This is a genomic window from Mycobacterium sp. SMC-18 (assembly GCF_045310895.1).
Lineage (GTDB): Bacteria > Actinomycetota > Actinomycetes > Mycobacteriales > Mycobacteriaceae > Mycobacterium.
In genome coordinates this window covers 1-57671 of the sequence record NZ_JBJIAL010000025.1, presented here as the reverse complement: position 1 = coordinate 57671, position 57671 = coordinate 1, and the positions used below count along the sequence as shown (strand labels likewise).

Genomic DNA, 57671 nt, shown 5'->3' with positions numbered 1-57671 from the left:
TGGAAACCAAGGGGGCAACATGAATGTTCGCGTCGACACGGCCGCGCTCGCTGCGGCCGCCAAGCAGCTGTCAGCGAGCGGCCAGTCGCATGCGCCTGTAGTCGCTCAACCGCCTGGCGTTGATGCGACGTCGGTCGCAGCCGTCGGGCAACTGAATACCGGGTCTGCGGCGATGGCGGCGCTGCTGGATCACGGCAGTGCGTTGCGCACCGTCGGTGGCCTGGCTGTGGCCAATACCGCAGCGTTTCTGGAGGGCCAGGACGACGCCAACGCCACCGCGATCAGTAGCGGACACTCCCCCGACTCCGTTACCGGGCTTGCCTCATTGCCGGCGGTCCCGCAACCGCAGGTGCCCGCCATCCCTGCCCTTCCACCGACGGCGCCAGCAATGCCCGGTGAAGCCCACGCCCGGGCGCTGTACGGCGGACCCGGTACGCAGTCGTTGTATGCGTTCGCCGATCACTGGTCGAGCATGAGTGGGCAGCTACGCGAGCTGTCGGCAACGGTTTCAAGCACAGCGCATGCGATCGACGACAGTTGGGAGGACGGCACGCAGCAGGCCGGCGCTAACACACGCAACCATGCTCAATGGGTGTCAGATATGGCCGACCACGCCAACGCCATGGCGCGCCATGCCCGCGACGTGGCGGCCGAGTTCGAGGCCGCCAAGGCGAACACACCTAGCCCCGAGGAGTTTGCGCGGAGCCGCGAGAATCTGTCAGCTGCGATGCGGCGTTTCGCGGCCAGCCGTGGGGCTAACGCGGTAGAGGTTCAGCAGTGGACGCAAGACCTGGCGACCAAACAAGCACAAGCCACATCGTCAGCAATGGACTATCACGCCGGCGTGACAGCAGCGACCTGGCAGTCAACGAACTCGACGTTCAAAACTGCCCCCGCGATCGCCACCGGCGGCGGCCCAGACGACACGATCGTCGGCCCACACCAGGGTCCGCACGCGCAGCTGGTGGACAACAACAACGGTGTGAAGTTCTCCGACGACCCTGGTAAGGCCCCCCAGATCGGGCCATTTCCCGTCCCGCCGGAGATCGCCAAGGCGGCCGAGAATATGCCCTTGGTGCCGCCGGACAATCCGCTCAACAGGACGCTGCTGCCGACCATGCCGGCGCCCTTCACCATCCCCGACGGCGCTCAAAAGTTCTACGACGAGCTCACCGCGATCATCAATCAACACGGCCCGGCTGACGCGGCGCTCGAGGAGGCACGCCAGGCGCGCCAGATCGCCGAACAGGCGCTGCACCAAGGCTGTAGCACGCTGACCTGGACGGGAAACTCGTTGGCATTTGTCGGAGCCTCCGGGGCGTTTCTGCTGACGCTCCCTGTCGACTGGACCCCGCCGGGTATCGCCGCTGCGCTGGCCACGGGGACCGCCGCGCTCGGCTCTGGTGCGGTCCTAGCCGATTGCTTCGCAAAATGACCGCCCCGAGGTGGAGGGTCGCCGCGGCGGTGAGCGGCTTCACCCTGCTAGCTGCTGTACTCGTCGGGCTCGTTGCCGAATCACCGTCCCTGGCGGCGCTCGCGGCACTGGGTCTGGCCGGCTTGGGGCTCGCGGCTTACCGGCGCAGTTGCCACCGACTGCCGGAGCAATAACCAGTGGGTAAGAACAGGATTCAGTGGCTGGGCTTTCTAGCGCTAGGTTTCGCCGCCGGAGTCGGATTCTGGTTTCTTGTGACCTTTGTCCTCGCTGCCGTGGGATTCTCCTTTTATGCCCTGCATATCGGCTCTTACGTCGCAGCAGTGTTGTGGCTGATTACGGGTCCGTTGATCTACTTCCGCATCAACAAGGCTCACCCGCACACCGCCACCTACCGGGTCGCGCCCCTGCTCATGGGGATGGGTCTGGTGGTCACCTACTTCGCCGTGGCCTGGACAATCTCTCACGGCTAAACGCCACCGGATGAGCTCGCGTGCACGCGCGAGTGCCCGGGGTGGTCGTCCATCGTGCCGACCGTTCACGACGGCTCTCGTTCGATGACGTTACGGCGCAACCAATCTCAACGAGACAGGGCAACTAGGCTGTACTGCCGTACATCTGGTTGACGTCGATAGCTTGTTGAACGACGCACCACATGCCCCACATGTGGGGTTGTATGTAGACGTTTGTCGCGTGAACCAAATTCATGAAACGCACTGGTACACAGACGAATTCACCGGGTTGTGCAGCTTTTAGCGCCGCTTCAACCGCCTTGGCGGATTCGTCGTTATCTTCAGCGAGTGCGTAGATAAGAAAGTCGTTGCCCCTGGATGTCGGGTGCTGCAGCGCCACCGACCAGCACAGCACTGTTCCGCCGGCCACGGCACCGTCCAGTATCCCCATCTGCGGTTTCTCCTTAGCGTGGTTATGGACGGCTTAACGTGCGCGTTTCGGTGCGCAGTGCGTCTGTGACACCGGGCCACGTAGTCGAGTCAAGGTCGGCGATCATTGTTCTGACCGCGTCCGCCCATTGCGTTCCGTGAATGCCTTCTCCTGCGGTGATGGCTGCGGTGAGTGCATCAACGTCGATGTCCTCGTCAATTTCCGATTCAGGGAACACTGTGGCGGGGTCGGCATTCTCCGAACCCGAATGTGTCTCAATGATCCACGTGGGCGAACCCTGGCACAGGTTGCGGCCGAGCAGCTCACGCCTGAGTGCCGCAGCGAGTTTCGCTTTGGCCTCGTCGGACAGTGGTGTGACCGCTGCGATCGTCTGATTGACCCAGTGGGAGCCAACGAATCCGGACGCCCCCCTGTGCGGCGCGCAGTCGGCCCAGATGGTCTCGCCTTCGGCGTCGCGGCCGACCGGGATGCGCAGGTACTCGGGTTGCGCCGTGGGTGTCAGGCTCGCAATGACTTCGTGCAGCAGTGGCGTTGTGCCGCATGCGCGCAGGCCGATCCACCAGTTGGGGTGTTCGAGCCGTAGCCGCCACGTCTGGTAGCGATTGTCGTCGCTCACCAGCGGGATGAGGTCGGCGCGACTGTTAGGACTTTCAACCAGCGCGGAGGCCACGGGGTCGGACATGTCCATGTGCAGGTGATAATGGAACCCGGGGTTGCCGTCGGTGAGTCTGGCGTAGCGGGAGGTGAGCAGATCGGCTCTGCGTTCTGCTTCCGACGGCACGGGTGAGTTGGAAGCAGGTTCCCGCTCACCGCCGTCAGATCGATTGTGCGACATGCGCATTGTCCCCTCTCTGTTGATGTCGCGGGTTACGCCACGATCCCTAGGATGGTGCCGAGCACCAGTGATCCGGGGATCACCCAGGCCAGTGGGCGCGAGATGCCCAAGAGCGCAAGACATATCACCACTAGGACACCGATGACTCCGGCCCCGATAGATTTCGCCAATACCTGGCCCATTGCGGTTTCTCCTTACGAGTCTCGGCTTACGTGGTGATGGCCCGCGCCGGCGTAGTGGGTCCGGCCGTCAGGAGTGGCCGCAGGCGAACGTCGTTAACCCATGCCGGGCCGTAGATCGCGTGGGCGCACCAGAGGGCGATGGCCGGCGCTGTGGGACCGTCCAGGCGCAGCGGGGAGCAGCGATCCCCGAAGGCGAATGTGACGGATCGGGCCATCGGGTCGGGGTAGAACTCGGTGACGTACTGAAACCAGAAGTCGACTAGGGTGCCGTCGGACCCGCTGCACATGATGCGCTCGTCGGTGACGACAACGGTTGCCTGACGCGGGTCGCGCCATTGTGCGACGAGGTCGCGCTCGGCCTGCTTGCGGCGTCGGCGGTTCATAACGCCCTGGGCGGCAAGCATTCCGAACATGAGTCCGGGGCTGCCCATGAGGAAGCTGGAGGTTCGGCGGTAGCTGCCGTCGCCGGCGATGAGTCGGCTGGCCACTGCGGATGTGCACAGTCGAGCGACCTCGCCGTCTTCGAGCACGGGGCCGTACACCTGCGCGGCTGGAGCCGGCTCCCCGCGGTACAGGGCAACGGCGCACGTACGTGCGTAATCCCACCAGGGATCGCCGCCGGGAAAAACCTCGATGCTCATCGTGTCCACCCCCGTGGATGTAGCTGATGTGCTGACCGTACCGCCACGGTATGACAAGCGGGGAAATTGGCGTCACGGGCGGAATCCGCGAAGCGGGGAGAGTGCCCAGCGGCGTAAGGGTCAGGGGGTGAGACCCGTCCGCCCGTGACGGCCACCCCGACGATAACACCGTCGGCGCACAGTTTCGGCGAATTTGGATCGCGACCCCATGAAGCTATAGGTGAACAGCAGACAGTCGCGCCACACTGTTCCAGTCGCAGCAGTCTATCCACGCATGTTCTCGTGATGCGCTGCGTAAAACTGGCGGATATGGTCATCATCCGACAGTGTAACAGGGCTGTTCACGTATTGCATGATTGATGTATTATCGCGCTCAGAAAAATTGGTGCCACCACAACCAGCAAACCGGTTGAAGGGCACTGGACACTCGGGGGCTCTATGGGCGGCGGTGCACGGCACGCGACGGCGCGCCCCTCTTTGGTCGCCTTTCCCTACCCATGGCGCGGCATTGCGCCTCCCAGACCGACGCATCACGACCGCTGTCCGGGTTGCGTCACGCCGTAAACGCTCCAAATCCCCACTACCCCACTGCTATTCGGAAGGCCATCATGGAAATCACCACACGCCCGTATCTGAATGCCGGGCTGGCTATGTCGTCAGCTGTGCTGATCGCGGTCACCCCGCTCACCGCCGCAAACGGCGTCACTCCCCTGATCCACACCCCGCACGTCGCCGCCACGAACGTGCACTTGTCCGCACTCGTCACACAGGCCGACGTCGACGCGCTGGTGGCGAACCTGGACACTGTGCTGCACTCTGTCGACTCGACGCTGGCCTCGGTAGCGTCGGTACCTGGTACTACCGTGCAGGATGCGCTCAATACGGCTGCGGCGCTGAACAATTCGTTCTGGACGGGTTTGATCGGTGCCACAAACAACTCCGCACTGTCGGCTCTGCTGGCGGGGCTGCGCGCATCGTCGAACGGCGGCCTCACCAGCCTCGCGGCCACGGCGGGGTCACTGTCGGGGACGCTGACGTTGACCACCGGGCAAGTGGCAACGCTGCTGACCTCGGTGCTGACCGGTTCGGCCGGGACAGCCGCCCAGGCGGTCGCCGCCGTCGTCAACAACCCGCTGGCACTCTCGAGCTACACGAACCTGGTGAACGTGCCGCTCAACCTTGTGGGCGTGGCGGCGAACGCCGCAATCACGGCGGCCGATCAGCTCGGTGACAACGCACTATCGGCGGCCAACACCCTGGTCCACGGCGTGACCGCGCAGATCAGCAATCTGCTGTCGGTGGTCAACGGGGTGGTGAACTCTGCCCAGGCCATCGCGGACAACAACATCATCGACGGCTTTCTCACTGCCGCTCAAGGCATCGTGATCGCACCCACCTCGGCGGTTGTCGAACTCGTCAACGGGGTGTCCTCGGTGCTCACCACGTTCGGCACCACGGTGCTGGACAAGGTCGCTGCCGGGGCATCGGCCATTGCGACCGATTGGGTGGGCAACGGAACGGTGCCGGGTGCCTTGCAGAACGTCGTCAACGCCATCGGCACCAATCCCCTATCCCCCGTCAGCTACACGGCCGCCGTCGGAGCCCTTGTCAGTGCGGCTGTGGACACCGGCTACCGGGTGATCACCACCGCAGGCTCCCTGGTCGCCGCGCCGGTTTACGCGACCGCCACGGCGACGATCGCGGCCGCCAAGGTCGCGGGGGCGTTCGTCAACGGCGCGGCGTACGTTGCGTCCGGCCTGTTGACGATGCTCGGCACGCCGCGTTTCATCTCCAACCTCCCCCATGACCTTGCCGGCACGGTCATCACGGCCATGAACCTCACCGCGCACGCTGTCGCGGCGGCCATCAACGGTGTGGGCAACCTGGTGAGCGCTGGGGCTTCGGCCGCCAACGCACTGGCCGCCACGACAATCCCCGCGACAACGAAGATAGCCGGCACGGCGGCCACGCCGGTAGCCGCATTGGCCGCAACGTCGGCGGCGAAGGCGAAGGGGATCACGGCGACCGAGAGCCCGTCGAAGACCGCCGCGGCGGCTCCCGGCGCGGCGGGAGAGCCCGGTCACAGCGCGGTGGTGTCCTCGACGAAAACGCAGGAACCGGCGGTCAAGGTGAAGGCTGCCGCACCGGCCTCGCCCACAGGAACAGACGCCACAGCAGCAACGAGCAAGTCCACGGGGCCGTCCGGGGACACAGCATCAGCCGGCGGTAAGTCGGCACCCGGCAGCGACGTCGGTGCTAACCAGACCACGCGGCACGATGCCGACGGCAAGGCGTCGACCGTGGGCCGCGCCCCCGCCGACAGCGGCACAGGCAAGCATCGGGCGCCGGCGAGCGCATCCGCCAGCAGCTCCGCAGCGGCCGTATCGTCGGAGTCGGGTGGGCGGCACCGTCGCAGCGAAAGTCCCTCCCGGTCGACGTCCGGAGGGGGCGTCAACGCGGCGCACGGACATACCTCGGCAGGTGGTACCCGGTGAGCGGCTGCTGGTAGGGCCGGGCCAGGCCCTGGGTGTGGCCGCGCCGCCAGTTGGACGGCGGCTGCCACACCCAGGGACGTTGGCTTAAACGGGGACAGGATTGTCTGGCCGGCAACGCTTTTGGCGACCGGAGAAGAGTTCAAGGGGATGGGACGTGATGGATCAGTGGACGCGGTACTCGCGGTGGGCTTACCGGGGCATGTACCCGCAGCTGGTCGCTGACCTGTTCGACATCAGCGTCGAGAGTCTGTTGCGGGACGTCGCGGCGGGCTCACCGGTCTATCCACGTCCGCGGGAGGTCGGGGTGGGTAATCCGACATGGTCTGAGCTGGCGGTGTTCAGCGCGATCTGGCATCGCTTCCCCTTGCTGGGCGCGCGAATTCCCCGGCTGTTCCCTGATCCTGAGTCAAGCAGTGCCGCAGAATTCATCGGCACACAGGTTCTCGCCCTGGGCGGCAGGCGCAACGTGCACCGCTACGGCGTCCACCTGTGGTTGCCAGGGGACGGCCGGGGCACGGTGGCCGTTGCATATCGGGCCGGCATCGACGACGTCCCCGTCCCCGCTGGCCGGCTATTGCGCCAGCTGCCGGCCGTCAGTGCGGTCATCATCCCCGAAGTGCGGGCGATGACCATTCCCGGAGGTCAATTCGGGGACCACCAGCCGTCGGTTGAGGTCGCCGAGCGCGGGACCTCACCGCTGAGTGGATGGGCATGGTTCGACGTGGTCGCCCTGCTGCGCACGGACATTCCCTGGTTCGCTGATGCAGCTGAACTCGATACCATCGTGTCCTGGCGTCCTGGCGGACCGACGAGGCCTTCCCCAGTTCACCGCGCCGGGTGCTCGACCCTGATCACGACGGTCAGCCACCGACGAAAAGGGGCATGATGAGCAAGAGCCCGCGCCGCCGCGGCATCCCACCGTTCGACGAGCCGGACACCGTGTTCGTGCTGCCGGGCCATCTACCGATCGGGGTCGGTCGCTGTCTGCTTCTGGCTGCGCTGTTCGCTGGTGGGATGTGGAATCTTGCCACCGGTGCCGGCGGCTGGGACACGGTTCCGGCCATCGTCCGCATCCTTGGGACGATCGTGTGTGCTGCGCTGGCGCAAAGCTGCGTGCGCGGTGCGTTCGGCCTTTGGCAGACCCACGGGCGAGATGACCTGGGCCCGGCTGCCGAACGTATCGACTCCCACGACACTTTGTACTGACCGGCGCGATGTGCGCGAAATCTAGGGTGCATCGTGATCGTGGCGCGGTTGCGCTGTGCGGCAGGCGAGTTCGCGAACGCGCCACGCGGATCATCAACCAGTCCGGAGCCCTGATCCGTGTTGTACGCTGGGAGATGGCATTCGCGGGTGCCACGAATCTCGACATCCGGCTGCACCGCCCACATCGGTCAGTCACCTGCACGATCGAGACAAGACCTCTGGTTTCCGCACCACCCAACGAAGATCGTTCTGCGCAGATGTGGGCTGGCAGAACACTCTCTTTGAAGGGATCGCCCTGTAATGCGTAATGACGAATCGTCCTATCAGGCCGCCCGGCAGTATCAGGCCGACCATCCAGGGGTCTCGTACACCCGGGCCAAGCGGATCGTCACGGCCGCCACGCCCTCTACTCGCGCGCCTTTGGCCACCTCTTTCCCCGGCGATGACGGTCAGCCCGTCGCGGTGAACTTGGAGTGGGCGTCCGGTCCGCACGCCCTGCTGATCGGCGCCGACGCGCCGGCGTTATTGCCAGCGCTTGCGGACAAGTTGTCGGCTGAGCAAGACGAGCGTGACCTCGAAATCATCTACAGCACAGCACAATTGCCGACCTACCGCATACGTGCTGAGCACACGCATATCCCCCATCTGCAGCTCGTCGAGCATGTGGACAGCCTGGCGTGCACGCGCCAGAGCATGCTGAGGGAATTCGATGTCCCTGACATCGAAAAGGCCCGCGCCCACGGGCACCGCATCCCGACCGTGGTCGTTTTCATCGACCGGCCCGACCTGGAGTTGACAGAAGCCATCCTCGGCTGGTCTCGGATAGGGCGATCGCTGGGCATCGACTTCGTGGTGGCCGGCGAGTCGGCGCCGGCCCCAGAGGGTTCCGGAGCCGAGGCTGACGGCGATCGGTACTGCGGCAATCTCGATCGGGCGGTACCGGAGATGGACTATCTGCGCAAGAGCGGCATGTTTCGGGTGATCGTGTCCGTCGTCAGCGCCGGCCGCGCCGCACTGGTGATCGATGACACCCGTCCCAGGGCCGACACAGTCAAGCGGATCGCGGAGTTCCGGTACGGATCGGCGGCCGGACCGCGGCCCGTTGCACGCCCATGAGCACCGGAGAGCGCACCGTCACCGGGGCAAAAGTGGGTGCCGAGCCCTCCTACGCCGACATCATCGTCGCGGAAAGGACTGGGCACGAACGCGATTGCACTCTGATCGCCCGGTCGGGCGGCGTCGCGATCTGGCACACCGACAACTCAGCGGCCCGCGACGTGCCGCTGTGGTTGCCGCCCTTTGGGTGGGAGGCGCCGCTCGGGCTGTATCGCGGCTTCGGTGCCGACGCGTTGGGTGACGTCCTCGAACATGGCCTCGACGTTCCTGCAGGGTCCGCGTTCTTCGCGACTGGGCATGCCGACAAAGCTTGGGAGTACCCGCCCGCGAGGAGCATCGCTGCGATGCTCGTGCTCGACAGCACCCAGGCCAAACCCAGTTACGTGTGCAAGCCTTCCGGCAGTGACGACGCGTGGCGACCAGATAAATCGTTATATCCCAACGAATACGTCGATGGCGGACGGCGAGTCCACACGCGATTCGACGCTGACCGCGGTACCCGGTGCTTCCAGGATGAGCAGATGTACGGCCACTGGATTCCCGGCGACGCCCGCGACGCGCTGATCGCCATCGTGCTCGGGGGTCCTCGGGCGGCCATCCACGCACGGCTGCGGGGGCTGCAAGGTCGCAGCAAGTACCGCGTGGAGGTGCTGCCCGAGTAGCGGCGGCCGTCAGCTACCCCTCGCTGCGTGCTCATTCGCGTTGCAGCCGGGATAGCGGCACCTCAACTCGAGCACAGGTCGCCCCACAGCGCAACAGGCCTGGCAGGCAGCGCCAGTTCCGCCAGCGGACCGGGCGGTCACCGACCGAGGCCGGTGTCCTCCTGGGGGTTGCGGTCATGGTCGCTGGTTCGTCCTGGGTGGTGATGGCCGGCACTGTTGTGACGGTCGATCAGGCGCTGGAGCACGGTTTTGGCCCCGTCGGATAGGCCTGTGTCGCCGAGGTCGAGTCGTTCGAGTGTGTTGTCTGACAACGGGACTGGCCGCAGCGTTTGCGCCACGGTGTGCAGGTCGGTGCCGTCGGCGGCGATGTCTCGCAGGCGCTCTGCGGTTGTTTCCGGTGTTGAGCGGAATTCCACGATCACTTCCAGCGATTCCTCGTCGGGCGCGGTGACGGTGACTTCGTCCACGGGGATGCCGGCATCCTCGCAGTCGTTGAAGAATTCTTCGGCGTCGATTTCGCTCTCGGCGCGGAAGGAGAACACGCTGTGCTCGGGGCCGCGTTCGTGGCGAGCGCTGCCGTCGTCGGTCTGCAAGGCTGCTTGTTCCCTCTCGCGCTCGCGTTCGCGTTGCTTGTTGACGTATTCGGTGGCGCGGTGCTGCTCCATGAGCAGTGTGGCGGCGCGGTAACTCGCGGCGTCGGGAAGGCCCGATTCGGCGATCAGCGCTGGTGTTGGATTGAGTTCGAGGGTCCAGCCGGGTTGACGGCCGGCTTCGAGCATCCGTTCTTCTGCGGCACGGGCTTTGGCTTGGGCGGCTTCGCTTTGGGCTTCCATGCGCAGTTGGGCGCTCAGGGTGCTCAGTTCGAGGCGTTTGGCTTCAAGTTCGTCGGCGTGCTCGAACTCGCCCAGGCTGGTGTTGTCGAAGTCGTCCAGCTCGCCTTGCAGTCTGGCCGCGCGTGTTTCTAGGCGGGTGCGGTGGTTGGGAATGTCCTTGTAGGCGTTCTCCATCCGCTGTAGGAGCCCTCGGGCTTTGGCGGCGTGGGTGTCGCCGCCAATGGTGGGTGCGGTGGCCAGAACCTCGGCGTCCTCGATGGTGACGGTGGTCGATGGCACGTCGAGCTTGAGCCACAGTTCGCCGCGGACGTAGCTGCGGCTGGCGGTGATGGTGATGCCGTTGATGGTGGCGTCCAGGGGTCGGGTTTGCAGGCTGCTGGCGTTTTTCAGTTTCAGGAAGGCATCGCGGCAGGCGGCGGCGAACGGTTCGGCGGCGTCTTTGCGTTCGGCGAATGCCTGGCCGGCTACGGTGACGTGCACGGGTTTGTCAGCGCGTGCGGTGACGTCGGCGAAGATCGGCTCCATGTTGGCGAGTTCTTGTTTGGTGGCGGCGAGTTCGCGTTCGGTGTCGCGGCGCTGTCGGTCTCGGCGGGCGCCGGCGTCCAGGTGGGCGTTTTCCAGGGCGGTGAGTCGCTTGACGTCGTCGTCGAGCTGGACCTGCTTGACGTACCGGGGATCGCCGGTGGCGATGGCTTTGGTCTCGGCCGCCGCGCCTGAGATATCCCCTCCCCCAAGGTCTTCGATTTCGTCGACGTCGACGTTTTCGCGTTTGACCTGTTCGATGAATTTGGCTTTGGCTTCCACTTTCTGCCACATGACGGTGTCGAACGCACCCTCGGTGACGTAGGTGAGGATTTCGACTTCGTCGTTCTGGTTGCCTTGGCGGATGATGCGTCCTTCGCGCTGCTCTAGATCTGCTGGCCGCCAGGGGACGTCGATGTGGTGTAGTGCGGTGGCGCGTGTTTGGACGTTGGTGCCGGTGCCCATCTTCTCGGTTGAGCCGATCAGCACGGAGATTTCGCCGCTGCGGCAGCGGTGCTGCAAGGTGAGCTTGTCGGCCGGTTTGACGGCTTCGTGGATGAACGCGATCTTGTCGGCGGGCATGCCGCGAGCGACGAGCTCGTCGCGGATAGCGCCGTACATGGTGAACTGCCGCTTGTCTTTTGATGGCGTTCCACGGTCGCAGAACACGATCTGCAGGCCGCCGCGAATGGGTGAAATCTCCCCGGTGTCGGCGTCGCGGTAGACGCGGTCGGCGGTGGCATGGTGGATGCGCATGATCTCGTCGGCCGCGCGGCCTGCTCGGGACTCTTGCGGTGCCGGCAGGTTCGCCATCCGGGGGTCCAGGCTGACGTTGCGGCCGTCGTTGGCGCACTTGAGGGTGTTGTCTTTGTCGGGCCGGCGCGGGTCCAGGTGATCAAGGCGCCAGCCGAGGTCGGTGATGAAGTCTTTGACGACCTGGTCGGGGGTCAGGCTGATGACGCTGCGGTGACCATCGGCCAGTGTCGGCAATTGCATGGGCACTTCGTCGCGGGTGACGACGTCGGTGAAGATCGACGACAATGCGAGCAGCTCGGGCAGGTTGCAGAATTTCCCTACCCGGGTGACCGGGCGCAGTGATGTTCCGGTGGCGTTGAATTCGACGGTGCTGACGGTGGTGGTGAAGTTCGCGCCCCAGTCGTTGATGTCGGCGACGCCGGCGGCCGCCAGGAGGTCGGGCCGCAGATAGTTCTGCATCACCCAGAGTTCGCCGAGGCTGTTGGCCACCGGGGTGCCGGTCGCGAAGGTGGCGACACGTTCAACGATCTGATCCTCGCGCAGTCCGGCGGCGCGGCCTTCCTGGCGGCGCCGTTCGCGGAGCACGTTGAGTTTCATGGCGAGGTCTTCGGCGCGCTGGGCACCGCTGGCGCATGAGAGTTCTTCGATATTGCTCAGGCGCCCTTTGTTTTTGAACATGTGGGCCTCGTCTATTACGAGGTAGTCGCACCCGCTCTGCTCAAACCGCAGACCCTTGTCTTTGCGCTCCTGCTTGGTCAGGTCTTTGAGTCGAGCGTCCAGGCGCTTCTTCTGCGCCTCGATGCGTTTCTTGCTGACCGAGGTCGCAGCGCGATCCTTGTTGTTGTCCAGTTCGTCGAGCTGGCGCTGAATATGGTCGCGGAGGGTGTCGTCGTTGACGCCGATTTTGCTGAAAAGACTTTGGGGCACGATGACCATGTCCCAGTCGGCGGCCGCGGATTGGGAGACGAAGCGGCGACGGTCCTCGGGGTCGGTTCCGGCGGCTCCGAGCAGGATGCGTGCCGCCGGGTACCACTGGGCGGCTTCGCGGCCGACCTGCTCGATGATGTGGTTGGGCACCACGAACCAGGGCTGCGACACCAGGCCGAGGCGCTTGAGTTCCATCATGCCCATCAGGGCAGACCCCGTCTTGCCCGCACCCACGACGTGATCCAAAAGCACTGTCGGTTCGGCGATTATCCTCGCCACCGCGTCGCGTTGATAAGGGTGCGGGGAGAATTTCTCGGACAGTCCCGGCAGCGTCAGGTGCTCGCCGCGGTGCTTGGGGGCGACCAGGCTGTTGAATCGGCGGTTGAACTCGGCGACCAAGATGTCGCGGCGGGTGTCGTCGGCGAAAATCCATTTCTGGAATGCCTGGGTGATCTTGGTGGCTTTGGCCTGGGCTGCCGATGTGGCCTCGAAATCCATGGCTGGTCCGCCCGTTTCGGCGACGACCTCGGCGGGACGGTTGACCACAATGGGTTTGGAGTTGCACAGGGCGTCGAGCAGTTCGATAGCGTCTTTGGAATCGGTGCCCCAGGTTTCGGTCATGGCGACCGTGCCGCGCTCACGCTGCGCGCATTCGATCGACCAGGACCCGGCGACGTGGTCGGCGGTGACCCGCTCGGCACCGAACGTCTCCTTGGCGAACTGGGCGATGTATTTCGCGTCGATCCACGGGGCACCGGGCCGCGTCTTGATCTGGGAGGCTTCCTTGTCGCGGGGCATCACCTCGCGCAGCGCTGTCACATACTCGTCGTAGACGGGGTTGCGCTTCGCGGCATCGGTTGCTGCGGCGAGTTTTTCGCGAACATTGCCTGACAGCGCCATTACTGCCGGCACCAGCTCCTCAGGGTCGTACAGCGACGGGTAGGCCATGCCGCGCAGCTGCTCGCGGGCGGTGTCGGTGTCGATGCCCAGGAGCGTGGCGATGTAGTCGATGTCGATGCGGTGCCGCTGGTCCATGCTGATGGCCAGGGCGTCACTGATGGTGGCGGCGGCCTCGGGCACGGTGCGGGCCGTGAGGACATCGACCGAGAAGATCGGGGCCTTGGTGGCGACGCCGGTGAGCTCGTTGAAGATCTCCAAGCTGGCCACATGTGCCCATCCGGGATCGTCTTTCATCCCGCCTTCGAGGTGAGGCCGGCGCTTGAACGCGCTGGCCGGTTCCCACGCCTCTTCCGACCACTGTTCGCGCAGATGCTCGGGGACCGGGCCGCGATATGGAACACCTTCCTCGCCTTGGTTTTTGCGCCATCGCTCTTCGGCCTTGGCGACCTTTCGGTCGTGCGATTCCTGCGTGGGCGGGGCGGGGTAAATCCACTTGAACCGATTGACGGGGCCGTGTTCGGCGACGTAGGCGTCGTAGAGGCGGTTGAGGTGCGCGCGCAGCTGCTCGCGCACCTCAAGCGGCTGATCATCGCGCTGGGAGGCAATCACCGACTGGGCTGCGTCGCGCAGCTCGATGAGCGAACGAGTCTCGCGCAGGCGCTTTTTCGGCAGACGCTGCTCAACCCAGGCGTATTCGTTCCACCGTTGGATGCTGTCGGTGGCTTCGTTGTAGCGCAGCGTGTCCGGGATGGGGCGTTCGGCACGGTCGGCGGCGGTGAGCAACCCGGGATCGAACACGGTGGCGTCGACATCGATGAGCGATCCGGGGGTGGCCGTCAGGCCACGGCCGCGGTCCTGGGCGTTCTCGACGATCGCACCCAGCCGGTTACGGACCTGGCCGGCCAACTCGTCGGCGCTGTGGTCCCCCACCACTTTGAGGGTCGCCGATCCGTGGATGCCCTGGCCCAGGGCCAGCCGCCCCAGGACGTTTTCTGGGTGGTTGCGGAAGTACTCGTTGATGTTGAGCGCGCCCTCGACGTGCTCGGGCTTGAACACGCTGTCGTCGACGAGCTGCTCGACGTCCTCGAGGACGAGGGTTTCCGTGTCGATCCACCGGGTCATGTCCTCGTCGGCGGCGGCGTCAATGTCTTTGCGGCGCAACACCAGAATGTCGGTGACGACTTCGGTCCCGGCGACACGCTTGAACGCGGTCGACGGCAGCCGCACCGCGCCGACCAGCTCAGCCTGGGCGGCCATCGCGCGCCGAGCCCGGGTGTCCATGCTGTCCATGGTGTAGCGGGAGGTGAGCACGGTGACGTACCCACCGGGCGCGGTCAGGGCAATGGCCTTGTTGATGAAATGGTTGTGGATCGAGAATCGGCCCGGATTGTGGGCCGGGTCCACCAGGGCGAAGTTGCCGAAGGGGACGTTGCCGACGACGGCGCTAAACGACGCGGTCGGTACGCGGGTGGTTTCGAAGCCTTCGGCGCGGATTTGGGCGTTGGGGTACAGGGCGGCGGCGATGGCGGCGGTCATGGGGTCGTTCTCGACGCCGACCATCACCGCGTCCGGGGGTGCCAGGCCGATGAAATTGCCTGAGCCGCAGCCCGGTTCGAGGACGCGTCCGCCGCTGAATCCGGCGTCCCGCACGGCATCCCACATGGCCTGGGCGATGGCCGGGTCGGTGTAGTGGGCGTTGAGGATGCTCGCTTCGGCGGCGCGGTAGCCGTCTGGGCCGAGGATGTCGCGCAGGTGCTCGCGCTCGCGTGCATAGTTGTCGCTGCGCCGATCGAACAGGTCCGCGCAGGCGCCCCACCCGGACCAGCTGGCCAGCACCTCTTGCTCAACGGCGGTGGCGGGCCGGTCCTCGCGTCGGAGGCGTTCGATGACGTCGATAGCGGCGAGGTTGGCCTGGATGCGGGCTTTGGTGCCCGAGGGGACGCGGACGTTGGTGCCGGGCCGGAACGCGATGGGTTCGGCGGCGACCGGGGCCTCGGCCGCGGGGGTTTCTGCGGCGTCGGCGGCGGTTTCGGTTCGGGCGGGGGCAGTTTCGACGTTTGCGGGTGGCGCCGCTGCGGCAGGAGTGGTGGCCGTGGTTGGCGAGGGTGTGGGCTTGGGGGCCGTGTCAGTGGGGTGTTGGGGCCGGGGTTCCGGTGGGGTGCGGCGCTCTGATGGGCCGGTGAAGAGCTGGCCGACAACCGGTTCGGGTCCGGTGGCGGCTTCGATGTAGGCGCGTCCGGTGGCGCTGTGGAACTCCGCTGTGGTCTCGTCGCGCGTGTACTCGTCGTAGCCGCCAAGGTCGCGCACGGTGGTGACGGCGGCGGCGATGTCGCCGGCCAGGTCGGTGGCCGTGATGGTGCCGGTGGCCAGGTCGGTGTAGACGATCCGGTAGCCCCGGCCGGCCGGGGCCGGCGCCGGGATTGGCCGAATGGGAAGGTCTGTCGGCGCCGCGGCGGCTGGGGTGGGGATGCGCGGCGGCGGGAGCGGGGTGCCGCCGGGGTCGATGCTGCGCGGGTCGGTGGGCTGGTCGAAGTCCTCGAAGAGGGAGAGCTGTGGCTCGGGTGTTACTGCTCGGGGTAGCCGTCGGCCACCAGGTCCGCGTACACCAGCGGTGCCAGTTCCGCTGCCAAGGGATGTCGGGGGCCGTCCGGTACCGGAAGTTGGTCCTCGATTCGGGCGATCAGCAGGTACGCCGCCTTGATGCGGAACATCACCGAGAAGTCCGGGTCCGGCCACACCATCTCGGCCAGCGCGTCGATCTGCTCCCCCGGGTCCGTTCGGTAGCGGGCGTCGTTCCACCGCAGATTCCACGGCACCTGGCTCGCGGGCACTGGCTGGTGCAGCGGCGGGTCGACCGGCACCGTCTGCTCCGGTTCCTCCTGCTGCTCGATCAGGTCGTACAGCTCCTGCCGAACGATCAGCTCCCGGGCGTTCTGCAGTGCGGTCTCCCGTAGCCGGACTGTGGTCAGGTAGTCCGGGTGTGCTCCCTGGCGTTCGGTCCAGCTCTCGATCGCGGTGCTCGCTAGCTGGTCGGCCAGCTCCGAGGCCATCCGGTCCAGCCGTGCTGTCTCGGCGGCCAGGTGCCGTTCGGTCTGTTCGGGCGTCCAGTCCGCCGGCAGCGGCAGCCACCTCGGGTACACGTCGTTGACCGCCTGGCGCATCCATTCGGTCACGGGTGTCGTCGCTTTCCTCGATGCTGAACAGATCCGGCTGGTTGGTGTTGTTGTGCCTGCGCGCCATAGCGTTCTCCCGGTACCGCTGGTCATGAGTTGTCCTCGTGATCTGCGGCATCGACCGGGATGGCCGTGCCCGTGCCCGGCGCCACCGTGGTGGTCGCCTGTGGTGTGCGCCGCTGGGACGCAGTCGTCGTCATGATGATGGCGACGATGGTGTTGTCGGGGTGCTGACTGGTCTGGGCGAGCCCAAATCCTCGACCACCAAGTATGCCTGGGTCAATGCTTGGTCGATGTCCTTGATCTGTTGGTCCAGGGTGAGTTGCTGCCGCTCGGCGCGGGTTTTGAGCACTTTGAGCTTGTCGATCACGGAGGTGACCGGGACCAGTGCGGGGTGCGGCTTGATTTCGATCCGCCGGTTGACGGGGGTACCGCCTTTGAGTGCGGCCAGCGCCGAGCCCGGTTCCCACATGAGGTGGGTGTCGAGTCGCTCCAGGGTTTCAGGGCTGGTCTGATACCCGCGTTTGCCGAGCGTGGCCAGTGTGGTGCGTCCGGGTCCGCCGACGGCAGCGAGCCGGCTTTTGGTCATCTGGAGTTCAAGGAGCCGCTTTTCGATCCACATCCCGAGGTTCTCGAAATCGTCTTCGGCGTCGGGGTTGATCACCGGCCGCGGGCGCTTGCCGACCTGAGCCTCGCGGGGTGTGGGCATCGAGCCGAACATGATGGCGTGCGCCGAGCCCGACTCCCACGAGCACAGTTCGTCGAGTTTGGACAGCACGTTGCGGCCAGGGACCCGGATTTCTTTGCCGTCACCTCGTGGTTTACCGAGCAAGTTGAGTGTGGAGCGGGACACCAGGCCAAGTTTGCTGGCTTCGAGTTGACTCATCCCGAGTTCGCGGAGCCTGTCGTTGACGAACTGCGCCAAACGGGGCACGTCAGGTTTGACGCTGCTGCTGGCCAGCATCTCCACGTGGTTCTGGGTCAGGCCCGTGCGGGCCACAACCTCGTCTACGGGGTGGCCTTCGCTGAGCAAGGACCGCGCCAAATCGACTGCGGCATCCTCGTCTAACGGCGCGGCGGTGATGGTCGCCTCCTGGTCTAACCGGTCCGGTGGTCCCCCATTCACAGGGATAGTACATGTTTCAGTATGGCACCAATAGAGCAACCGCGACACGCCCGCAACACAGTGGTGTTTACGAAAGTTAAGCAAATGGGTCCGGATTTGCAAGACGCATGTGATCGCATGTCACCGGTGACCGGTCCACCGCTTGAGATGAGCGGCGTAGCTACAGGCCTCGATCGTAGCCTTGCGACTGCGATTTGGGTGGCAGAAACTCTGTGGGGGCGCTGAGGTCGCTGGCCGGCCGGCTGATCTGCTCGAAGACCGGGACCATCCATTCGTGGGGCGGCTCGGTCTGAGACATGTCCGGGCACGAGAACGCGGCCCGCTGGACGAACACCTCGCGCGGTATCGCGTTGTAGTCCAGTCCCCGCCCGGCCTGGGCCGCGACGGCGTTCATGAACGCCCGGGTGGCGCGACCGTTTCCCTCCCGGAATGGGTGTGCGTAGTTGATCCAGCAGTACGTTTGGGCGGCCTTGTCGGCGAACTGCCCGTCGTCCAGGTCGGGCCAGGACGTCTCGGCGACGATGGCCGCTGCGCGGTCAATGCAGGCCGCGATGTTGTCGGTGCTGGCGAAGCTGCTCCACTTGGACACCTCGACTTCACGGAATTCGCCGGCGAAGGGATACACGTCCTGAAACAGCCACCGATGCACGCCCCGTAGATGCTCGGCGTCGAAGGTTTCCGGTACGGGGGCCTGGCCGCGCGCGAGCTCCATCCCTCGGCTGTAGGCGAAATGCTGTTCGAGGCGTTCCAGTTCCGCGGCGTCGCGGATACCGAGGTGATTGCGCAGGACGGTGGTGCCCGGCCAGAAGTAGTCGCTCCACTCCACGGGGACGCGAAAGCGAGGTGTGTCTACCGCTGCGCGTGGTGACGCACGCTGGCGAGCAGCTCGGCCCGGTATTGGTCGCCGGTGATCTTCCCGCTCGCCAGGTCCGCGAGTCGGGCCACGGACTCGCGGTCGGGTGTGTAGCCCTCGATCGCGCCACTGACGACGACGTCATGGACGAGGCGGCGTTCCTGGGGTGACAGGGCGGCCAAGATGTCCTCGTAGGTGTCCGCTGTATGCGTGCTGGTGGTCGCGGGGGTCATGTCACCAAGTCTACCCGCTGGGGGCGACATCCACTCCCCCATTTGCGGCTGTGACGTGCGCATTTGCAGGTCCCCGCCGCGTCGCTGGGCGCTCAAGAGGCGGCGGCTTCCTCTGCGTCGACAGCCTTCTTGGACCGGGCCGGGCCGCGCCGCCGCTTGAAGTACAAGGTCAGCGCCTCGTCCACAAGCGCACTGCGTGACGGTGCGCCCCACTGCGGTACCAGCACCTCATCGATCGTCTTGGCGTCGGCAGAATTCAGGCCGGTCAGCGCGATCTTCGCCGGCGGGGCAATGTGCCGTCGACGCTGACGGACGACGGGCTGGCGGGTGAACAAGCTTCCCGGCGCTTTCTGGGCAGTGTCCGCTTGCTTCCAGCGGCGGGCGAGCTCCTCCTGGCCGGCGTCGATGGCGTCCAGGACGATCTGGCCGTAGGTGCGGGCCTTGGCGGGGTTCTTCTTCTCGGCCAGGTTCAGGTTGCGGAGCTTGGTCAGGTTGTCGGCGGAGATTTCCGCGGTGGGGTTACCTTCGCCGTCACGGTCGAAGGTTTTGGCGACACGGGGAGCCCGGGGAGCCGGCGGGGTGGCAACGTGTGGCGCCCTCTCCCCCGCTGGCCGGGTGCTCTCCTCGGGTGCTGGGGGCGTCGTCGGTTCGGTAGCTGCAGGCTCGACTGGCGGTTCAGCAGGGGGTTCCTGCTGTCCGGCCCGGTTGCCGAGGCCAACCCTCGGCATGTACTCATCGAGCTCGTCATCGTAGGCGGATTCGTCAAAGACGCTCTTCTTGGCCATGGGACTCTCCTACTCCTGAACTCCGGCCACAGCCGCCGCCGATCGCTCTTTGACTCGCCTCAGAATCTCGCCTCTGAGCTTCAGGAAATCCTCGGCAACGGCGGCCGGGTCTTTGGCCCAGAGCCTGTCAGTGGCGCCAGCTTTGTTCCGGTTGCGCAGCGCGGTCAGCAGGCCCGCTCTCTGCTCGTCGCTCGGCTTGGCCAGTTCCTGGGCGGTTAGGTGCCGTTCCCGCATGTCGACGGCGAGTGCCTGGGAGCTGCGGATGGTCGCTTGGAATGGTTCGATTTCAGATCCGAGCATTTCCTTGACTTGGTTGAAGACGTGCGTGAGCCGCACCGTGGCGTTGGGGTTGACGTCGAAGAGCACGACGCCGATCAGGGTGATGGGAGAGCCGTAGCGCTTGGCCCGCCGGTAGCTGGCGGCGAGCTGGCGCACACCGTTCAGGGAGCCGTTGTCCTCTTTGGTCGGCACTACGAGGTAGCGGCAGACCTGCATCAGCGCGATGAGGAGCACTTTGTCGCCGTGCCCAGAGTCGACAAGGATGATGTCGTACTGTTCGCGTTCGCACAGTTCAGAGAGTGCAGCTTCGAAGTTTTCTGCCAAGTCGACCGTCTCACCAGCTGCTGCAACAGCGGTGGACACCTGGCCGATCGCAGGCCCGCCCATCAGGATGTCCAGGTTTGGGCGGATGTTGCGGTATGGCTCGAGCTTCACCCCGCCGCGCAAGCCGTATTGCAGGACGATGGCGAGGTTGCGGCCCTGGTCGGACTGATCTTCCGGTACGCCGAGGTCGTCCGCGGTGAGGTTTCCCTGCTGGTCAGCGTCGATGACCAGCACTTTTCTGCCGGTTCGGGCAATCGCGACACCGAGGTTCGCGACCGTTGTGGTCTTGCCGTTGCCACCCTTCTGCGTGGCGAAGAGCACGGAATCTGGGAGCTCTGTCATGCGGCCGATACTAGCTTCCCATGCGAATTGCTGTCCACGTCGCGCTACCCATGGTGACACGATTGTTACACCGTTAAGCCATACCCGTCGCCGTACGGACTGGTATCCGTGTCACTACCTGCATCTCACTACTCATGACACCGCGTGTCTGAAAAGGTGTCGAACTGCGTTTGTGCATATGAATCGCGACCCAGAGGAAGCAGCGTATGACGACGCGCATCGATGCACGGCTGACGTCACCCGGACTCGAACGGGTCATGCCGGGGCTTGTTATCAAGGTGAGCAAACGGTGCGAATCGGGTTCCCACACCGGCATCCCGATGCGGATTCTGAACCACTTCCCCACCGGGGTAGCGGACCGGTTTTCGACGTGTTCAGGTGAACCGAAAGGGTTCAGGGAAACGGCACGTGTTATGCACCGCATAGTCATAGGTGGCGGGATATGTTGCTGTCTCCCCTTAGCAACATGGCTGCCGAACCGTTTCCGACCACGGCTAGCTATACGCTTACTGTTACGTCTGACCATGGGTTATTACTCCCCTAAGTGCAGCTAGCTGCAGGCTCGCATCAGCATTCGTGGTACCTGTGGCGTGATTAGCCGCGTCAGTCTGCGTGTGATTATCCGGCTGCATAGCGGTCTGCGCATAGCTGGCGTGTAGTGCATGGGGGAGTGGAGCCGGCCCCGCAGTGCGCGCCAGAACGTCCACCGAGTGGGTACAGGGCTGCGGATACGCATCAGGAGCATCATCACGCCTGATCAGAAGCGATATTTCCCTGCCTTGCACTCATCGAACGTAAACCCGACAAGCGCTAGGGTGCGGCAGCGACACGGACAGAGCAGGCCACAACACATCGATCCTCGCCGCTCCCAGGGCTTCGTGGTGCAGCCGTACAGCGGCCAACGCCGAGGGGCCGACCTGCTTGCCATAGGCGACAAGCGACGCCCGCTTGGCGCAGCGGACGAGGGGGAGTGGGCTACTCGAAAACCAGAACACGCCAATCAACCCCGGCAACAGCGCATCCGGCGTACCCAACCAGTAGCCATCCCGAACACGCTCAAAGCGATGGAAGGAGTGAGGCGCGATTTCGCACAACCGTGACAGACGAGAACACCGATTCTCCGCCATCATTCGCACCGGCACCGCGCACCTCGTTGGACGTTCAGGAGACAGTTGAGCGGAGTCCGAAGATGCCCCTATCTGCGCAGCAGGTCGCCCTTACAAGGGACGCTGCACTACAGGCCAAAAAGGCGCGCGACCGCACGCCCCGATCTTCCTCAACGGTCCGCAAATTCCACCTAATAGTCCGCCGATGGGGTCACACGATCGGTCAGGAATGCCGACCACGGACGGCAACAGCGGGGGACCGCCTCGATTGATCTTGATGCGTCGAACAGTGCTTCGATGCCGTAGCGCTGCACGACGGTGGTGCATGCAATCCGCCTCGTCGCAGCGAGCAAGGCTCCATCGTCATCACGCCCGCCGAATGCTGGCTACGTGACGTCGGGTCACATCTCTGCTATTCGAATGCCGCCGCCCGCGCGCTCGCACGCGGTGCCCGGACTCCGCCGTCCGCCAGAGCGCCCGCGGAGTCGGATTCAGACGCTATGTCGGCAGGGCGGAAAGGAAGGGGCTGACTACCCGAAAACGCGCTGACCTGCGGAAACGCCACACCCCGATAAGACGTCTACACCACTGGACCGTCGGAATCGCGCCTGATTTGTCGGCTATGGGACGCAGGGCGCTCTGAGCACCCAACCCATTACCCGGGCACTGTTTGCGCCTCTGCGTGGACATCAGCGGGTTTTCCCAGGTCGCGACGCACTGCCCACTGCGGCTCTGAAGCGTGTCCGGGCCGGGCCGGTCGCCAGTCGTCGACGCCCCTCATCAGAGATGATCCACGGCGGCGCCGGCTGGGGCATCATGTTGGGCCACGGGGGGCGGGCGCGGCCGATATGGTGGACGTGGCAAGGATCGGAGGTGAGTCGCCATGGCCGACGATGTTCGCGGCGAGGTGACTCGCGTTGGCCCGAACTTGCGAGCAGGTACTCACTACATTGTCGTGCCCGACGGGATGCTCAAGCCGAAAGGCTTCGACCGCGAGGTCGCGCTGCACCGTGCCAAGGACGCGAAGCTTGTTGCCACGCAGGGGAAGAGGCGCCGGCATCGTCAGATTCGGGGATGGAAGCGCGCGGCCCCCGTGCGGGAACCGTCACCGCCGATCGTGGTCGAGGGCATCAGGTATACGCAACCGGACTGGGTTGCCACTATCCCTGGCACGCCCAACCTGCTCGTCGTCGCGCCTGGCCACGACGTGACCATCGAGCCCCCGGCCAACGTGCGGGAGTATGCCGACCAACTATTGGCGATCATCGAAGTCAAGTTGAAGGCCCAGCTGAGCACGATCAACGCTGCTGACATTGACCTAGCCGCGCTCGGCCCAGTCGATGCCGTAGCCGAGAACATGCTCTCTCAGCTGCCTGCAAGTCACCCATTCGACAAGACCATCGGACCGTTCTACGACCTCACCGGCGCGGCCAACCGGATGCACGTCTCAGAGGACACGGCGCGGGCTCGGGCGACTGCTCATGGGGTTCTGGCGTGCCCCACCGCCGAGGGCGACATGGTGTTTCCGACATTTCAGTTCAATTCCGACGGCACCGTATTGGCCGGTCTGGATCGAGTCTTGACCGCGCTGGCGGCGGGTACGGGCGATCACTGGCAGGTCGCGCTGTGGCTCACGACGCCCAATGAGCAGTTGAAGGGCCGCACGCCGGTTGAAGCCTTGCGAGAAGGGACGTCGGTCGTACAGGCGGTTGCTGAACAGACTGCCGAGCGCTGGTGCCACTGAGTCGCACAGGACTGGGGTTGCGTAAGCCTCCGGCCAACATCGATGGGTTTCCAACCAAGCAGCTCCGTAAAGGCAAGGCGCTTTACCGCGCCCACCGCAAGGGCATGGGGCCGTGGTGGTTTGCCAGCGACGACGGCGGCCGCTTCAACCTCGACCCGCCAGCGGGAACCTGCTATCTGGCGATCGACGAGGAAACAGCGCTGCGGGAGCGCCTGGGCCGCGCGATGCTCAGGCGAGGAGTGGTGTCGCAGGGCTGGGCTGACGAGACGGTGGTATCGAAGGTGGCTGTGTTCAGGGGCGGTCGGGTCGCGAACACGTGCCACCGTGAGGCGACCAAGCACGGTCTGACCCGCGAGATTGCCACCTACGCCCGGCGCGGCTACGGGCTGACCCGCTTGTGGGCGCGGCGGTTCCACGCCTTGGGGTTGCGCGGCATCCTGTACGAGTCCAGGTTCACCACGGTCACGAAGCCGAACGCGTACGCGCTGTTCGACGATGCCGGGGCGAAGCCGTGGCCGGATGATCCAGCCCCGGCATCAGGAGCCGATGCGTGCAGGCGGGCTGGTCTCCAGGTCCTCGGGCCGCCGTCAGGCAAGTCGCTGCGTATCGTCCCCGGCGTCTGACTGTTGGTGGCCGTGCCAGCGTCGCGGTACGAGGGCTAGACCTTGCCGACCCGCGGCCGTTTCTACGTTTTCGCGACCTGGCTCAGGGTAGTGATGGTCTGACTCAAGGACGCAATCGTGTTCAGGAGCTCGTTCTTATCGTGTTCGAGTCGATCAATGCGCTCTTGAAGTTCATGCTCTCGGCGGCGGGAGGCCTCCAAGTCCGCGCCTTGAAGCAGCAGAAGATGCTCCAAGTCCTGCGTGGGTGCGGCCGTGGCGGGCGGCCACCGTCCGATTGTGCGCAGGTGATTCTCGAAACTGTCGGCGTTCAAGAACCATTGTTCTGCGCCCCGGCGGCCGGCGATGTGCCCGCGCTCGCTCTCCACGGGGGAGTCGTCGCGGCTGGCCAGATCGGTGGCCCAGCGTGGTGTGAAGCCGGCGAGCTTCCCGGCTTGTCCGGCGAGGTAGGCGCGGCGGCCTGTTGGGCTGATCACCTCGCCATGCTCGCCGCCTGGCCACGGCGTCCCCGCTGGGCCGTTCATGTGTGCAACTTTAGCTTATTCCGGCATAGTTCCGGCTTCAGTGCAGCAGCTTTCCGCAATGAGGGCACCTTTGCCGTCGCCGCGACACGACGTCTGGCTTCATTCCGGAATCGCGCGCGCTCGTTTAGACTCTCAACCAGCAACGAAATGACGTGTGACCTGCTTCAACAGCCCGGCTTGTAGAACGGAACGGATTCCGGAATCGGCTCCGTTGCCGCGGTAGTGAATGCTCGTCGCAGACAGGAAACGGAGCACGGATGGCCGACAAGTCCAGCACCGCGGTACTTGATGAAGCCTCAGTCCGCCGCAAACGGCGCCAGGGCTCGGAAACCCGCAAGATGAATGCGACCTTGCGAGTGCGCTACAACGAGGATGCTCTTGAAGCTTTGGCTGCGCGCGGGGGCGACCGTCTACCCGAACTGATCCGGCAATACGGGGATTACCTGACTGAAATGCTGCCGGTCGCCGACGCCATGGGTGTTGATCCGTTGGAGTTGTTCCGGCAGACGGCGAGCGCCCTGATCGCCGGCGAACAGCACAGGCAAGCCTGCTAGTGGCAAGTCCTTATCCCATTTCTGCCCGGTCCGGCGCTCCTGGCTGCCCGGCGATTGAGCCTTCCGCCACCTAGCGGCTCGCGACGATACGGCCGCCAAGAATTTCGGCCACGAGGTCGAGCGCTTGGCGTTCAGCCTCGATTTCGTTCACAGCTGGTGGGCCGTGGGCCAGCGTGGCGGCCCAGAAGGTCCGGTCGACCTCAGGGTCCTCGGGCGGCATTGCTCGGGTGATTTTGGCCATTTCGGCGTCGGCGCGGCTTTCGTCGCGATCGGCGAGCCATGCTTGCCATTGGTCACGTTGGGCCCGGTAGCGGGCGATGCGTTCCTGGCGAACGCTGTCGGTGTCGTGGGCGGCAGCAAGGCTGTCGAGTGTTGTTGCACCGGGGGCAACGGTGCCTCGGCCTGTGCGAGTGATCAAGCCGAGGATTTCCAGTGAAGTCAGTGACTCGTCGCCAGCGGTTGCGGACACTCGAGCCGCGGCGAGAATGTCCGCGCGGTTGGTCAAACCGTAGTAGACGACGAGCTCGTAGATGCGCCGCAGGTGATGGCCGGCGACCCACCAACCGTCGTGGACGGGCTCGATCCGTACCTGGTCAGCCCTGGCCGGGTCGCTAGCGATGCCGTGTGGCGTCGTGAGGGCGTAGTAGTCGGCGTCCCCGTTCACGGCTTGTCGAGTCAAGATGAGGGGTGCTCCCGGGCGGTCTCGCAAGTCGCGCAGCACGCGCCACACCGCATCCGGGCTGAGCAGGCCGGCGCCGAGTGACAGGTTGCGGCCGCCTACTCCCACCACCCAAACCCCGTTGATGAGTTCCCCGGCGGTCAGGGCGTGCCAGGCGAGGGTTTGTAGGACGGCGTGCACGGTCCAGCGGTACCGTTTCCCGGCGTATTCGTAGTCGGCCCATTCCATGGACGTAGATAGCCAGCGCCGCAGTTCCGCCGGTCCCCACGGACCGGTCCTGTTTGCCCCGCTTCCTGCTGTACCCCCCGGTGAGTTCTTCCCCTTGTGCTGCTGGCGGCGGTATTTGAGTGTGTTGGTGCACAGCCAGGTCAGCGCCTTGGTGAAATCCCTGTCGAGTGCGTTGCCAGCGCGGTGCTGGTACCGGGCGAAGGCTTGGCCGAGGCCGTGCTGCCACGGCCCGCCGGGGGCCATGAGTTCAGTGATGCTGGCGCGGCTGTGGCCACGCGCGATGGCGGCGCAGATGACGGCCATCCGGGCCTCAGACGGGCTGTCCCATTGGCGTTGCCCGTTGGCGATGACGCCGTGGACCGCGAAGTCGGTGATTTCCGGGTCGATGGGGTCGTTGCGTATGTAGGCCGGCGCCAGGCGCTGATCGTCGCCGGTGCCGGTGCAGTACTCGTCGATGGCGACGGTGCCGGCCTCAATGGGGGCGGCTGGCTCAGCGGGGTCGATCGGTCGGGGTTTGACGGCGCCGAGCAGCTCGTAGAGGCGGGGCAGGAGGCTGGGCTCCGAGCGGGTGGCGAACGCCTCGACGGCGTCGGCGAGAGTCCCGTCGAGTTGGCGGTACCCGCCGTTCTTGGCCGGTGTTCCTGGTGCGCTCAGGCAGGCGTATTGCGGGTCGGTGGTGTTGGGGTTGGAGTCGAGTGTGGGCAGCCGCGCGGCAAGCAGTCGAGCGATGTTTTTCAGCTCGGCGAAGCTGGCTGTGGTGCCGATCGCCAAGGGGCACAACAGGTGTCCGCCGCTGGGGGAGTGGTCGCTGACCACTTTGCCGCCGCAGCGGGTGATCCATTCAGCTGCGGCGGCCATGTCGGCATCAACTTGGGCGCGACCGCCGCGTTTGTCATCGAAATCCAGGTATAGGAGTGCGGTGCGCAGGCCTTTGCGCGTGAATGGGTACAGCGCGGCGGGCCGGGTCGGCAGCGTCTTGGTCAGGTCCCCGGTGTCGGAGAATTTGCCGGTAGCCGGGTTGTAGAGCCGCATGGAGCGCCGGCCAGGCGCGCTGATCAGTGGTGCAAGTGTCTTCCAGACACGCTCGGGTGACTCTGGAGCGACCGATGGCTGGGCTACGGTCACCGTCATGGCTGGTGCGGCAGCGCTGTATCGGCCTCCGCGTGGGTGGGCCAGGTGGTGGCGGGGTGGTCGTCTGTGGGTGAGCAATCCTGTTGATCACAGTTTGCGCAGTCCCCTAGACCTGATGGTGGGTATGCGCTACCGTGAGGACTGCTTGAGCTGGTTGGCATCAAAGCGCCCTTCTAAAGGGTGGTGCGGAGGCACCAAACACCTGAGCTGCTACTCGGGTGACAAGTTCAGAAGCGTTTACCCTCGGCCGCTAACCGGGGGTTTCGCTTTTTCTGGGTCTTGATGGGCCTACCGCGTATGGATATGCAGTTGTGGTGTGCTGACTGTTGGTGGCGCCCGATGCTGTGCGGGCTGGCTTGACGTTCCTCTCGTTACTTGTGGGACTCGTGTTGCGGGCAAGTCTGACACTCGGTGCGCGGTGGAACCGCGCCGACACGCCGGTCAGGCGGCGAAAGCCAACCCACGGGGCTACAGCCACGCGCGGCGGCTCGTTTGGCCCCGGTCGGTGGTAGGCGCTTCGGACTAGGTGCTTTTTCGGCCCAACTCGGGCGGATATGAGGGAGGCGGCCCGCAGTGGCCGCACGGATCGCATTTCTCACGGTGAGTTCCCCCTGGAGGTGGCCGAAGCCGTCGTGTGGGTCGAGCCGGGACGAACCTGATGCACTCAAACCTTGCGCACTAGACGAATGATGCTACACACTAGGCAATGAGTAAACGCAAGTGACGCATATCGTTGTTTCGCACCTGTGATGTCGAAAGGATTTGGGATGACCGAACCGATAACCCTCGATACCGAGGCCGCGCAGCAGGCTGTCCTGGCCTGGCGTGACTACGGTGACCAGGTGCGGGCCCACGGCCAGAACCACCACATGACCCTCGATGAGCTGCGGGCAACGGTCGGTGACGCATACAGCCCCTACGTCGACGCCAAGCAAGCCGAATTGCAGGCCCGCCAAGCCGCCTACGCCCGGGCCGCGGACATCGCCCACGGCCACGCGCAGCGCCTGTCCAACACGGCAACCATCTTCGAGACCACCGACGATGAGTCCGCAGCGAGAATCACTGGCCTGGTCGACGGCAGTGCGGAATCCACTGGGACACAGACGTTTCGGCGCGTGAGTGAGAGCACCGACGAGTGGGATCACATTGACGACACGCTGGAACACTGGAAGCGCACCGGGGACCCGGCTTTGCCGGCGATGCCCGAGCCGTACAACCCGGAGTTCTGATGGCGGTCCGGCTGCGGGTGTCGCAGCCGGGCGAGATACTGGACCTTTGTTTTGAAATCCCAGATCGAAAAGAACGGGAAGGAGTAGTGGCGGAATGTCAGAACCGATTTCTCTTGATGGCGAGGCCGCCAAGCAGGCGGTCCAGGAGTGGCATGCCTATGCCGACAAGGTGCAGGCCCACGGCCAGAACCACCACATGACCCTCGAAGAAATCAGCGCCGCCGTGGGGGACACCTACGCCCCGTTCGTCGCGGCCAAGCGGACGGAGATGCAGGCCCGCGAAGCGGCCTACGCCCGGGCTGCGGCCACCGCGCGTGGTCACGCGCAACGCCTGTCCAACACAGCCACCATCTTCGAGACCACCGACGATGACGCCGCAGCGCGGATCAACCGCATCGTGGACGCGTAGCCTGCGATTATGGACTTGAAGGTCGATCCGGACGGTCTGCGCGCCGATGGTGCTGCCCTGGCTGACTCAGCAAGCCAGGGCAGCACCATCGCGCCATGCCCGGCTGCCGCATCCGACACCGTCTCCACTCATCTTGCAGACACGCTGACGACGTGGATGCAGTCACTGCACACACTGATGGACCACGCCGGGCAATTGCGGGTCGCCGGCGGGCTGGCGCTGTCCGGTACCGGCACGGACCTGCAATCCATGGACGACACGAACGCCCACCACATCTCTAACGTGATCGACGGTGCGGGATCGGCCCCGGCCTCAGCCCCCGGCGGTCCCGCAGCGTCACCGCCGATCGTCCCAGCCCCGACGTTGCCGACGCTACCGACGTTGAATCCTCTCGCTCCGATGACCGGCGAACAGGTCTCAGCCCTGGTCCACGCCGGGCCAGGGCCGGCCAGCCTGCGGGCGTTCGCCACCCACATCCGGACCACTATCGCCCCGGCGGTGATGACGACAGCGCAGGACGTCCGCAATTCCAGCCAGTCGGTGCACAACCACTGGGATGACGGCCGGACCACGGCGGCCCAGAAGGTCGGCGCGCACGCCGACTGGCTGGAATCGACCCTGCATCCAAGCTTGATGTCGGTCGCTGACGCCGCCGACGCGGCCGCCGATCACACCGACACGCTGATCAAGAACACGCCCACGCCGCAGGAGTTCACTGACCTGCACCAGCGGCTCAATGTGGCGATGGCGAATTACCGGGCTACCGGTGGCCGCAACGCCGCCCAGGTCGCATCGCTGCAATCCGATCTGGCCAACAAGCAGTCCACCGCACTGGCCAGTTACGAGACATTCGCGGCCGCCGCCCCGGCCACCACAGCGGGCGCCGCGCCCCCGGCCCCGGCGCCGCCGATCGTGCACGCGGGCGGCCAGGTCGAGAAGCTCAACCAGACGGCGCACCTCAAGCAGGATGGCCCCGGCCGCGGCCAGGCCCATCACGGGCATGGCCCTGGTGACGAAGACTCGCCCGTACCGACCGACGCGCCGCCGGGAACCCCGACCGGTACCCCGCCCGCTGCTGCCGAGGCGGCGGCTCCCGCCGCGGCAGCCGACCAGGCGGCTCCCGGCATGGTCGCCAACGTCGCCGGCATGATCATGGGCGCTGGGGCAGGTGCAGCCGGGCAGGTCGCGGGTACCTTGCACGGGCTCACCGGCGGCGGCTCGCCTCTTTCAGCGTTGTCGAGTCTGTCCTCCCTTCCCGGTTTGGGTGGGATGCCGCAGATGGAGACCCCTCAGCTGCCTGGCGGACCTGGGGATGACAACGGCGGATCACCCGAAGGTGACCCGACCGACTTCGGCTCGGGCGGGACCAGCCCGGCATCCGGCGGCGCGGGAGACGGGGGTGGCGGCGGTGCTCCGCTGTCCAGCTCGAGCCCTGCCGTTGGCCCGCCGGCAGGAAGCAGCATCACCGCTGGCACTCCAGGTGGAGGCGGCCCCGGTGGCGGCGCTCCCGGCGCGGGCGGGATGGGAATGATGCCGCCGATGATGGGTGCTGGTATGGGCGGCAAGAACGACGAAGGCCGCAAACCCGAGGACCACCGCCGTGTTGTGCTGCGGCCGGTCCCCAACACCGAACCAGTGTTCGGTGAAGTCCGGCGCGAGCGCCGCGAACGCACCGACCGGGACAAGAAGAAGACCTAGCAAGACCAGGGGAGTTGCGTTGCAGCGCAACGCATATCGCAGAGGGAGACACAGGAGATGTCCACACGGACCGAGCAGATGTCATCGATGATCGACAAGCTGTTGGAAAGCGTTTACGAGTGGGAAGACAAGGTCAACGCTTTCACCGCGAGCAGCGGGATCGACGACGAGATCGTCGTGACGCACGACGGCCGCGGGCGCCTGATCGGCTGCGACATCCCACCCGGCCTCCAAGAACAGCTGTCCGTAGAAGAATTCGAAGAGGCGATGAACGAGGCCATCGCCAAGAACGCCAAGCGCGCATACGACGGCATCCAGGCCCTGGCCGCTGAATTCCGGGCGCAGTGGGCGAACATCCCTGAGGAATTCGCCAACCACCCCGTCGCCGCCGAATTTTCCGCAGCGCTGCGCGGCGCGAGCTAACACCCTTCACTGTCGCCGCTGAAAAATACGTCCGGCAGCGTCAGTGCAGGCAGTTACCATTTCTATAGCAGCAGAAGGGAGGAAAGACAGATGGACGCGATCCACGCCGATATGCCGCAGGTGGAGTCATCCAACGGCGGCTGGTCCTCCATTGTTCCTTCCCAGGAGGGCATTCACCCGGTTCCGACACCGGGCCTGGATGCGCTGTCGGGAGCGGTTTCCGGGGCCGTGGCGGAATGGCCGGCCGTCCATGAAGAGTTCGTAGCAGGCCGCGTGAACGCCGCAGGCAAGTTCGTGGCCGCCAACGGCGGCACCATCGCCAACATCAGCACAGCCGAAGCAACCAACACTGCACAGATCGACGGGATTGAGGTTTAGACATGGCCACTCAGTACACACACCCGTCGGTCCTGTCGCCCTACCCCAACACTGGTGAGGTGCGTCTGCCGCCGCCGATGCAGCCGCAGCCTGGCTACCCGCCCGCACAGCCGCCGCGCAGCCCCAAGGGCGGGCTGATCACCGCGGCGATCGTCGGTGCCGCTGCGATCGCACTCACCGCGGGTGCAATCGGGGGACTCATCGGCAACCACATGGCTACCGGCTCGGCGCCCGCGGCGGCAGCACCCGCCGCGCCGCCTGCGCCCACCACAGAGCAGGTGCACGCGGCCACAGTCGACCTGTGCACGCGATTCGCCGCGGGTTATCGCGCCATGCCGTCACCCCAGAACACAGCATTCGACGTCTTGCCGACGGCGAACTTCATCGCTGACGCCCTGAGGGACAACTCGGCGGCTGATAGCACGATTCGTGAAGCAGTCGATAAGAGCCTCCAGCTTCTGCGGCAGCATGCTGCAGCCGCCAGTGGGGAACAGACGCGCGGTGCGATACGGCCCGCCGTCGGGTGGACTGCGGATGCGGCTAACAACGCAGACCAGCGTGTCTGGGATTTGTGCAGGGCTTACGGAGGCTAAGGAATGGACGCGGGAGCGGAAAGTAGTACCGGGGGGGCCGCTGCCGCTGCGCAGTCCGGTGCTCACATCGGGATGCAGCTGTTTCACCAGGCAGTGAAAGCTGCTGATTCTGTGGCCAAGAAGACCACAGGTGCCGCCAGTACCGCTGCGAACGCCGCTAGCGAACTCGGCGAAGGCCCGTTCGCGATGGCGATCAAGGCCGGCCGGCGTCCGCCGGACAGTTTGGTCCAATTCCTCGACGACCTTCATGAATTCCATGCAGGTGTCGCCAGGGACCTCGATGAAGCAATCGGGACGTCGAAGAACACCTACCGGCCGCAATTCGCCGAGGCGCTGAAAGGCGAAGCCGGTGACGCCCTACTCGCCGCACACGACGAGAACACAGATCTCTGGAGCACTCACTACGACCAGCACGCCAGTGCAGCCAGGGCCGCATATCAGGCGTCCCACCACACCCAAGTTCTCCAAGGCTTGATCGACAACACCGCCGAAGCTGGTCAAGAAGAATTCAATAAGGCCGTGAAAAGCCGCAATCCAGCAGCGGCGATGCAAGTGTGGACCACTTACAGTCAACAAGCCGACAGCGATGTGGCAGAAAGCGTCAAGCAGGTCACCCAGGCGCTCAGCGGGAAGTTCATCATTCCCCAGAATGGTCCGGGCAGTCAGAAGACGCCCGACGGTAAGCAGTCCGATGGCAAGCAGTCGGACAACAAGGAGAACAAGGGCAAGGACGCCGAGAAAGGCACCACACCCGACGCCTCACAGACGACTACCAAGACTGCTTCGAAGGACGGCAAGTCTGCTGCGGATGCATCGCAGCCCGGGGCGACGCCGGACGCCGACCAAACTCCCGTGAAGAACCCGCTTACACCGGGCGCGGCTAACGGGGACGCTACGCAAACAGCCACACCGCCGAGTCAAGCGCCTAGCCAAATGCCGATGACTGGTATGCCTACCAACGCGGGCGGTGGCGCTGGTGGCGGTCGTGGTGGTGGGTCTGGCGGCGGTATGGGCTCGGGTATGTCCGGGCTTGGGTCGAGCATGAAGCCGCCGTCAGGTCTGGGTTCCCCGGGCGGTGGCATGCCTGGTGGTGGGGGAATGCCGGGCGGTATGCCCAGCGGTGGCGGTATGCCTGGCGGTGCGTCGACGTCGCCGGCGTCCGCGTCGCCGTTGGCCAATGCGGGTTCGAGTTTCCAGAGTGGTCTGGCATCGGGCATGAGCGCAACCGGTGGTGGTAGCGCGGCTCCCGTTTCTCCTGTGTCGCAATCGCTTTCGCAGCAGCAAGCGGCTGCCGCCTTCGCCGCACAGCCGCCGGCCGCGGTGGCGCCTCAGATGGGCAGTACTCCTGCTGGGGTGCCGATGGGGGGCGGCCCGTCGGGCGGGGAGATGGGCGGCGGTGCCGCACAGGGTGGTTCAGGCGCAGCGCCGATGGGCGGTGGCGGCATGATGCCTCCTGCCGGCGCGATGGCTGGTGGCCCGATGGCTCCCTACAGTGCTCCGGGGGCTGGCGCGTCTGGCGCGACTCCTGCGCCGCCGTCTGCCCCAACGTCACCTGCGGGCGCTGGTTCGAGTAGCACTAGTGGCGGTGGCGGTCCTGCTGCTGGGCCGGTGATGGCGGCTGGGCATGGTTCGGCAGGGGCCGCGTCTGGTTTGGTTTCCTCTGGCACCGAGGTCAATCCGGATTTGTTGTTGGCGCAGAGGGTACTTGGTGGTTTGGTTCGCGCGTGCGAGAACTGGCCGTCGCTGATCGTCTGGGCGGTCAGCGTGGTGAAAACCTCTGTGGGGTCGCAGATCATCATCGCGACCAGCGCTGGCGGGGGCGGGTATGTTCCGCCGACGGTGGCGCTCCCGACAACGGCTCGGCTGGCTGTGGTTGATCCGGTGCTGCCGTTTGGGTGGGCGACGCGGTGGATGGGATGCCAGAAGCCGTCGAAGATTCTGGCGGATCACTTCGAGTTGTTCCGCAAAAAGACTGTGGGAGCGCAGCTTTCAGCGATGGTGACCACGGAACTGTGGCCGCAGGCCCCCGAGGGGGTGCAGGATTTCCTGGGCATGCAGCATCGGGATGCTCTGGCTATGGCGGTTGAGGCCCCGCGTCTCGATGGTGGGCACCAGCATCGCTTGGCTGCCTTTGATCCTGGTCTTGCCCATCGCATCGCGACGCTAAGTCGCGATCCTCAAGTGTCATTGGGTGCAGCCTGGAATGTGACGGCAGCGGTCGTCGATGCGGCGCATGCTGAGCAAGATGTGTCCGGCGACAAGCTGGCGACCGACGACGAGCTTGCGGTGCTGCGAGCGGTACACCGGGGGACTGCGGATGCTGTCGGGTGGGGGCTATACGACAGCCTGGCTGATAAGCGTCACGGTGGGGCGTTGACCTGGCCCGAGACTCACGCGCCGCAGGATTTCGATGGATCGAAGCTCAACCACGACACTGCCCATGTGTATCGCAAGTACTTCCGGATGGGTCAGGTCGTGGAGCTGGTGCGGTGCTGGAAGTTCTCGCCGCCGCCGCTCGCGGATGTTGTGTACTGCGGTATCCATGCCGGATTTGGATCGACAGTGGTGGCCAAGGTCGGTGAGCTGGAGCAGCAGTTGCGTGGGCAGGCGTCATAGCAGGGGTTGTGTCTGTGCTGACGGTGCCTTTCGGTTCAACACAAAATCAGTTGCAGCATCGCTGTTCACGATTGCTTCTTTGTGTGTAAACTGCTGGTGGTAATGAATTGGTGACGTGTTGAGAGGGGCTGTCGTGGAGCTTGCTGAGGAGTCGGCGAACGACACCCGAGAAGTCCGGGTTGTGGCTTCGGCTGTGTCGGTCAAGCGGACCATCGCTGTCGAGGTGGGGGACAACGGGTGCGTCGTCGGGGTGCGATTCCTCAGCGATGCGTTCCGGAGGTGGGACTCGTACACGTTGGGAGAGCGGGTGGTCAAGGTCGCTGACGTGGCTCATGACCGTTACCTGTCCATTCAACCGAACCGTGACGGGCACTACCCCGAGCGCGGCGAGGTGTCCGCGCGTGAACGCAAGCTGAACTTCTAGAAGGGGCAACACCGCGATGTCGAATGATTGGGATCCGATCAACACCGTTCTCGGCGGGGTCTTGGGAACGGCGATTGCCGCACCGCTGGGGCCTCTCGCCCCGATTGCTGGGATAATCGGCGCGAACCTGTTGGGCAAGGAAGACAATCCGACCGCTAATGGTCCGATTCACGTGGGCCATGTCGGTCCGGATGCACCGCCTCCTGCAGCGCCGCCGCCTCCGCCTGCTCCTGGCGGGTTGGCGCCCGGGCCGCCGCCCCCGCCGCCTCCGGCGCCGCTTCCCGCGCCGCCGGGTGCTCCCGCTCCCGGTACGGGCGCGGCGACTGACGCCGCGAACAAGGAGAGCCGCGAGGTCGCGGATGTCATCGCGCAGCTGCATGAGCTGGACAAGTCGGCGGCGAGCACGATTGATGCGATCCACGCGGCCGGGACTGCGGGCCAGCAGCAGCTGGACGGCATCACCAAGGATGTTCAGGACAAGATCACCGAACTGGGTCCTCGGCTGGACACTCCTGCTGGCCAGCAGGAGCTGCGGGACTTCTTGAAGGAGAAGTTGACCGCGGCCAAGAAGATCATCGACCAGCAGATCGCCGATGCCGAAGCCAAGGCCCGTCACACGCGCGAGTTGACGCAGAAGTACGCCGACATCGGTGGCGGTGGCGACGACGTTAAGCCCGCCGGCAACGCTGGCAACGGCGGCAACGGCGGTGAGGGTGGCGGCCCCAGCGGCGGCGGCCCGGCTGGTAGTAGTAGCGAGCAGGGCACGACCCCGTCGAGCGCGCCGGTGAATGCGGCGGCTCCGGGTACTTCGCCGTACGGGCAGGGCATGATGCCAGGCGCGGGCATGATGCCTGCGGGTATGTCGATGCCGCAGATGCCGTCGTTCGGTGGGGGCGGCATGCCCTCGTTCGGCGGGGGCGGTGATCCGCTAAGTGCCTTGAGTGGGTTGGGTGCTCAAGGGCTGGGCCGTGATCCGTCGTCGTCCTTCCATGACGATCCCAATAGCAGCAAGGGCTCGTCGAGCAGTGATGGGCCGTCGAACGCGAAGTTCAAGGACGGCACCGAGAGCGGTTCGGGGAATAGCGGCGCCAAGCCGGGCAGTGAGACCAATGGCAACACGTCGCCGGCGGGAGCCCCCGGGACGACCGGAACCAATGGTGGTGCAACGGAATTGGCCGGCAACCATCAGGGCGCTCCGGGTGCTGACCCGAATACACCCGCTCCGACGACACATGTGTCGTTGCCTGGGGGGCAGGACACCGAAGCGCGCACCGTGCAGGGCGCGCAGGCGGTCAAGGCCGCCCTTGGCGGGGCGACGGTGGCCGATGCGTGGCATCAGGCGGGTGTGACGGTACCTCCGCCGGGCACTCCGGTGACCGACCCGATTCCGCCGACCAAGTTGAAGGCCGGCGACGTGGGTATCTGGCAGGACCATCTGGTGATGGCCTTGGGTAACGGCAAGGTGCTCGTTTCCGGTCAGCCGCAGCCGTTGTCGAGTGTGGGCACCGGTCCGGATTTCCTGGGGTGGATGGACCCGAGCGCAGCGGCCCCCAAGGGTGGCGCCCCGGCCGCAAGCCCTGCTGCGGCACCGCCGCAGCAGCCGCCGGCAGCCCCGCCAGGGTTGCCGTCCTAAGAAGCTGTTTGAGTGTGAGAGCGGGTGGGCGATGACGCGACGTCGCGGTGATAGCCGTGCGATCGGGTCATCGCCCACTGCTGCGCATAACGATGTAGGTGTCCGATGAGTTTGGATGGGTTTGTGCGTGCTGCGGGGGCGGCGATGGGTATGGCGCGCCAATCGTTCGGCACTGGTGGTGTGGCGTTGGCGCCCCCGCCTGACCTTGGCCCGCGCCCGGATCGTACTGGTGACGGATCAGGCGCTGCGGCAACCGCTTTCAGCCACGAATCAACACAAATCGACTCTCACCTGGCGGCGCTGAGCGAGCACGATGCGGCCAGCGGCGCGCAGCTGCAACAAGCCCTGACCTCCGCTGGTGTCTCGCGCGGCCGGATGGACTCGGTGATCGCCACCGCGGTCGCCGATGTGCAGGCAATGGGCATGTCCACCAACACGATTGAGGGCCAAAAAGCATTGGTAGCGGCCATCAAACGGCATCTGGAGGACACCAAGTCCACCTTGGATCAGGGCGGCGCTGACGCCTCCACCCACGCTGCGTCAGCCAACGCGAACGCCGCGGGCTACCAGGGCATCGGGCACCCGCCCGCCGGGGCTGCTCCGGCGATGGCGACGATGCCGGCGATGCCGCAGCTTCCCCAGATGCCGATGGGCGGCATGGGCGGCGGCTTCCCCATGGGCGGCGGCATGCCCCTGGCACCCCTGGGCGCACTCGGAAACCTGTTCTCGCGCACCGGGTTCGCTCAGGACGCCGGACGCGCTTCGAGCAACCCGGTGGGCGATGGGCTCGGCGGCAACGTGCCGAGCTCGGAGAACACGTCCTCGGCCGCGGCGATCCCGGTCAGCGAGGTCGATCTACATAAGAAGGGGTTCCCCGGCGGCCCGGACGCGTACCGTACGTACATCGGGAAAGCCCTCGACCATATGGGAATTACCGATCCGGTGGCGCGGGCGAACTGGACTCGCGGCTATATGACGGCCGCTGAACGTGAGTCGGCTTTCCGCCCGGACGCGGTGAACCTCAGTGACTCCAACGCTCACGGTGCACGGATGGCCGATGGTGCCCCGGCCAATTCGTCACGTGGCGGTTTGCAGACCATCCCGTCAACGTTCGCAGCGAACCACGAACCGGGGACCAGTCGCAGCATCTATGACCCGATCGCCAACATTGCGGCGTCGATGAACTACGTGATGCGCCGCTATCACGTGGCGCGCGACGGGTCGAATTTGTCGGCGGTTGGCCAGTTCAATCCCCATCACGCACCGGGAGGTTACTGATCGTGAGTTTGGATGGGTTTGTGCGTGCTGCGGGGGCGGCGATGGGTATGGCGCGCCAATCGTTCGGCACTGGTGGTGTGGCGTTGGCGCCCCCGCCTGACCTTGGCCCGCGCCCGGATCGTACTGGTGACGGATCAGGCGCTGCGGCAACCGCTTTCAGCCACGAATCAACACAAATCGACTCTCACCTGGCGGCGCTGAGCGAGCACGATGCGGCCAGCGGCGCGCAGCTGCAACAAGCCCTGACCTCCGCTGGTGTCTCGCGCGGCCGGATGGACTCGGTGATCGCCACCGCGGTCGCCGATGTGCAGGCAATGGGCATGTCCACCAACACGATTGAGGGCCAAAAAGCATTGGTAGCGGCCATCAAACGGCATCTGGAGGACACCAAGTCCACCTTGGATCAGGGCGGCGCTGACGCCTCCACCCACGCTGCGTCAGCCAACGCGAACGCCGCGGGCTACCAGGGCATCGGGCACCCGCCCGCCGGGGCTGCTCCGGCGATGGCGACGATGCCGGCGATGCCGCAGCTTCCCCAGATGCCGATGGGCGGCATGGGCGGCGGCTTCCCCATGGGCGGCGGCATGCCCCTGGCACCCCTGGGCGCACTCGGAAACCTGTTCAGCGGCGCGGCCCGTCAGTCCGGTCCGGGCGGTGAGGGGAACGGAAGTACCACCGAGCTGGCGGGCATGGTGCGCGGCAACGGGGGCGGCGCGGTGGGGGATCAGATCGTGCACAACGCATTGACCCAGCTGGGCGTGCCCTATGAGTGGGGCGGGGAAAAGCCTGGCGTCGGTATGGATTGCTCGGGTTTGGTGCAGTACGCCTATCACAAGGCTGGGATCGCGATTCCGCGCACCACGTACGACATGACGAACTGGGGTGTGCGCGTGCCGCCGAATCAGGCGCAGCCCGGCGACATTCTGCTGTGCAACCGGCAGGACGGGGCGTGGCAACACGTGATGCTGGTGATGAACGACCACCAGACGGTGGAGGCGCCGCAGCGGGGTGTGCCCGTGAGGATCGGACGTTGGCCCTCTGGCTCATTCGAGGTCAGACGGGCCGCATAGACAGACGCGATGAAGGGGTAAAGGGGAGAGAGATGCCGCCGGGCGGTTTGAATTACGCTTCATTAGAGCAGGTTTCGGCGTGGCGATTCCTGCGCCACCGGATTGCCGTGGCGATCGGCCGGCGCAATGTGCGCCTGGTGCACGATCCGTCGAAGAACTCGATCGCCGCGCTGCGGGTGAGTTTCGTGGCGTCGATTGTGATCGTGGGGATCTTCTGCGTCATCGCGTTCATCAAGCCGCAGGGTCAGATCGGCAAGTCGAGCATGGTGGAGGCGCGTGGCTCCAACGGTGTCTATGTCGACGTGGGCGGCACGTGGCATCCGGTGCTCAACAAAGCAAGCGCCCGGCTGATCACCGGTCAGGCCCAGGACCCGACGTTGGTGCCGATGTCGGAAATCCTCAAACAGCCGATCGGGCCGATCCTGGGTATCCAGGGCGCTCCGGACGATCTGGGGGTCCGCTCACCGGGCGACACCGGGTGGTCGCTGTGCGACAAGCTGGGATCGCAAGGCTCCCAAGTCATTCCGCGGACCACCGTGATCGACGGCCTGGCAACGCTGGGGGACTGGGCGCACACCATCGTCTCTCCGGAGGCGGCGCTGATGACCTACGGCGGTGAGAACTTCCTGGTCACTGACGGGCATCGTTCGGCGATCGACCTGGCGGACAAGCCGGTCACACTCGCGCTGGGGCTGCCCGTCGGCGACCTGCATCCGGCGGCGATGTCTCGTGCCTTGTATGAGGCGTTGGCCCCGACGGCTCCGCTGCGGGTTCCGGACATCCCGAACCCCGGTGGGCCGGTGAGTTACGCCAGTGGGACCTTGCCGCTGGTGTCGGGGAGCGTCATGAAAGTGTCGGACGTCACCGGTGATCCTCAGTTCTTCGTGGCCCTGCCCGCCGGCGTGCAGCGCATCCCTCAGACGGTGGCCACCATGATCATCAACGCTGCGGTGGTGCCGGGCGCGCAGGTGATGGTGGCCAAATCGGCGGCGCTGACGGCGATGCCGCAGGCGGTCGGGTTCGACACGAGCGTGTATCCGCCGGGGCTGGTCAAGTTGCTGGACAAGACCAATGAGCCGGTGACGTGCGTGATGTGGCGGCGTACCAACGGCGAACCGCAGGCGCAGGTCTCGACGATTTCGGGGCGGCGGCTGCCGATCCCGGTCGGTGACGAGCGTCGCGTGGTGCCGTTCGTCAGTGCCGGACCCAACACTGCGGACGAGGTGTTCGTCAGTCCGAACGCGGCCAATTACGTGCAGGTCACGGGTGTGCAGGCTGATTCGAAACGTGGTGAGAGCCTGTGGTTCATCGGCAACAACGGAACCCGATTCGGTGTGCCTGCGGCGGGATCGAACGGCGATGACCAGAGTCGCCAGGCGCTGGGGCTGGACAAAGGCAAGGTGACGCCGACGCCGGCGCCGTGGGCGGTGATCAAGTGGCTGCCCGCTGGCCCGGCCCTGTCGAAGTCGGCTGCCCTCACCCAGCATGACACCTTGATGCCCGATCAGAACGCGGCGGCGATCCAGACCCCGAAAGCAGGTGCGTAGCACGTGAGTACAACCGGTTTCATTCGGCAGGAAGTCAGCACGCCCTTCGTTCCGCAGGAAGCGATCCAGATCGCCGACCCCGCCGAAATCACCCGCCCCGCGCCGGCGAAACCGCCGACCTGGGTGTGGGTCGTCATGTTCGTGGTCGCCGCAATCGTGCTGATGGTGTCGCTGTATTTGTCTGGCGCACGCCAACTTTCAGGAGCCTCGTTCTTCATCTTCCCGATGATGATGGTGTCGATGGTCGGCATGATGCGTAACCGAATGGGCTCCAACGGCAAAAAGGACCACGGTGCAGCGCTGAACCAAGACCGCGCGGTGTACTTGCGTGGAATCGACGAGCAGCGGGTCAAGATTCATGAAGCGGGTCGCGCGCAGGCAACCGAAATCTCCTACCACCATCCCACCCCGCAGGACGGCTCGCTGGGCACCTTGGTGGGCACCGACCGGATGTGGGAACGCACCCCCGATGCCCGCAATTTCGGTCACGTGCGGATGGGTGTCGGAATCACGCGGCTACAGACCAAACTCCTTCCGCCGACGAAAGTTCCGCCACCGGAATTCCGGGAGACGGTCACCACGGTGGCAGCCCGTGATCTGCTGCGAGCCCAGAACGTCATCCACGATGTTCCCCGGCCGCTGCACCTGTTTGATCAGCGAGGCTGGAGCTTTTTCGCCGAGCCGGAGCTGCGCGAGACGGTGCAGGGGATTCTGCGCGCGATGGTATGCCAGCTGTGCGTGTTCCACGGACCCGACGACGTCCAGGTCGCCATCATCACCGATGACATGCAGGCCTGGGATTGGGCGAAATGGCTACCCCACGTGGGCGATGACCAGTTCGTCGATGCCTGTGGGCCGGCGAGGCTCATGTTCTCGGACGTGGGTGCATTCATGGAGCGCTTCGAGTCGTCGCTGGCGTCGCGGCGGCCGTTCCAAGCGCGGCAGGAGGGCGGCGAGTCGCCCGAGCGGTGGCTGGTCGTCGTGCTGGACCTGCCCGGAGCCAATGCCACGCCGATTCTGACCGAAGAGGGCCGGATGGGGGTGTCGGTGCTCGAAGCGACCGGCGACGAGCTCAGTGTGTTGGCTACCGGTGACACGGCATTTTTCGTGGCGACCGATGAGCACGGCACGGTCAATCTGCTCAAAGCAGCGAAAGCATAAGGGGGAATTCTCGCGATGGTTGCCATCACCAAGGAAGTACCGTCCGGGCTGCGTTTTGCCGCGGTCCCGGATGTCATGCCCATCTACGAAGCCGAAGCATTGGCCCGTTCACTGGCCCAGTACACCCCGACCGACGAGGCCGAGAAGTTGTTGGCCCAGCAGGCGGCTCAGGCGCGTGCTGGCCAGGACTTCACCGATGCGCTGAACATTTTCGACTTGCGAACGTGGAATCCACGGCTGACCTGGAATGAACTAACCCCGGCACGCCGGCTGAGAGCTCCCCTCGGTAAGACCCCAGCGGGCGTGGTGGCGGAGCTCGATTTGAAGGAGGCCGCCGAGGCGGGCATGGGTCCGCACGGGCTGATGGTCGGCATCACCGGCTCCGGCAAATCCGAACACCTCAAGTCGCTGGTGCTGGCGCTGTGCGCCACCCATTCGCCCGAGCAGCTGCGGATTCTGCTGGGCGATTTCAAGGGTGAGTCCGGTCTGGGCGATCTGGAACGATTGCCGCACGTTGAGGGCCTCGTGTCGAACCTGGAAGGCAGCCGGCACAAGCTGGTTCGATTCCAGTCGGTGTTGCGTGGCGAGTTGGGTCGGCGCCAGGAGTTGTTGAAGGCTGCGGGCTTCAAGGGTGTGCGCGAGTATGAGGCGGCCCGCGCCGCGGGGCGCACCGATTTGGAGCCGATCGGCGCGCTGGTGCTGGTCCTCGATGAGTTCGCCCAGATGCTGGTGTTGCTCCCGGAGATGGGCGGCACGATGGACGAGGTCGCCCGCCTGGGGCGATCGTTGTGGATTCACATTCTCAACGCTTCTCAGCGCGTGGAGGGTGGCAAGGCGCAGGGCATGCACTCGCAGCAGCAGTTCGCGATCGGCATGAAGGTGAAAACCGCCGGCGAATCGCGCGCCGCGATCGGCTCAACGCGGGCGTACGACGAATTCAAGAGCAAAGACGCCCCGCCGGGATCGGCGTTCCTGGTCGTCGACGACGAACACACCCGCTACCGCGCCTTCTACTCCTCCGGTCCGTACACGCCGCCGAAAATCAGTGCAGCGGAACGGGATCGCGCCGAAGGCCAGTATCTGCCGGTCACCAAATTCACCAGTGCGATGTCCGCATTGCCGGACACGATCGGGATGGAGGACGAGGACGAGTTCGACGAGGCCGACGTCTCCGACGCGGCGGTGCAGACAGTCGACCAACTGATGGTCGACCGCATCTGCGAGGCCGCGCGTACCTTGCCACGCGGACACCGGATGTGGAAGCCCGACCTGGAAGAAACCGAGAAGCTGCCGATCGACGAGATCGTCACCGAGTACTGGCACCGGGAGCGCTGGCAGGATTTCACCGAAGATTCAGGCCTGGTGGCGCCGTACGGCCGGGAAGACGACTGGTACTGGCATTCTCAGGATGTCGTCGCGGTCGACCTGGGTAGCACCCATGGTGGTGTGGCCGGTGCGCCGCAAGCCGGCAAGTCCACGGCTCTGCGGACGTTGATCATGTCGTTGGCGATGGCCAATTCCCCTGCGCGCGTGCAGTTTTACGGCCTTGACTTCGGTGGTGGAAAGCTGGCGAGCCTGGCGAGCCTTCCCCATGTCAGCGGTATCGCAGCGACCGGCGACGACGAGCGCATCGGTCGGGTGGTCTCCGAGGTCGAGCGGATTTTGCGTAACCGCAAGCGCGAATGGGGACGCTTTGGCGAGTCGGGCTTGGACCTGGCGCGGTACCGGGCGGCCAAGTTCGGCCCGAACAAGATGCCGGTGCCCGATGACCAGCACGGCGACGTGTTTCTGGTGGTCGACAACATCAGCAAGCTCAAGACGGAAATGCTCGACATCCACGACCGGATCATCGCGCTGGCGGACGGGTCCTTGAGTTTCGGCGTGCATGTCATCATCGCCAACGACAAGTGGCTGACCATCAAAAACGAGGACAAGCTGCTGGCCAAAGTCGAACTGAAGCTGGGCGACAAGTCCGACTCAAAGATGGACCGGCAGGCCGCCGAGGATGTGCCCAGCAAGCAGAAAGGCCGGGGCCTGGTCGCCTCCGGCAATCACATGCTGGTTGCGGTGCCGTACCTGTCGGAGTTCACCGAGCTCAGTGACACCGAGGCGACGGAGGCGACCGCCAAGGCCGTGGCAGCCGAGTGGGCCGCCCGTGGGTTCGGCCCCGCGCCACGGCTGCGGCAGCTGCCGGCCGAGGTTGACTTCGATGACCTGCCGCCGATGCCTACTACCGCGCCGCGTCACGCGCTGCCGGTGGGTATCGGCGAACGGGAGATGAGCACCGTGTGGCTGGACCTGCAGCAGTACCCTCACGCGTGGTGCACCGGAACCTCGCGGTCGGGTCGCAGTGTGTTCTTGCAGACCGTGTGCGCCGCCATTCAACAGCGCTACACCCCCGAACAGGCGCAGATTATCGCGTTCGATCCGTCGGAGGACCTGGCTGACGCGATCAGCGACCGTTACCGCACGGTGTACCTGAACCAGCACAAGGAGATCGCTCAAGCCAGCGCCGAGTTGGCGCAAAGGCTCGAGATGCGCAAGCCGCCGGCGAATCTGCATCCACGCGAGTTGCGGCAGTGGCGTGCGAACGTGGTGCGGCCGAAATGGTTCATCATCATCGACGACCTGCACCTGCTCACGCCGGCGAACACGCTCAGCTCGCTGACGGCGCCGCTGGTCGGGCCGGCCGAATCGGCGAAGAATCTGGACCTGCACATCATCGCGTCGATCACGATCGACAACTGGTACGCCAAGGGACAGTCGCACAAACTGCTCAGCGCCATGAACACTGCCGGTGCCTCGGTGGTGGTCCTAGACGGAAACCCGGCAGACAAGATCATCGACCAGGTGCGGCCGGCGTCGCGGGCACCGGGGCGCGGCGAACTGTACGAGCGCAAAGCCGGCGGACAGCTCATGCAGATCGCGCTGCCTCCGCTACTGGTGGAGGGAACCGAGTAGTGCCCGTGATCGCCGGTCCTCGAGGCGTAGGACGTCAGAAAATTAGTGTCGGCAAGACGGCGCAGGTATTGGGATAATGGTGGTAAGGGCGGATATAGGGGGTGTCCATCGGGGTGATTTTGGGCAGTTGGTGCGGCCAGCATCACCGGTTGCATCATGAGTGAACAATCAGGCGTTTACGTATTCCATTACTTGCATTGTCGTGTGTACACTGACGGCAAGTCCAACCAAACATAGGAGTTGTGATGAGCTTTATTTCTCTGGAACCCGAAGCTGTGATGGCCGCCTCGGGCATGGCGGCGGGCCTGTCCGGCGAGGCGGCCGCCCACGGCGGGCAGACCGCCGCATCGGCGGCAGTGGTGCCCCCGGGCATTGAAGAAATCTCCGCCGCCAACGCCGCCAAGATCGCCGAATTCGCCAGCCAGGCATCGGCGGTGCTGGAAGCGGGAGCCGCCTTCCACGCCGAACACGGTGTGGCCCTGGGCCTTTCGTCGGCGATCACCGACCTGACCGACGCCCTCAACTACGCGATCATCGGCGACATCGTCTGATACAGGTCGATGGAAAAGGTTAAGGCGCAACGATGACTGCTCCAGGTGCATGGGGAGCCCTCCCTCCGGAAGAGAACAGTGCTGGCTTCTGGCTGGGTCCGGGCGCGGAGTCGTTCATCGCTGCCGCTGAAAACCTGGTGGCCGTGGCTTCGGGGCTGATCGCGAACCTGGGTGGTCAGGAGGCGGTCAACGCCGCACTGGCGGCCTCATGGCCGGACCCAACCGGGGAACTGGCGGTCCTGTCGAAGGTTCCGCTGATGCTGTGGCAGGCGATGGCGGCCGGGCAGATTTCTGAGGCCAGTGCCGCCATCCACGCCACAGCGTTGGCATTTGAGACCCTGAAAGCGGCCACGCCCACGCCCGGGGAGGTGTTGGAGAATCAGACGGAACACGGTGTGCTGCAGGCCAACAACTTCCTGGGCATGTTGACCCCGTTGATCGGGATCAACCGCGCCAACTACGGGCGAATGTGGGTCACGGCCGCCAGCAACAAATACTCCTACGCCGCCGCCTCGGCGACGGGTGTGCAGTCCATTCCGCCGCTTCCGCCACCACCCCCGGCGACCCAAGGCGCGGCGTCAATGCCCTCAATGCCGACACCAAATAGCAACAAGGCCGAAGACCTGGCCAGCAGCCCCGAGCAGGCTCTCCAGGCCTTCATGGGTCCGCTGCAGCAGGTCGGGTCGATGGGCAGCCAATTGGGTGGCGGAGGCCCGTTGAGCAGTCTCGGGCAGATGGGGCAGTCGGCGTTCAGCCCGTTGACGCAGATGCTGCAAACCGGCATGGGCGGCAACACCACCGACGCCCTGGCGTCGTCGATGTCGGCGGATTGGCTCTCGGCCACGCCCGGGGCCGGCGGCCCTGTGGCGGCCAACCTGGTCTCCGGGCTGGGCGGCGCCGGCGGGGGAGGCGGCGGTGGTTTGGGTGGTCTGAGTGCATTTCGGGGGCCGGCCGGCTTTGCGTCGGCTCCGACCATCAACGCCGCCACGGCCAACCCGGAGGCGACGGTATCGCGCCTCACCGAGGCGCGCATGGCCTCGGGGGCGCCGGCAAGCACCGCGGGAATGGGCAGCAGCGGCGCGATGATGGGGCCGATGGCAGCTCGCGGCGGCGAGCAGGACAAGCAGGACGCAGGCAAAGAGCGTCGCAGCACCCCGCTGGCGTCTCTGGCCTCGCTTTACCGTGCGCCAGCAACCGTGCCGGTCATTACCGGCGGTTCGGGGGCGGTTTTCCGGGGGGAGGAGGGCATCACACGGCCGTCGTGATGAACCGACGCACAAACCAGGCGGGTAACCGCACCGATCAACGATTCATCTACAGCTATGAAGGGACATATCAGACATGAGTGACTCAACCATTTTCGGTGATCTTGAAGGCATCGGCCGGGATTCCGGCTCACTTCAGGAAATCTCGGACGAGCAGGCCTCGATCATGAATGCGCTGGGCGCCTCCATGGAGACGCTGGCCACCGCGATGAAAGGCGGCGCCGGCAAGGCCATGCAGATGGTCGGCGAGCAGCTGCAGCACCAGGGGCAGCAGTTCAGCACCACGTTCGCCGACCACTCGCAGAAGATGAGCAACAACGGCCACATCTTGAGCACGGCCGACGACGACGGCGCGTCGATGATCAGCGGCATCAGCAACCTGATCGTCTAGCCGACCCGCTCACTACCCAAGACAACCAACACACACGTTCATCGAAAGGACATTCCCGTGCTGATTCACTACGCAACGCCGGCGATCGCCGAAGTCGCCTCCCAGATTGGCCACGCCGCCGAACGGACCGATCAGAACCACCAGCGCAGCCTGGCAACTGTGCAGGCCAACGCTAACAACTTCGGCGGCGCTGGTAGCGCGGCGTTCAACGCCGCGATTACCGCGGTCAACCAGAAGTACGCGCAGTCCCAGGCCACCATCCAGCAGGCGGGCAAGGTGCTCATGCAGGCCAACGAGGAGATGACCCACGCCGACCAGAAGTCGGCAGGTCAGTACGTCTAACTGACCTGCTGGTCGATTCACCGCGGCCCGGCGAAGGGCTGGATACGCCGGAAACGGCCACTTCCAGTTTCCTTTGCCGGGCCGTTGCGTGAACACGGCCAGGACCAACGCCAGGACAGAACAGAGAAAGCAGCCGCACGATGACGCGCCCACCGACTTTCATCAAGCGACAGGCCGCCGCTCCGCGCGGCCCGCAGCCGATCGACGCCATTGAGACCACGTGCGAAGGGACGTGGTTGCTGCAGGCGCTGTGCGGAATCGAGCACCTTCCAGGTTCGATGCTGTTGCGTCCCTACGTTTCTGCCTCAGGCCGGCCCACGTGGCACCCAGGCATTCCGATTCTTCGCGAGGCTGGCGCGATCACAGAGGACGACGAGGTGCATCCGACCGTGGCGCGGTGGCTGGAAATTCTCAGCGCCCCCGACATCGCGTTGGTGGTCGATGTGCGCCGCCCCGGTGTCGAATGCCTCCGGATGGTGATCGCGCGGCGCGACGGTAAGCATGCGGCGATTTCCCGTGGCGGCCCCGACGCTGTCAATGTCACGATCGAGGAGGTCGGCTCGGTCCCGTCGATGCGCGTGTTGTTCGAGCGGATCATGGAGCTGTGCGACCGGGGTTTCGGTCCGGTCGCACCCGCTGCCTTCGACCCGGTCACCGTGCGCACAGCGGCGCTTCTGGATGGTTTTAACAAGATCGTGCAGGGCGATCACACCCCGGCCGCGGCGCTCGGGTCGATGGACCTGACCCCCGAACAGCGGCGCATCCTGACGTTGGCCGCCGATCAACCGCTGATGGAGGCGGGATTCGCGCTGCAGGTGCACGATGCCCGGGGTGATCACTTCGCGCTGGCGTCGGCCGCGGTCACCGACACCGTGGAGGGCCGCATTGTCACCGGACCTGTCGTCGGGGAGGACCGGACGTGGTGGACACAGATTGTTCCTGGTACCGCGGATGCCGGCGGGAGCGCCCTGCGCGCTCTGCTGGCGACAGTGGGGACCACCTGGGAGGGCCATTCGCGGTACAAGTAAACACACAATTGATGTGTTTACGTACTGCCTCTATTGCTTCAATTGTGTTATTTTGACGGTATGGATATTGGGGGTGTCCGGGCCACCGGCTCTGGCACGAAACTTGTGGGAGAGCCAGTGAGTCAGAGCAACGATGACGATTTCGATGACGATTTCCTCTCGCGGTATGTCGGGAACGAATCGTCGGCTCCGCAGGGCGGGGGGCAGGAACCCGGCGCGGAATCGGTCCAACCGAACCCCTTGGGCCTGTCGGCCGATCCCGAGGGCACCAACATTCTCGACCGGGCAACGCACGCGCGAATGATGCGCGAGGCCGAAGAACTGGCCGCCCAAGAACTGGCCGCCCAGACGCCCGCGGGCGCCGACGCGCCCTGGCCGGGGCGCAGTGCCGACGAACCGACGACGATCGGCGGTTTTCCCCCGATCAGCACGCCGCGGCATGGGCAGCCCGGCCCCGAGCATGGCCGGCACACTCAATCTCCGCAGGCGCCGCAGCACCAGCCCGCGCCGCCGCACCCCGGCCTGGACCGTGCGGTCCCCCGGGAGCAGGCCCCTGCTGCCCCGCAATGGCCCGCGCCGCAGTGGCAGCAGGGCCCGCCCCCGCCGCCGCAACCGGGTGGGCAATCCGGTTTTGCGCAGCCGCCGTTCGGCCCCGCTGGTGTGGGCGCCCGCCGCGATGATGAGTTGTTGGACGAGTCGGCAAAGTCTGTGGGCCGCACGCGAGCGGAGATTCACGAAAGCAACGTCGTTGCGCCGTACAAGCCGGTACCGCAGACCGGGTGGCGCAAAGGTCTCTACAAGGCCACCCGGATCAACCTCGGCCTGTCGGCGAGCGAAGCGCATTGGAATGACCTCAAACGGCGGCTCAAGGTGAACCTGCGGGGCCGCTACGTCATCGCAGTCATGCAGGAGAAGGGTGGGGTCACCAAGACCACGACGTCGGCCATCATCGGCGCGGTCCTGGCGCAGTACCGCGACGAGAAAGTCGTGGCCATCGACGGAAATCCGGCCTCGGGCAACCTGGCCGAGCGGATCGATGAACCGTCCACCGAGTCATGGCGGGGTCTCAACAACGACCAGCACTTAGTCAACTACAGCGATTTCCGCAACTACCTGGGCAAAGACTCGCACTCGGGGCTGGAGGTGCTCGGCTCGGATTCCGGCCCAGTGCCGATGTCGGGCACGGATCTCTACGAGGCGTGGGGCAGGCTGCAGAAGCTGTATCCGATCGCGATCGTCGACTGCGGTACCCAACACCTGGATGACGTGACGCGAGCCATTTTGGACTATCTGCCGGTCGATGCGCTGGTGGTGCCCTCCACGACGTCGCTGGACTCGGCCAAAGCCGCCAGCCGCACCTTGAACTGGCTGATGGAGCACGGCTATCCGCACCTGGTGCGTGAGGCCGTGGTGATCGTGAGCAACACCAAAAAGGTTGACGCCAGCTCGCAGGTCAAGCAACTGCACAAGGACTTCGAACGTGTCGTACGTTCGGTCCACACTGTCGGTTTCGATCCGCACCTGAGCGATGCGGTGGCCATCGACATCAGCCGACTCCAGCCGCAGACGTGGCAGGCGTACGTCGAAGCGACGGCATCGCTGGCCGATGGTTTCACCCGAGCCGCCGAACGCACCCCCCAGCACCCCCAGCAGCCGGTACAACCGCCACGGCCGCCGCAGCCGCCCACGCCGGGCGGCCCGTGGCAGGGTCCGGGGCCACACGCCGGTCCCGGACAATGGAACGGCGGAGCGCAAGGTCCATGGCAGGGCGGCGGTCAGGGCCACGGCGGTGGCCAGTGGCCGGCTGACGGTCGCTGGCAGGGCGGTCAGCCCCGATGACCGCGACAACCGAACGCGCCGGGACCAAACCCAGCGCCCATGTCAGGTTGCGCGAGCAGGTCCGCGTCGCGGTGCTGTACGGCGGACGGCAAACCGACCTGGTGCTCCCGGCAACCGAAGTGGTAGCCACTGTCGTCAGCGAAGCGCTGAGACAGGTCATCGACCAGGCCGACGAGCTGCGTCCGCGTGACGACCAGGACATGATCACCCCCGGCAAGGTGGTGCTCAAGCGCGTCGGCGGCGCAGCTTTGGCACGCGGCGAGTCGCTGCGTGAACAGGGCGTCACTGACGGCACCCTGCTCATCCTCGACGTCGAAGACGCCGAGGTGTCCTTCACGCCGGTCATTGAGAACGCGTCCTCGGCCATCGCCGACATCAATGCGCGGCGCTTCAAATCGGTCACGCCACAGACGGCCACCACGGTGGCGGCCGTGACCGCCGCGATCGGTGCAGCGCTCGTGGCCGCGCTGTTGGTGCGGGTGTGGGCGTTGAATCACGCGGCGGGGGTGAACTGGCCGCTGGTGCCGCCGGTCGCCTGCGCGACGATCGCGGTGCTGCTGGTGGCCGGCGGCGCGATCGCCTGGTGGCGCCAGCACCTCACAGTGGTCGCCAACGGGTTGTGGGCCGGGGCATTGGTGACGGCGGGCGCAGCGGGATACACCGCGGTTCCCGGCCCGGCGGGGGCGTGGAATGTCGTGTTCGCGGCAGCGCTGACCGCAGTGCTGGCGGTGGCCTTGTGGGTTCTGGGGCCGGCTCCGGCGGCCCTGCTGTGCTGGCTGACAATGGTGTCGATCGGTGCGGGCCTGATGAGTCTGTTGCATGCGCTCGGCGTACCGATGATCTACCTGTGGACCGGTGCCCTGGTAGCAGCGCTGTTGGTGCTCAAGAAGGTCGAAGCGCTGTCGGCCACGCTGGCACGGGTACCGATGCCGTCGTTCCCCACGGTGACGGGCAAGCTCACCTTCGACGACGCTGACGAGATGGCATCTGAGGCGCTGGTGGCGGCCGAAACGGAAGGAACGCCCAGCGTTGACGAACTCAGTCGTGCGCAGATCGCAGCGAATGGGTATCTGCAGGCGATCGTCGCCGCCATCGCTCCGTTCTTTGTGCTCGGTGCCGCCGGCGCGGTATCACCGTGGCAGGGCCGTTGGATGTTGGCGACGGGCTTCGTGCTTGGGATCGCGCTGATTCTGGTCTTCGGCGGCCGCGCACTGGACGACCGGGCAGCTGCGGTCACTGTCGTGGGCACGGCGTTGGCGATGAGTGCTGCCCTGGGCGTGAAATATGCACTGTCCAGCCATAATCCGGCGGTCAGCTTGGTCGTCGCCGGATTGGTCGCTGCGCTGGGCCTGTCAGCGCTGGTGGTTGCCGCTGTCGTGCCGCGGCGCGCGTTCTCGGCGCCGGTACGCAAGGGCATCGAATGGTTCGAGTACGCGTTGCAGGCCGCGGTGTGGCCGCTGCTGCTGTGGCTGCTAAACATCTACGAGCTCGTCAGGAACTGGGCATGAGCGGCCGGCGTTGCGGCCAGGCGATGGCCATTGCAGGAGTCAGTGCGCTGGTGATGGTCAGCCCGTTGGTGACCGGTACCGCTGCGGCGGTCAACCCGCCGGTGGTTGACCCGGGCGCGGTGCCCAGTCCCGATCCGGTCGGACCGGCTGAACCGCTGCAGCAGAAAAAGCAATGCACCCCCACGGGTGTGCTGCCCAATTCCGACCTCGGTGCGCCGACCGCATCCCAGGCGTTCATGGACATCCCCGCCTTGTGGCGCTCCGCTGGGCGGGGCGCTGGGCAGACCATCGCGATGATCGACACGGGAGTCAACGTCGCGCCCGGACCGCCGGGTTCCCCGCCCCGGTTGGCGCACGTCCACGGCGGCGGCGATTACGTCGACCCGGCGGCAAATGGGTTGCAGGACTGCGACTCTCACGGCACCGTGGTCGCCAGTATCTTGGGCGCCCAGCCCTCGCAGACCGACGGTCTGGTCGGTGTGGCACCGGACGCCGACATCATCTCGATCCGGCAGTCGTCCGAAGCGTTCGTGCCTGCCAACCCGACCTCGGCCGATGTCGAGAACGACCGCCGGGCCGGCACCGTGTCGTCGCTGGCGAAAGCGGTTGTGCTGGCTGCGAATTCGGGCGCCAAGGTACTGAACATGAGCATCGTGGCGTGCATCCCGGTTCTCAAGCCGGTCGATCAAACCACGCTGGGCGCGGCGATCCGGTACGCCGCAGTGGATAAAGATGTGGTCATCGTTGCGGCCGCGGGCAACCTGGCCAACCAGGGCTGCGCGCAGAATCCGGACATCGACGCCACCAGCACGAAGGACCCCCGCAACTGGGGGCGGGTGGTGACCATCTCAACGCCGTCGTGGTTTTCGCAGTATGTGCTGTCGGTGTCTGCGACCGACGGCAGCGGTCAGCCCGCTGTCGATCAGCAGGGCCGTGAAATCAGCCTGGCCGGCCCGTGGGTCGGCGTCGCAGCGCCCGGCACCTTCGTCGAAGGACTCGACGGCAAGGGCGCGGTGATCAATGGGACGTTCGATGAGCAGGCGGGGGTGCTCAAGGCCATCAACGGCACCAGCTTTGCCGCCCCGTACGTCAGCGGCGTGGCCGCTCTCATCCGCGCCAAATACCCGAATTTGACTGCCGCCCAGGTGATCGCGCGCATCGAAGCGACCGCGCATTCCCCAGCGGCAGCACCACAGGACGTGGCCGGCGGCGCCGTGGTGGACAACCGGATGGGCTACGGGGCGATCGACGCACTCGCCGCCCTCAACGATGACGTCCCGGTGGGGCCGGCCACACTGCCTGAACACCTGACTCGGCCGCTGCATCCACCGCCACCGCCGCCACCGCCGGATCGGCTGCCGATGATCGTCGCGCTCGCCGGCTCCGGTATCGCCGTCGCCGTCCTGGTGGCCGCGTTCTTCGCCAGCCGTGTGATGAGGGAGCGCCGACAGTGACCATGCCGCGAGTGGACGTGACCGACCTGAGCACCCTCGATGCTGAGGACCTCAGTGAGGACCAGCCCGGGCACCGGCTGCCCCGATGGCAGGTGCGGCTGCCGATTCGCCGCGCCATCGTCGCCGAGGTGATCGCCACGGTTCTGGCCGCCCCCTTGGTGGCTGTCGCACCGTGGTGGGCACTGATCCCGATCGCACTGCTGGTCCTCGTGATTGCCGCACTCAACTACCGGGGCGCCACTGCGATCGAATGGGCGGCGCGGGCCTGGCGGCTGCGCCGCAATCGCCGTAGCGCGCGGCGTCGCGAAGCCCGCGCAACCGTCCCCACCCCGTTCGCGACTGAGTTGCCCAGTGTCGGGGCGAGCGCCCTGACCTGGGACGGCCAGTACGCGATCGCGATGATCGCCCTGCACGGCCGTCCCTACGCGCCCACAGTGCTGGTGTCCGAAGGGGCGGACTCCCGCGATACCGTCCCGCTGGAATTGTGCGGCGAGCTGCTCGAACAGTTCGGGGGACTCGAGCTGGAGTCGGTGGATGTGCTCAGCGACGGTGCCCGCACCGCCCCCGATGGGCGCTTCACCGCACGGTACGACGAGATGGTCAGCGACCGCTCGGCCGTCGGTTCGCGGCGGACTTGGCTGGTGCTGCGCCTGCGCCCCACCGGCTGCCTGGACGCTCTGCGCTACCGCGGCGACGTAGGTGAAGCCATCGCCGCCGCAACCGAACGCATCCGGCAAGCCGTCGTCCGATCCGGATGCCGCGCAACCACCTGCAGCGTAGAACAGATCACCGCCGCGACCACCGCACTGCTCGGCGGCCGGGAGTTGTCCGCCTATGAGGAAGGGTGGACCAATTTGAAGCTGGGCAACGACTACGTCACGCCGTATCAGATGTCCGGCGCGGACCTGAGCACCCGCGTCCTCAATGACCTCTGGACCATCCGGTCAAGCAAAACCGTTGTGCTGGTGCGTATCACGCGCGATAAGCAGACCAGGGAACTCCAGGTCGGCGCGTTGGTGCGCATCCACACCAGCGCCCCGCAAACCCATCCACCGCTCTCGACACTCAAGACGGTCCCCGGGCAGGCATTCGAGGCGCTGGCCGCGACCCTGCCGATGGGCGACCGATCCATGAGCCTGCCGCTGTCGACCCGGCCCCTGGGCGCGCCGCTGGCCGTCCAGGTCGGCCCGACCGGGTTCCTGCACGGCATGGCCGAACTCTCGGGTGTGCCACTGTTGATGTCGTGGACCGATCCGGTCAAGTTCCTGCGCGTCGCGGTCGCCGCCGACCTCGACGTCGTGCAAGCGCTGGTGCTGCGCGCGACGTCGTCGGGCTGCACCGCCGAGATTCACACCGAGCGGCCGGGGCTGTGGCGGCCGATCTGCGATGACTTGCGTATCGCCATGGCCCGTGGCCAGGAACGGTCCGCGACCGCCACCCTCATCGTGGCCGACGGAGCCGAGCCTCAGCGGGTGCTGCGCGAAAGCGGCGAACGCGGACACTCCCTGGTCACGGTTCTGCCGGTCGGTGAAGCGCTGCCCTCGGATTCGGATATTCGCATCCGTCAGATCGGCGCCAACCGGATTGCCATCGACACTCCCGCACGATCGCGGCCTATTGAGCTGGGCATCATGCGCCCCCGCAACGAAGCACACATCCTGTCCCACCTGCGCGTACAAACCAACGGGAGTCCCCGCCGATGAGTCCTCGGAGCATTCAAGCACTACGCGCGGGCGTCAAAGCGCTGACCACCAATCCCCGCAAGGCGCTGGAGGTGCTGCGCCTGGCCACCGAAGACGATCCGGGAATGGCAGACGCTTGGCTGGCTCGGATGGCCGCCGGCGACTGGTCAGTCGGCACGGTGTCCAGGCTCGCCGAGACCAGCGACCGGCTGGGCTCGGATCTGCGCATCAGCGGCGCCGGCGTCACCCCCGGGCAGCTGGACGTGACGTTCAGCGTCGAATACGTGACCTGGGCCATCAGCGACGTCACCACGGCGCGGCTGGCCTACGTCAGCCTTCTGCTCAGAGACCGCAAGTTCGACGAAGCCAGCCGAGTGCTGGCCGGGCTGCGCACTGACCCGCGGGTCCAGTTCACCCGCGCTGTCCTGATGCAGATGACCGAACGCTGGCCGGACGTGCTCACCGCCCTGGCCGGGCGTGAAGCCTGGACGCACGATGACGTGCTGTCACGGTCGAGTGCCCTGTTGGAAGCCAAAGCAGCCGCGCACCTTGGCAAGTTCGACCGGGCCAGCGCCGCGGTGGACGCCGCCACCGATTCGCCCTTCCCTCTGAACACCGCCGTCCACGAAGACCCGGTGGCGCGTGACGGCACCTACCTGCGGGCCATGATCGCCCGAGCACAGGGCGATGAGGACACCGCCCGCACGGTTCTGGGCGATGTGCTGCTGCGCTGGCCGGATTACGAACTGGCGCGTACGGCCCTCGCGGACTCAACATTCGGCATCTCCGTAGTCGATCAGGCCACCATCGAAACCCGCGACGATCCCTGGGACCCGGCTACCGGGCGCACACCCCAGCAGCGGCAAGACGACAAGGACGCGGCCGACGCCCGCGCACAGCTCGCCGAAGCCCAAGCGACATTGGACCGCATGGTCGGCCTTGATGACGTCAAGAACCAGGTTCGCATGCTCAAAGCGAACACGCTGGCGCGAATCGTGCGGGAGCGCAAGAACTTACGCAACCCGGTGATCAGTAACCACCTGCTCATGACCGGCCCGCCCGGAGTAGGCAAGACCGAGACCTCCAAGGCGATCGCGAAGACGCTCTGCGGGCTCGGTGTACTGCCGACGTCGAAAGTCGAAGAGACGAGCAAGGAGAAGCTGGCGGGACCACACGTCGGTGATGTCGAGTTCCAGACCAGCACGATGCTTGAGAAGGCGCTCGGCGGCGTGGTGCTGTTCGACGAGTTCCATGAGCTCTTGCACGGTGGATTCGCCGGCGGCGACCCGATCGGTCAGGCCATCATCGGTGCGATCGTCCCGTGGATGGAAAACAACAGGGACAAGGCGGTTTTGATTGCCGCGGGCTACCCGGCGGCGGTCCAAAAAGTCATCGACTACAACCGCGGATTTCAGGGCCGGTTCTCCACAACCATCCGGTTCGAGACGTATCCGCCCGATGTCCTGCTGGAGATCACCGCGTCCATCATCAAGCACGGCGACAGCACCGTTCATCCAGGCGCCCTGGCGCGCGTCCTGATGGAGCCATTCACCAAGTTGTACAACAAGATCACCATCACCGAGGACGGTGACACCATCCGGGGAATCGACGAGCTCAACAACGGTCGATTCGCCCGCAACATCGTCGAACGCGCCATCACCATCCGGAACCTGCGCATGATGGACAGTTTCGGCCTCGACGCTGTCGACATGGCCGATCCGGACATCGGGTCCGATATCCCGGACGACGCAGTCACCCTCATCACCGAAGACGACTTGGCCGACGGCCTGTACGCGACCCTGCCGGCCGAGTACAAGAACTTCATCTAGGAGCAGAGGTGTCCGATTCTGTGCGTTGTCCCAATGGACGCACTGGATGTGCGGGTCACAAACATTTTCGCGGCGGCAGCATGGATGGTCACGTCGCCTGCCTGGTATACGCGCAACCGTCCGATTACCCCAGCAGTTTCGGGACGGCAAAGCGCGATGGTCAGCGATCTTGGTATGTGCGCGACCTCTCTGTAACAGGCGGCTCGGATACAGAGGCTCATTACCGATTCGTCGGACACGGCGACCGCGCCCCTGAATTGCACTGACATGCACGGCGGCTGGCCATAGCGACCGCGCCGCGAAGTGGAATCGAACCGCCGACGAATTACTCGACTGACTGCTCGAAGTGCGCGGCCGGTAGCTGCGCCTCTGGCCACGTCCCGCACGTCGCCTCGGCGACGGTGCACGCTCAGGGCTGGACGTTCCGCAGGAGTGTTGCGGGTGTGGTGTTCGGCGGTAGCGGCGTCAATGCGCGGGCCGCGCACAAATGGTGCACGGTTGCCTGGCGTTCGCGGTTTCCAGTGGGAATATCGACGCTAACCAGCGCCAGCCAGCTTCCCCGGGCGGATTTGACCCATCCGTGGACGAGGCCGGTGACCTCGCAGCTGACGTCCAGTCCGTCGAGTTTCGTCCACATTGGCACGGTATCGAGTCGGAAGGCGTCATCGGGCGCGGGGATCATTCGGGTGAGGTCGACCAGGACCGGTCGTGGCGGGCTCACGGCCCTCCGGACGCTGGGAGCCAGCGAACCCGCCCAACTGTCGAACATAGGTACGAATGGTATTGGTTGGGGGACAGCCGTGTCTATCGGCGCACCACGGCGTCGACTACACGCGCGGGCCGTCCAAGTCGATGACAGCGACCGGGGGTGGATCGTCGGGAAGGTCACTGGCGGGGTCGGCCAGGCGCCACGACGCGGACAGCCCGCCGGCGTGAGCCGGGTACCACTCGATGATGCCGAGCGCGGCGAGTCGGCGTAGCTGCGGATATGCCTGGGCGTACCAGCATTGACCCGGGCAGTCGTTCCCGAACTTGCAGTCACGGGGGAGTGAGGCAGGAATGTGTTGCGGGTCGTCGTTTTCCCGGCGGTAACGGTGGTTGCAGCCGAACCTGGCTCGCAGTCGTCGCTGGATGTCGTTGGTGATCAGGATGCTTGGGTACGCATCGGCGAGGATGTCAACGACGGTCGAAAATTGACCCCGTAGCGTCGGTTGAATTTTGACCCCCTTGGTTGTGGTTACTTGCTGGTTC

General features: G+C 65.6%; 47 protein-coding genes. 34 read left to right on the top strand and 13 right to left on the bottom strand.

Annotated features, from left to right (window positions below):
- The first annotated feature begins 19 nt into the window (after window positions 1-19).
- On the top strand, window positions 20-1435 hold the full coding sequence (locus ACJH6J_RS20360) for a PPE domain-containing protein (protein WP_406775284.1): 1416 nt from the start codon (window positions 20-22) through the stop codon (window positions 1433-1435).
- Window positions 1436-1611: 176 nt separating this feature from the next.
- Window positions 1612-1905, top strand: coding sequence for a hypothetical protein (locus ACJH6J_RS20355; protein ID WP_406775285.1), 294 nt, complete (start codon window positions 1612-1614; stop codon window positions 1903-1905).
- A gap of 124 nt (window positions 1906-2029) precedes the next feature.
- On the opposite strand, the gene ACJH6J_RS20350 is transcribed toward ACJH6J_RS20355, so the two are convergent.
- The 3 genes from ACJH6J_RS20350 to ACJH6J_RS20340 all read right to left on the bottom strand — a co-directional run bounded on the left by ACJH6J_RS20350 (window position 2030) and on the right by ACJH6J_RS20340 (window position 3993).
- Window positions 2030-2335: a hypothetical protein gene (locus ACJH6J_RS20350; protein ID WP_406775286.1), complete on the bottom strand. Its 306-nt coding sequence runs from the start codon at window positions 2333-2335 to the stop codon at window positions 2030-2032.
- A 22-nt stretch (window positions 2336-2357) separates the two neighbouring features.
- Entirely contained in the window at window positions 2358-3176 is an 819-nt protein-coding gene (locus tag ACJH6J_RS20345; RefSeq protein WP_406775287.1) for a hypothetical protein, read from the bottom strand.
- Window positions 3177-3378: 202 nt separating this feature from the next.
- Window positions 3379-3993, bottom strand: a complete 615-nt coding sequence (locus ACJH6J_RS20340) for a hypothetical protein (RefSeq protein WP_406775288.1) — start codon at window positions 3991-3993, stop codon at window positions 3379-3381.
- A gap of 608 nt (window positions 3994-4601) precedes the next feature.
- Here ACJH6J_RS20340 and ACJH6J_RS20335 point away from each other — a divergent pair.
- From ACJH6J_RS20335 to ACJH6J_RS20315, 5 genes are all read left to right on the top strand, one after another.
- Window positions 4602-6488, top strand: a complete 1887-nt coding sequence (locus tag ACJH6J_RS20335) for a hypothetical protein (protein ID WP_406775289.1) — start codon at window positions 4602-4604, stop codon at window positions 6486-6488.
- A gap of 157 nt (window positions 6489-6645) precedes the next feature.
- Entirely contained in the window at window positions 6646-7374 is a 729-nt protein-coding gene (locus tag ACJH6J_RS20330; protein ID WP_406775290.1) for a hypothetical protein, read from the top strand.
- Window positions 7371-7694, top strand: coding sequence for a hypothetical protein (locus ACJH6J_RS20325; RefSeq protein WP_406804455.1), 324 nt, complete (start codon window positions 7371-7373; stop codon window positions 7692-7694). Before ACJH6J_RS20330 ends, ACJH6J_RS20325 begins: the two co-directional genes overlap by 4 nt.
- A 300-nt stretch (window positions 7695-7994) precedes the next feature.
- A complete protein-coding gene (locus tag ACJH6J_RS20320) occupies window positions 7995-8810 on the top strand; it encodes a hypothetical protein (RefSeq protein ID WP_406775292.1) in 816 nt (271 codons plus the stop codon).
- On the top strand, window positions 8807-9472 hold the full coding sequence (locus ACJH6J_RS20315; protein ID WP_406775293.1) for a hypothetical protein: 666 nt from the start codon (window positions 8807-8809) through the stop codon (window positions 9470-9472). The genes ACJH6J_RS20320 and ACJH6J_RS20315 overlap by 4 nt, the downstream gene beginning before the upstream one ends.
- Before the next feature lie 137 nt (window positions 9473-9609).
- On the opposite strand, the gene ACJH6J_RS20310 is transcribed toward ACJH6J_RS20315, so the two are convergent.
- From ACJH6J_RS20310 to ACJH6J_RS20280, 7 genes are all read right to left on the bottom strand, one after another.
- Window positions 9610-15717, bottom strand: a complete 6108-nt coding sequence (locus tag ACJH6J_RS20310; RefSeq protein ID WP_406775385.1) for a helicase-related protein — start codon at window positions 15715-15717, stop codon at window positions 9610-9612.
- A 257-nt stretch (window positions 15718-15974) separates the two neighbouring features.
- Window positions 15975-16583: a hypothetical protein gene (locus tag ACJH6J_RS20305; RefSeq protein ID WP_406775294.1), complete on the bottom strand. Its 609-nt coding sequence runs from the start codon at window positions 16581-16583 to the stop codon at window positions 15975-15977.
- 196 nt (window positions 16584-16779) lie between these two features.
- Window positions 16780-17811 (bottom strand): hypothetical protein, encoded by a 1032-nt coding sequence (locus tag ACJH6J_RS20300; RefSeq protein WP_406775295.1) that lies wholly within the window; start codon window positions 17809-17811, stop codon window positions 16780-16782.
- A gap of 58 nt (window positions 17812-17869) precedes the next feature.
- Window positions 17870-18535: a Fic/DOC family protein gene (locus tag ACJH6J_RS20295; RefSeq protein WP_406775296.1), complete on the bottom strand. Its 666-nt coding sequence runs from the start codon at window positions 18533-18535 to the stop codon at window positions 17870-17872.
- A 23-nt stretch (window positions 18536-18558) separates the two neighbouring features.
- Window positions 18559-18795 (bottom strand): hypothetical protein, encoded by a 237-nt coding sequence (locus ACJH6J_RS20290; protein ID WP_406775297.1) that lies wholly within the window; start codon window positions 18793-18795, stop codon window positions 18559-18561.
- A 92-nt stretch (window positions 18796-18887) separates the two neighbouring features.
- A complete protein-coding gene (locus tag ACJH6J_RS20285) occupies window positions 18888-19580 on the bottom strand; it encodes a hypothetical protein (protein WP_406775298.1) in 693 nt (230 codons plus the stop codon).
- Between the two features lie 9 nt (window positions 19581-19589).
- A complete protein-coding gene (locus ACJH6J_RS20280; RefSeq protein WP_406775299.1) occupies window positions 19590-20525 on the bottom strand; it encodes a ParA family protein in 936 nt (311 codons plus the stop codon).
- A gap of 1989 nt (window positions 20526-22514) precedes the next feature.
- Here ACJH6J_RS20280 and ACJH6J_RS20275 point away from each other — a divergent pair.
- Together ACJH6J_RS20275 and ACJH6J_RS20270 are read left to right on the top strand one after the other, a co-directional pair.
- The gene (locus tag ACJH6J_RS20275) at window positions 22515-23375 is read left to right on the top strand and encodes a hypothetical protein (protein ID WP_406775300.1); all 861 of its coding nucleotides are present in this window, start codon (window positions 22515-22517) and stop codon (window positions 23373-23375) included.
- 17 nt (window positions 23376-23392) lie between these two features.
- Window positions 23393-23998: an RES family NAD+ phosphorylase gene (locus ACJH6J_RS20270; RefSeq protein WP_406775301.1), complete on the top strand. Its 606-nt coding sequence runs from the start codon at window positions 23393-23395 to the stop codon at window positions 23996-23998.
- A 62-nt stretch (window positions 23999-24060) separates the two neighbouring features.
- Here ACJH6J_RS20270 and ACJH6J_RS20265 read toward each other — a convergent pair whose 3' ends face one another.
- Window positions 24061-24519: a hypothetical protein gene (locus tag ACJH6J_RS20265; protein ID WP_406775302.1), complete on the bottom strand. Its 459-nt coding sequence runs from the start codon at window positions 24517-24519 to the stop codon at window positions 24061-24063.
- A 257-nt stretch (window positions 24520-24776) separates the two neighbouring features.
- Between ACJH6J_RS20265 and ACJH6J_RS20260 the strand changes: the two genes are divergently transcribed.
- Window positions 24777-25073 carry a hypothetical protein gene (locus ACJH6J_RS20260; RefSeq protein WP_406775303.1) on the top strand — a complete coding sequence of 99 codons (297 nt, stop codon included), beginning with the start codon at window positions 24777-24779 and terminating at the stop codon, window positions 25071-25073.
- A gap of 70 nt (window positions 25074-25143) precedes the next feature.
- Here the strand turns inward: ACJH6J_RS20260 and ACJH6J_RS20255 are convergent, their stop codons facing one another.
- Window positions 25144-27111, bottom strand: a complete 1968-nt coding sequence (locus ACJH6J_RS20255) for a hypothetical protein (RefSeq protein ID WP_406775304.1) — start codon at window positions 27109-27111, stop codon at window positions 25144-25146.
- Between the two features lie 767 nt (window positions 27112-27878).
- On the opposite strand from ACJH6J_RS20255, the gene ACJH6J_RS20250 reads away from it, so the two are divergent.
- The 24 genes from ACJH6J_RS20250 to ACJH6J_RS20135 all read left to right on the top strand — a co-directional run bounded on the left by ACJH6J_RS20250 (window position 27879) and on the right by ACJH6J_RS20135 (window position 56420).
- Window positions 27879-28340 (top strand): hypothetical protein, encoded by a 462-nt coding sequence (locus tag ACJH6J_RS20250; protein WP_406775305.1) that lies wholly within the window; start codon window positions 27879-27881, stop codon window positions 28338-28340.
- 94 nt (window positions 28341-28434) lie between these two features.
- Entirely contained in the window at window positions 28435-28749 is a 315-nt protein-coding gene (locus ACJH6J_RS20245; protein ID WP_406775306.1) for a hypothetical protein, read from the top strand.
- A gap of 9 nt (window positions 28750-28758) precedes the next feature.
- Window positions 28759-30447 carry a hypothetical protein gene (locus tag ACJH6J_RS20240; protein WP_406775307.1) on the top strand — a complete coding sequence of 563 codons (1689 nt, stop codon included), beginning with the start codon at window positions 28759-28761 and terminating at the stop codon, window positions 30445-30447.
- A 57-nt stretch (window positions 30448-30504) separates the two neighbouring features.
- Window positions 30505-30870 (top strand): YbaB/EbfC family nucleoid-associated protein, encoded by a 366-nt coding sequence (locus ACJH6J_RS20235; RefSeq protein ID WP_406775308.1) that lies wholly within the window; start codon window positions 30505-30507, stop codon window positions 30868-30870.
- Window positions 30871-30960: 90 nt separating this feature from the next.
- Window positions 30961-31248 (top strand): hypothetical protein, encoded by a 288-nt coding sequence (locus ACJH6J_RS20230; RefSeq protein WP_406775309.1) that lies wholly within the window; start codon window positions 30961-30963, stop codon window positions 31246-31248.
- A gap of 2 nt (window positions 31249-31250) precedes the next feature.
- Window positions 31251-31841: a hypothetical protein gene (locus ACJH6J_RS20225; protein ID WP_406775310.1), complete on the top strand. Its 591-nt coding sequence runs from the start codon at window positions 31251-31253 to the stop codon at window positions 31839-31841.
- 111 nt (window positions 31842-31952) lie between these two features.
- Window positions 31953-34457, top strand: coding sequence for a hypothetical protein (locus tag ACJH6J_RS20220; protein WP_406804454.1), 2505 nt, complete (start codon window positions 31953-31955; stop codon window positions 34455-34457).
- A 133-nt stretch (window positions 34458-34590) separates the two neighbouring features.
- Window positions 34591-34881: a hypothetical protein gene (locus ACJH6J_RS20215; RefSeq protein WP_043988372.1), complete on the top strand. Its 291-nt coding sequence runs from the start codon at window positions 34591-34593 to the stop codon at window positions 34879-34881.
- A gap of 238 nt (window positions 34882-35119) precedes the next feature.
- The gene (locus ACJH6J_RS20210; RefSeq protein ID WP_406804453.1) at window positions 35120-36514 is read left to right on the top strand and encodes a DUF4226 domain-containing protein; all 1395 of its coding nucleotides are present in this window, start codon (window positions 35120-35122) and stop codon (window positions 36512-36514) included.
- Window positions 36515-36619: 105 nt separating this feature from the next.
- The gene (locus tag ACJH6J_RS20205; protein ID WP_406775313.1) at window positions 36620-37792 is read left to right on the top strand and encodes a transglycosylase SLT domain-containing protein; all 1173 of its coding nucleotides are present in this window, start codon (window positions 36620-36622) and stop codon (window positions 37790-37792) included.
- A gap of 2 nt (window positions 37793-37794) precedes the next feature.
- On the top strand, window positions 37795-38862 hold the full coding sequence (locus ACJH6J_RS20200) for a C40 family peptidase (protein ID WP_406775314.1): 1068 nt from the start codon (window positions 37795-37797) through the stop codon (window positions 38860-38862).
- Window positions 38823-40409, top strand: coding sequence for a type VII secretion protein EccB (eccB, locus tag ACJH6J_RS20195; RefSeq protein ID WP_406775315.1), 1587 nt, complete (start codon window positions 38823-38825; stop codon window positions 40407-40409). Before ACJH6J_RS20200 ends, eccB begins: the two co-directional genes overlap by 40 nt.
- Before the next feature lie 3 nt (window positions 40410-40412).
- Window positions 40413-41570: a cell division protein FtsK gene (locus tag ACJH6J_RS20190; RefSeq protein WP_406775316.1), complete on the top strand. Its 1158-nt coding sequence runs from the start codon at window positions 40413-40415 to the stop codon at window positions 41568-41570.
- A 15-nt stretch (window positions 41571-41585) separates the two neighbouring features.
- Window positions 41586-44531 (top strand): type VII secretion protein EccCb, encoded by a 2946-nt coding sequence (gene eccCb, locus ACJH6J_RS20185; protein WP_406804452.1) that lies wholly within the window; start codon window positions 41586-41588, stop codon window positions 44529-44531.
- Between the two features lie 245 nt (window positions 44532-44776).
- A complete protein-coding gene (locus ACJH6J_RS20180; RefSeq protein ID WP_406775318.1) occupies window positions 44777-45082 on the top strand; it encodes a PE domain-containing protein in 306 nt (101 codons plus the stop codon).
- A gap of 32 nt (window positions 45083-45114) precedes the next feature.
- Window positions 45115-46347, top strand: coding sequence for a PPE family protein (locus ACJH6J_RS20175; protein ID WP_406775319.1), 1233 nt, complete (start codon window positions 45115-45117; stop codon window positions 46345-46347).
- A 76-nt stretch (window positions 46348-46423) separates the two neighbouring features.
- Window positions 46424-46738: a hypothetical protein gene (locus ACJH6J_RS20170; RefSeq protein ID WP_406775320.1), complete on the top strand. Its 315-nt coding sequence runs from the start codon at window positions 46424-46426 to the stop codon at window positions 46736-46738.
- A gap of 57 nt (window positions 46739-46795) precedes the next feature.
- Complete coding sequence (locus tag ACJH6J_RS20165) at window positions 46796-47080, top strand: WXG100 family type VII secretion target (protein WP_406775321.1); 285 nt, start codon at window positions 46796-46798, stop codon at window positions 47078-47080.
- Between the two features lie 236 nt (window positions 47081-47316).
- On the top strand, window positions 47317-48108 hold the full coding sequence (locus ACJH6J_RS20160; protein WP_406804451.1) for an ESX secretion-associated protein EspG: 792 nt from the start codon (window positions 47317-47319) through the stop codon (window positions 48106-48108).
- Window positions 48109-48225: 117 nt separating this feature from the next.
- Window positions 48226-49947: a MinD/ParA family protein gene (locus tag ACJH6J_RS20155; RefSeq protein WP_406775323.1), complete on the top strand. Its 1722-nt coding sequence runs from the start codon at window positions 48226-48228 to the stop codon at window positions 49945-49947.
- Window positions 49944-51455: a type VII secretion integral membrane protein EccD gene (gene eccD, locus ACJH6J_RS20150; protein ID WP_406775324.1), complete on the top strand. Its 1512-nt coding sequence runs from the start codon at window positions 49944-49946 to the stop codon at window positions 51453-51455. Before ACJH6J_RS20155 ends, eccD begins: the two co-directional genes overlap by 4 nt.
- Window positions 51452-52909: a type VII secretion-associated serine protease mycosin gene (gene mycP / locus ACJH6J_RS20145; RefSeq protein ID WP_406804450.1), complete on the top strand. Its 1458-nt coding sequence runs from the start codon at window positions 51452-51454 to the stop codon at window positions 52907-52909. The genes eccD and mycP overlap by 4 nt, the downstream gene beginning before the upstream one ends.
- A gap of 2 nt (window positions 52910-52911) precedes the next feature.
- Window positions 52912-54612 (top strand): type VII secretion protein EccE, encoded by a 1701-nt coding sequence (gene eccE, locus ACJH6J_RS20140; RefSeq protein WP_406775386.1) that lies wholly within the window; start codon window positions 52912-52914, stop codon window positions 54610-54612.
- Window positions 54609-56420: an AAA family ATPase gene (locus ACJH6J_RS20135; RefSeq protein WP_406804449.1), complete on the top strand. Its 1812-nt coding sequence runs from the start codon at window positions 54609-54611 to the stop codon at window positions 56418-56420. Before eccE ends, ACJH6J_RS20135 begins: the two co-directional genes overlap by 4 nt.
- 827 nt (window positions 56421-57247) lie before the next feature.
- On the opposite strand, the gene ACJH6J_RS20130 is transcribed toward ACJH6J_RS20135, so the two are convergent.
- The coding region (locus ACJH6J_RS20130; protein WP_406804448.1) for a hypothetical protein at window positions 57248-57671 on the bottom strand (424 nt) is incomplete at its 5' end.

Excerpts from the sequence above, each read along its gene's own strand:
- ACJH6J_RS20360 (WP_406775284.1), top strand. The coding sequence starts at position 20 with ATGAATGTTCGCGTCGACACGGCCGCGCTCGCTGCGGCCGCCAAGCAG.
- ACJH6J_RS20350 (WP_406775286.1), bottom strand. The coding sequence starts at position 2,335 with ATGGGGATACTGGACGGTGCCGTGGCCGGCGGAACAGTGCTGTGCTGG.
- ACJH6J_RS20345 (WP_406775287.1), bottom strand. The coding sequence starts at position 3,176 with ATGCGCATGTCGCACAATCGATCTGACGGCGGTGAGCGGGAACCTGCT.
- ACJH6J_RS20340 (WP_406775288.1), bottom strand. The coding sequence starts at position 3,993 with ATGAGCATCGAGGTTTTTCCCGGCGGCGATCCCTGGTGGGATTACGCA.
- ACJH6J_RS20335 (WP_406775289.1), top strand. The coding sequence starts at position 4,602 with ATGGAAATCACCACACGCCCGTATCTGAATGCCGGGCTGGCTATGTCG.
- ACJH6J_RS20330 (WP_406775290.1), top strand. The coding sequence starts at position 6,646 with ATGGATCAGTGGACGCGGTACTCGCGGTGGGCTTACCGGGGCATGTAC.
- ACJH6J_RS20325 (WP_406804455.1), top strand. The coding sequence starts at position 7,371 with ATGATGAGCAAGAGCCCGCGCCGCCGCGGCATCCCACCGTTCGACGAG.
- ACJH6J_RS20320 (WP_406775292.1), top strand. The coding sequence starts at position 7,995 with ATGCGTAATGACGAATCGTCCTATCAGGCCGCCCGGCAGTATCAGGCC.
- ACJH6J_RS20315 (WP_406775293.1), top strand. The coding sequence starts at position 8,807 with ATGAGCACCGGAGAGCGCACCGTCACCGGGGCAAAAGTGGGTGCCGAG.
- ACJH6J_RS20290 (WP_406775297.1), bottom strand. The coding sequence starts at position 18,795 with ATGACCCCCGCGACCACCAGCACGCATACAGCGGACACCTACGAGGAC.
- ACJH6J_RS20285 (WP_406775298.1), bottom strand. The coding sequence starts at position 19,580 with ATGGCCAAGAAGAGCGTCTTTGACGAATCCGCCTACGATGACGAGCTC.
- ACJH6J_RS20280 (WP_406775299.1), bottom strand. The coding sequence starts at position 20,525 with ATGACAGAGCTCCCAGATTCCGTGCTCTTCGCCACGCAGAAGGGTGGC.
- ACJH6J_RS20275 (WP_406775300.1), top strand. The coding sequence starts at position 22,515 with ATGGCCGACGATGTTCGCGGCGAGGTGACTCGCGTTGGCCCGAACTTG.
- ACJH6J_RS20265 (WP_406775302.1), bottom strand. The coding sequence starts at position 24,519 with ATGAACGGCCCAGCGGGGACGCCGTGGCCAGGCGGCGAGCATGGCGAG.
- ACJH6J_RS20260 (WP_406775303.1), top strand. The coding sequence starts at position 24,777 with ATGGCCGACAAGTCCAGCACCGCGGTACTTGATGAAGCCTCAGTCCGC.
- ACJH6J_RS20255 (WP_406775304.1), bottom strand. The coding sequence starts at position 27,111 with ATGACGGTGACCGTAGCCCAGCCATCGGTCGCTCCAGAGTCACCCGAG.
- ACJH6J_RS20250 (WP_406775305.1), top strand. The coding sequence starts at position 27,879 with ATGACCGAACCGATAACCCTCGATACCGAGGCCGCGCAGCAGGCTGTC.
- ACJH6J_RS20245 (WP_406775306.1), top strand. The coding sequence starts at position 28,435 with ATGTCAGAACCGATTTCTCTTGATGGCGAGGCCGCCAAGCAGGCGGTC.
- ACJH6J_RS20240 (WP_406775307.1), top strand. The coding sequence starts at position 28,759 with ATGGACTTGAAGGTCGATCCGGACGGTCTGCGCGCCGATGGTGCTGCC.
- ACJH6J_RS20235 (WP_406775308.1), top strand. The coding sequence starts at position 30,505 with ATGTCCACACGGACCGAGCAGATGTCATCGATGATCGACAAGCTGTTG.
- ACJH6J_RS20230 (WP_406775309.1), top strand. The coding sequence starts at position 30,961 with ATGGACGCGATCCACGCCGATATGCCGCAGGTGGAGTCATCCAACGGC.
- ACJH6J_RS20225 (WP_406775310.1), top strand. The coding sequence starts at position 31,251 with ATGGCCACTCAGTACACACACCCGTCGGTCCTGTCGCCCTACCCCAAC.
- ACJH6J_RS20205 (WP_406775313.1), top strand. The coding sequence starts at position 36,620 with ATGAGTTTGGATGGGTTTGTGCGTGCTGCGGGGGCGGCGATGGGTATG.
- eccCb (WP_406804452.1), top strand. The coding sequence starts at position 41,586 with ATGGTTGCCATCACCAAGGAAGTACCGTCCGGGCTGCGTTTTGCCGCG.
- ACJH6J_RS20180 (WP_406775318.1), top strand. The coding sequence starts at position 44,777 with ATGAGCTTTATTTCTCTGGAACCCGAAGCTGTGATGGCCGCCTCGGGC.
- ACJH6J_RS20175 (WP_406775319.1), top strand. The coding sequence starts at position 45,115 with ATGACTGCTCCAGGTGCATGGGGAGCCCTCCCTCCGGAAGAGAACAGT.
- ACJH6J_RS20170 (WP_406775320.1), top strand. The coding sequence starts at position 46,424 with ATGAGTGACTCAACCATTTTCGGTGATCTTGAAGGCATCGGCCGGGAT.
- eccD (WP_406775324.1), top strand. The coding sequence starts at position 49,944 with ATGACCGCGACAACCGAACGCGCCGGGACCAAACCCAGCGCCCATGTC.
- mycP (WP_406804450.1), top strand. The coding sequence starts at position 51,452 with ATGAGCGGCCGGCGTTGCGGCCAGGCGATGGCCATTGCAGGAGTCAGT.
- eccE (WP_406775386.1), top strand. The coding sequence starts at position 52,912 with ATGCCGCGAGTGGACGTGACCGACCTGAGCACCCTCGATGCTGAGGAC.
- ACJH6J_RS20135 (WP_406804449.1), top strand. The coding sequence starts at position 54,609 with ATGAGTCCTCGGAGCATTCAAGCACTACGCGCGGGCGTCAAAGCGCTG.